This is a genomic window from Acutalibacter sp. 1XD8-33, assembly GCF_003612555.1.
Taxonomy (GTDB): Bacteria; Bacillota; Clostridia; order Oscillospirales; family Acutalibacteraceae; genus Acutalibacter.
On record NZ_RAZF01000001.1, the window covers coordinates 166,802 to 224,472 of the forward strand.

The following is a 57,671-nucleotide window of genomic DNA, read 5'->3' on the forward strand; positions in this document are numbered from 1 at the left end:
CCCATCGTCACCGCCGCGGGCCTGACCAAGACCATGGCCCCCCGCACCGACGACACCATCAAGGAGCTACCCCTGCCCCGGGTGGACACGGACATTAAAGATTACTACCGGAACATCGCCAAAGTGGTCAACGGCGAGGCCGAGCAGATTGTCACCCACGACCAGCAGCGGGAGCTCATGCGCCTGATGGAGGCCATTTTCGAGTCCGCCGAGAAAAACCAGGTGGTGAAATTTTGATTGAAGACCGAAAAGGAACGCAAGGACACGTAGAAACCTCTGCTTTACGACCTCCGCCTGATTTTCAGTACAGGTGAAAAAGAAGAATATAGTTAATTCAGTTCAAAAGAATCAAAACATTCTTTTGAACCAGGCGGCAGAGCCGCCCAACTTGAGAATTGGATTTTTCAATATCTCAAGTGAATTTACTATTCACCCGGCAGGAGATTGTGGAGCTGCCGGATAAATTGGCGCTGGCCAAGGATCAGGAGTAAAATACAATGACATTGGAGCAGAGAATCCGGAACCTCGCCGTGCCCCAGGGCCCGGTGGACGTGGTGCTGGATACGGATACCTATAACGAGATCGACGACCAGTTCGCCCTGGCCTACCTTCTGCGCTCTTCGGACCGGCTGAACACCAGGGCCATCTATGCCGCGCCTTTTTTTAACGAGAATTCCACCGGCCCCGAGGACGGGATGCTCCGTAGCTATGAGGAGATCTTCAAGGTGCTGGAGCTGATGGGGGAGGAGCGGCCGGTATATAAGGGCTCTCCCCGGTATCTGCCGGACGAGCGCACCCCGGTGAAATCCCCCGCCGCAGCGGACCTGGCGGAGCGGGCGAAGGCCTATTCCCCGGAGCGCCCCCTCTACGTGGTGGCCATTGGGGCAATTACCAACATTGCCTCAGCCATTCTCCTCAGCCCCCAGGTGGCGGAGAATACGGTGGTGGTCTGGCTGGGAGGCCATGGCCTGGACTATCACGACACGGCGGAATTCAATATGATGCAGGATGTGGCAGCGGCCCGGGTGGTCATGGGCAGCGGCGTCCCCTTTGTGCAGCTCCCCTGCATGGGCGTGGTCAGCGGCTTTGCCACGTCCCGCCCGGAGCTGGAGTATTGGCTGAAGGGCAAGAACCCCCTGGCGGACTACCTCCAGGCCAACACCATTGCGGCGGCGGAGAGCTACGCCAAGGGAAGCGCCTGGACCCGGGTGATCTGGGACGTGACCGCCGTGGCCTGGCTGCTGAACCAGGAGGACCGGTTTATGCTGTCCCGGGTGCGCCCCGCGGCCCTGCCCGCCTATGACAACAAATACACCTTGAACCAGGACGGGCTCCTGATGCGGTATGTGTATCATATCCACCGGGACGCGCTGTTCACGGATCTGTTTACCAAACTGGCGGCTTCGGAAGAAGGACGCTGAACAAGGAAACCGAGAAAAGACCGGATATCCCAGAGCGCGCAGGCGTTTGGATACCTGGTCTTTTTTAAGTATGCTTTTTCAGAGAGTGTTTTGGGGTCTCGCCTGCCGGCTCGGTCGGGTCAGAACGGTTGCCACTGGCAACCTTCCCTCTCCGCAGCCAGAGTTAACCAAACTTTTACCCTGGTTAGCTTTGACCGGTCCAGCTGGTCAACGTAAAAGTTTCGCCAGACTTTTCAAAGGCTACGGGGTTTTTAGGGGGCGACAATCGCCAGTGGCGATTTCCCGTCGCCGACCGAACCGGCAGGTGAGAAGAACCCCTAAACCGCCGGAGGCCTGCGCAGCGAAGCGAGCGCCACTTTCAAAAAGTATACAAAAAAACAGGACCCCTCCTCCACATGAGAGGAAGGGTCCTGCTTTTTTATGGGTTTTAGGGTTTAGTTGCTGGCGTTGGTGCCGTCCCATTCACTGGGCGTGACTCGGGGCACGAGGCGATAGCCGTCAATCAGCGTGGGATCCGCTTCGTTGCGGATGGGTTCCACGTTCAAGATGATGGAGAGAGGCTTCGACTGGAAATGGTAGCTGTTATCCGAGAGCCTGTGACTGAACTGGATGCGGTCGCCAGGGAAAGCGTCTTTCACGGTAAATTTAATCACTCGGGCAGGAGTGTCTGTACTACCAGGCACAAAGGAAAAACCGGTGGGGAGATTGGTGATATAATTTTGGATGCTCTGATATCCCTTAGACGTTTGGGCGTGGTTGAGCGGTCCGACGTCCAAGGGGATGAGCTTGCCGGGGCGGTCCTCCGTGTAGAAATAGGGATCCGCAGAGAAGGTGACAGTTAGGTCGCAGTCAATCTTCTGTGTGGCGGGATCATAGGAGAAGCGGTTGCCGATTACGCTGAACACCTGGATGGGCGTGCGGTCCGCAATCACCACAGGCCGGGTGGCGGCGAAGGAGAAGTTGGAGCGGTTTTCCCCGGTGCCGCTATAGCCGTAGGCAATCAGGCAGTACTCCTGGCCCTCTGCCATATCTGTCCACTTTTGGGGGCAGTCCACGGGGAAGGGGACGTTCTCGGAGAGGTCATCCTGGAAGAAACCAAAGGAACCCATGCCGATATCCGCCGGGGAGTCGATATACTGGGCGATGCGGTTTTTGATGGTGGGATTGGCGCACAGGTCAAAGAGAGAGCCCAGAGAGCGGCCGCTGGCATCCCGCATATCCTCCAGAATGGCGTCCAGAATGGTGTAATCCGCGCTGGTAACTGCTGTGCCGGTTTTGATGGAGGAGATCATGGTTTTGTAGTCCTCGAATTTCTCGGGGTCCACATAGGCCGGGATTGTGGCGGGATTATCAGGGTCATAATTGGCAAAGTCTGCGGCAAAGGGCTTCTGGAGTACCTCGTCCATATCCTTGGTGTACTCAAAGAGCTTATACTTCACCGTGGCGTCCCGGTCCACATTGATGGTGGCCTGGGACTGGTTGTGGCTGATGGTGATGATGGGCTGGGTGATGGGGTCCGTCTTGAATTGATAGACCGTGACCTCAGAATAGATGTCCGTCTCGCCCTTGGTGACCAGATACACATAGTAGACGGTGTCCGCAGCAAGGCCGGAGACGGTCTTGGTATTGTAGGCGGAGCCCGCGTCCATGGTGCCGCTGACGATCAGGGGGCTGATCATGTCCGGGTCGGTGGGGGTGATGACATGGTTTTTGGCAGGGAAGTCGAACCGGTATTTTTCCGGCACAGTCTTGTCTGTGGTCAGGGTGTAGCCGGTGTACTGGCCATCCTTGTTCGGATCGTTTTTCGGATCCAGGACAGGGCCGTCGCCGTCCAGCTCATAGGTGCCCTTGCCGTCCAGGGCAATGTAGGCTCTTTCGCTTTCAGTCAGCTGGACGCGGGAGGAGCCTCTGGCTGGACAGAGCACGGGAATACCGGTGGTTTTGTTCACCGGGGCCATCACATAGTAGACGGTGCCTGCCCGGTCCATGGTCACGCCCATGGTTACGCCGCTGGGAGTGGTCTTGAAGTCCGGGGTCTCGGAAATGAAGCTGGGGGCCTTGCCGTCATAGAACTGCTTGTTGCGGGTAAAGAGCTGGGGATCGGTGATGTTGGTGACGCCGCTGGGGCTTACACCGCTGGTGTTCACATCGTCCAGGGTAATGACACGGCCCAGGTCCGCATAGGAGCCGGAGACAAAGGTGACCCGGCAGGTGACCAGCTCGCTGAAGGTTTCCCGGTCGTCCTTGCCTACGCCCAGCTTTTTGAAGCGGATGGCGTACTCGTAGACCATACCGTCGGTGTCGTTCATGCCGCCGTTGATGCCGTTGGTGTCTGTGTCGTAGGGCAGGTTGATGGCCCGGAAACGGCCGTTGCCCATCTGCTTGATGAGGCTGGCGCTGCTCATGGCCGTGCCGGTGGGCACGATCACGCTCTGGGTATTCCGCTCCATGCCGTCCTGGCCCTTACCGGTAACCAGGTTCCATTCCTTGCTGGGGTCCCGGTTGGCGGGGTCCTGCACCCGGGTATAGAGCTCATACTCGCAGGTGATGTCGAACCAAAGGAGCATATCATAGAACACGCTGTCATCCGCGGTGCTGGTGGAGCGGGGCTCGGCGGTGAAGGCGATATCCACCTCGTAGTCCTCAGCAGGATCATGAGCGCCGTCTGAGGTTTCCGCAGTGTGAATGAACAGGTCGCCCACAAAACGCTCCACATGGATTTGAGCGGAAACGGTCTGGAACTCCGGCAGAGAGGTGCGGCCCATGGGATTGTGCATCTCGGAGTCGTCGCCGATGTTTTGCAGCCGGAAGTAGTAGCGGGCGCCGCTCTTCAGCTTCACCGCGCCGTCGGCCACATTGTTGGTGGCGTGATAGGGGAAGCTGACGATGACCTCCTTGCCGTCCCGGTAGATCTGCACCTTCTCATAGTCGATGACCCAGTCGTCGCCTACGCCCTCGTCTCCCTTGATGTTCACGGGAACATTGGCGTCCGCGTCGTATAGGATGATGGAATCCCGAAGCACGGCCATCAGGTCGTCGTGGGCCTTCTGCTTATCCGCCTCGGAGGCAGTAGAGGATTTCCAGGTGTTGTACATCTCGTCGTAGACGGCGTTGGTAATCTTGCCGATGGTGGAGTTGCTGGGCTGGAGATAGCGAATGGTTTCGTTGAACACCAGCTCAATGGTAGAATCGGCATAGGGAGTAGTGGGGCTGTCGTCCGGATACTTGTCAAAGCGCTGGGTGACGGTAGGCGGGGTCTCATCCAGGGTGTGAGCGATGGACTTGTGGATGATCTCCGAATAGTTCCCGGCCAGGTCTTCGCCCAGATAGTACACATCGTACTCCGTCTCCTTGACGAGGCCGTTGATGGTGATGGTGAAGTCCTTGTTGGCCTGAACCGTCACCTTGCCGAAGCGGGTACCGGTAGAGCCGCCGGGTACGTTCATACCGTTCTTCACCTGGAGCTTAGCATATTCGCTCTTGAGGAAGTCCTCGTCGTCCGGACGGCTACCGTCGCTGGGAACGGGATATTCCGCGCCCTTGTCCACGCAGACCCAGTACACGGTGCCGTCCTCGTTCATGGAGTTGCTCATCTGTACGGAGGTGGCCGTGGTGGAGGTCTGGATCATATCGTCCCGGTTGAAGCGGGGCGGGGTGATGTCCTTGGTGGTGATTTCATACTTGGTGACCTGAGAGCTCTTCTCGCCGTTGGCGTCGGTGAGCCACAGGTACAGGTCGTACTTGGTGTTCTCCTCTACCTCGCCGTAACCCTCGGCAAAGCCGTCCAGATCCATGTCCACGTCGGTGATCTTGAAGCTGTCCAGGGTGTTTTTCAGCAGGTGGACCCGGCCGTAGCCATAGGGATCCACAAAGGCGCTGGACAGGAACTCGGCGGTGGTGGGCTGGGTGCTGCCGGACCGCAGAAGTACATAGTAGAGGTCGCAGCTCTTGTTGGCCATCACGCTGGCCTGAATATCAACGATCTCCGCGAAATCCAGGTCCGCGTTCTCCTCGTTGCGGGTGGGCGTGCGGTCGGCGAAGGTGGGGAACTCGGCGGTAAGCTCAGGCACGCTGTCATTGGGCGTGGTGAACTTCTGGGACTTCACCGGGCTGCGCCGGCCGTGTGCGTCCAAAAGGAGCGCGGAGAGGTAATAGGTGCCATCGGGTTCTAGGCCGGTGATCTGGGTGGAGAATTCTTTCTTGGAGGCATCCACGGGGATGCTGCCAAAGGCTTTGAAACCGGAGCCGTACTGGGAGGGCTCGATCATCCGGTCGGCGTCGCTGTCATCCAGCATACCGCCAGCCGCGTCTGTAAGCGCCCAGTAAATGGTGCCCGCCTTGTTGGTGGAGAAGAAGCCCTCCGCCGAGGTGGGAGACACGTTTTTCACCTTGGGATAGCCCTGGAGCAGATTGGGGTTTTGAGAGATCTCCTTGGCGATCTCAGAGTCCACATTGGGCTGGCCGTTAATTTCGGTGACCACGCCGGGGCGCACCACAACCTTATCGGGCAGGATCTCGCAGGAGCTGCCGTTGGTGGTCACGTCCAGCTCGCCGATATCGCCGCTGCCAGTGACGTCGGTGCCGGTATCCAGCTGGATCTTATCTACAACGGCGTTTACCTCCAGCTTTAAATGGGAGCCGGTGGCCTCTTCCTCCACGGTGATGGAGGATACACTGCCGCTGCCGGTATCGCCTACGGTGAGGGTGGAGCCGGGGGTGCGGTTAAGCACATCCTTCATGTTGCCCGCGATGATGAACTCCCCGCCGTTAGGCCCTTCCAGATAAACCCGTTGCAGGCCTTTCTGGGGATTGCGCACGTCGTCCTGTATGTAGGCGTCGGAACGGACCAGGGTCTCAGGAATATTCGTAGTGCCCACGGCCCGCAGGGACACGAACTGGCCGGTGGCCGGGTCCACAATCAGTTTCTGAGCTTCCACATGGTTGAGCACAATACTGGCCTCGCCCTCCTGGGCCTCGCCGCCGCCGGAGATGATGATCTTACCCAGCACGCGCACGTTGTCCAGAAGCACATCGCCCAGGCCCACGCCGCCGGTAAGGTACAGGTCGCCGGCGATGGTGGTGTCCTTCAGGGTGACATGGGGGCTGTTAATGGTGACGTTGCCGAACACGCCGCCCAGCTTGTGTTCGCCCCGAGTGTTAATGAGTTCGCCCAGGCCAACGCTGAGCATTTTAGCCACCTCGCCCCGGGAAACGCTTCTGCCGGGGGCAAAGGAACCGTCCGTCAGGCCGCTGATAATGCCGGCCAGCACGGCGGAGCGCACATAGATGCTGCTCCAGGTGTTGAACTTCTGCCCGTCGGTAAAGTCGGTGACTTCGCCGGGAGTCTCGTCCAGGCGCATACACCGGGCAATCAGGGTGAGGGCCTGCTCTCGGGTGACGGGGGCGTTGGGAGAGGCGGTGGTGGCGGAGGTGCCCCGGAAAATGCCCTCGTTATAGCCGGTGGCAATGTCGTCGTAGAACCAGTCCCTACGCCGGACATCCGTGAAGGGGATGGATCCGGTGCGGGTAAAACCAAAGGCCCGGTTCAGGGTGGCGATCATTTCCGCCCGGGTAATAGGGTCGCCGTCCCGCCCGTTGTTCATAACGCCCCACCGCTCCATCTTTTCCATATAAGGCTGGGCCCAGGAGACGGCAGAAGCGCCGGGAGAAATGGAAAGATCCGTGGGCAGCACGCCCAGGAGCACCAGAGTGCACAGAACCAGGGCGGCCAGCCGCTGAAGATTTTTTTTACATTTGCTCATTTTAGTCCCTTTCTCTAAGTAGAGTCGTATGGTATCAAAAAGCTGAAAATTATTTGACGCACCGAAAAAATCCGGCTGTCCCCCTCCTTTCCTGTTCCAAAATATAAACTTATTCTATTCCATTTTTATGGAAAAATCAATATTTCTGTCAGATTTGCCAAATTTTACCGCCGACTCATCTTTTGCATCGATTTGAGTTGTACGTTAAAAACAGATTCCCGCAGCATACTCTCCTGTTCGTTGAGCAGGTCCAGAAACTTGGCGGCAAAGAAATCGGTGCCGGATTCTTCCCACCGGCGCAGCACCTGGCAGGCCAGCAGCAGGGGAGCCGTGCGGGTGATGGGAATTACCACCTCCACCTGCTCTCCCGGCTGGAAGCTGATGCCTTCACAGGAAAAGCTGATGCCGCCGCAGCTCAGATCGTTGGCCTTGGCGGGATACCGGCCGGGCCGGCCGTCCATAGGATAGAGATAGGTTTCAAAGTCCACGGGCATGCGTAAGTTTTCCCGAACCCGGTCTTTGGTCAGTTCCCGGAGGGATTCCATAATCAGCAGATTTGTTTTGCGCTGGATCACATGGCCCAGCTTAGGAGAGATTTCCTCATCGGCGGGGACGATCTGCACGTTTTCCGCCACAACCACCGCCTGGATATCCCCCTCGGTAATATTTACCTGAATGTTCATGCCGTCGGGAGGGCCTTCCAGACTGCCCCGGGCCAATACCCGGGAAGTGCTGCTGTCCAGGATCACGCACATATTTTTGGGCTTTTGCTTTTTGCTGAGAAACATGGATAAAACCTCCTAGTTTGCTTCGGATTCTTCCAGACCTGATTCCGGGTTCCGGGCCTGCCGGCGGTGGTCCTGACTCTGGCGCTCAAAATCAAAGTTGAGAAAATATACGTAAATTTCCACCACAGCCCGGTAGAGCTCTTCGGGAATTTCCTGACCCAGGTTCAGCTGGGAGAGAATGGTGGCCAGAGAGTTGTCCTCATAAATGGGTACGCCATTTTCCTGGGCCACGTCCAGCATTTTTTCCGCCAGGTATCCCATGCCGGAGGCCACGATTACCGGGGCGGAATCGCTTACTCCATATTGCAGGGCGACAGCCCGCTGGCGGGAGGGCCGTTTAGATTGCTGATCAGACCTTGACGTCGACACCGCTTTTCACCTCTTGAAATAATTTTGGGAACGCATCGGAAATGGTCATGGGCTTGCGCATGGCGGACACACGCACGTCGCCTGGAGAAAGGCCGTTTCTCTGAAGAATTTCCGAGAGGTCCCGGGAGACGTCCCCGGAGAAGGCGGCCACCCGCTGGGGGCAGGACACCTGTAGAGAGGTGCGGCCGCCCTGGGTTTCAATGAGCAGATCAAAAGCGCCCAGGCCCTCGATATCCATCTTGATCAGAAGCCGGGGCGCGGGCTCCTCCCTGCCTTCGCTGTGTTCCGCGTCCGGATCCACCCACATTTCGGAAAACACAGCTTTATCTTCCCATTGGAAAGGCAGAAACAGGTGCTGCAAAGGCATATAAACGCTCTCATTCAATAGGATGGCGTTCATCAGGTTTCGAAAGATCTCTTGGGCTGCGGTGCCGCCTTCGCCCTGCATGGCTTTTTGGGCCATTTGCACAAAGCGCTCCGCAAAACCATCTGCCCGGGTGGCTTTGGCAAATTCTGTGTCGTTCAACAGGCGCAGGATGTTTTCATCAGAAAGCTGGCTCAAGTCGCCCTTGAAAATATTATAGTTTCCCAGATGGCGAAAGGACTGAATCAGATCCTGCTCGCCGCCGTTTTCATAGCGGACCATGTCCAAAGTCAGCAGGGAGAGCAAGCTGCGGGCCATGCCGTGGTCGTGCGTGCGTCGCACATAGTCGGAAATCAAAGGGAATACCTGGTTGCGCAGCAGATCCAGGTTTCCCTGGCGGTCTCCGGCGGCAATGCCGTTTTCCATTTTGGCGGCTATATCCGTAAGCTGGTTGGACCAGTGGGAGGGGAGGGACCGGGTCATGTCGTACAGGGTGCGCAGCATGCGGCCCTCCAGATGGTCGGTGGAGGAGTAGTCGCTGTATTGGCGGAGGAATTGGAGAATCTCGTTTTTGAACATCTCCGAGCCAGAGCTATTATAGGCGTTGCGCAAAGCTTGGAACAACGCTCCGCCAAAGCGCAGGCCGCTTTGAATCTGTCCCTGGAGAAACTGGGCCAACTGGGCTTCGTCCATCTGGAGCATCTCCAGAAAGCCCTGCAGTTCCGCCGCAAGCCCCGGCGTGATCCCGGAGGAAACCTGTAGGCCCTGGCCCTGCAAAAGGCGCAGAAAGGCCGACGCCGTATCCGGGGCGTTGGCCAGGCGTTGTAGGAACGTAAGAAAATTGGATTCGTACCGCATCCGGTGGGAGACGGAGGGATCTCCGGCCTGCTGCTGGTCGGACCGCTGATCCCCCCTGGTCACCCGGGTGGGATCTACCACATTCTGGATGTGGGTGTTGGGGTCCTGGGGATTGATAGGCTGATTTCGGGCCCCGGCGTTGTCATAGCCGGGGACGGGATTGGTGGGGCGCAATATTTCTGGCATGATGATACCACTTTCCTTTTTCGCAGAGCCGAAATTTTTTCTGGGCTTTTCCGTAAGGGCCTGGATTGAAGCCGCTTTCGTCCAAATATGGAAGGAGAAACGCAAAATTTACAAAAAGTTCACAAAAGGAACTGTCTGGAAAATGTAGGGAGGACAGCGCCGGCATAATTCCTATTTTGAGAACAAAAAATGAAAAATCATAGGGATAAACCCGGGAAATCCCTTATTTTTTCAAGATATGCTGCCGAATAATTAACTGAAGAGCGGGCGTTTTTTATGTGTTGCGAAACGGCTGGCCCTGTGTTATAATAAGCGTGGCCTGGGCAGGCAGCTGTCCGGCAATCTATGCAGAAAAGGTGGAAACAGTATGGGCAACGACATGATGGAAGCGTATTTATATGAAATGAACACGCTTTTGGAGTCTCTTGACGAGATGGTTCTAGGCGCGGAAGATCGAAAGACCTTCTCTCAGGAAGACGTAAACGAAATATTCCGCATAATGCACACCATCAAGGGCTCTTCCGCCATGATGGAATTTGACAACCTGATGACGGTTGCCCATAAGATAGAGGATATGTTCTTTATCATACGGGACAAAGGCATGGAGGCCGTGGCGGAAGATCTGCGGCCGGATCTTTTCGACCTGATCTTTAAGGCCATTGATTTCTTTAAGGCCGAGGTGGAAAAGCTGGAAAATAACGAAACCCTCACAGAGGATATCGACAGCATCTTAACGAATATTAAGGCCTTTTCAAATAAAATTCAGGGGAAGCCTGTGGAAGAAGAGCCGGACAAAGAAAAGGGGGAGTCTCCAGCCTCTGGAGAGGCCCAGAGCGGCGCCTCCGCCCATTATGCCAGCAGCCAGTTCCCCTATGGTATTCAGGTGTTTTTCGATGAAGGCAGCGGTATGGAAAACCTGCGCTCCTTTATGCTGGCCACGTCGGTAAAAGACGCAGTGGACGGAGAGGATCAGTTCGACTATTACCCGGAGGATGTGGGGACCAACTCGGAAACGGCCACGTTTATTGTGGAAGAGGGATTTTTCCTGCGCTTTCTCACGCCCGAGCTGCGGGAGAAAGGCGTGGCTGTGGTAAAAGAGGCCGGCTCTGTGGCGGATTATCAAATGTTTGACTACGCGCCGCCGGAACCTGAACCGGAGGCTCCCGCGCCCGTTGCCGCAGTTCAGGAGGCCGCCCCGACGGCAGGCGCACCGGCCGCAGCCCAGGCTGCTCCGGCATCTCAGCAGAGCCAGCAGAACAAGCAGCAACAGCAGCAGAACCATAACAAGGAAAGCCTGATCAGCGTGAACCTCTCGAAGCTGGATGAGCTCAACGCTGTGGTAGGTGAGATCGTCATCACCGAATCCATGGTGACCGCCTCTCCGGACCTGAAGGGCTTAAAGCTGGACAATTTCACCTCCGCCGCCCGGCAGCTTCGGTCCTTGACAGACCAGCTCCAGGATGTCTCCATGTCCCTGCGGATGGTGTCGGTTTCCGCCACCTTCCAGAAGATGCGCCGCATTGTACGGGATATGAGCAAAAAATTGGGCAAAAAAGTGAATCTGGTGCTGGAAGGCGAGAATACCGAGATCGACAAGACCATCGTGGACAGCATCGGCGACCCGCTGATGCACATTGTGCGCAACTCCATGGACCACGGCATCGAAGAGGACGTCCAGGACCGCATCCGGGCCGGCAAGAACCCGGTGGGCCAAATCACCCTCTCCGCCCGGCACACAGGCAGCGAGGTGATCATCGAGGTCATTGACGACGGCCAGGGCGCGGACGACGACGCCATTCTGAGTAAGGCCATCCGTCAGGGTCTGGCTGTGCCCGGGACGGAGTATTCCCACAAGGACATCCTGAACTTCCTCTTGATGCCTGGTTTCTCCACCAACACAGAGGTAACGGAGTATTCTGGCCGAGGCGTGGGTATGGACGTGGTGAAATCCAATGTGGAGAGCGTGGGCGGTACGGTGTCCATCGCCAGTGAGAAGGGCCTAGGCATGACTACTACACTGAAGATCCCCCTGACCATGGCTATCATGGACGGCATGGAGGTTTCTGTGGGCGATTCGGTGTTTACGGTGCCTATCAATAATATCCGCCAGATTCTCCGGGTAAACTCCGGGGAGGTAATCCACGACGCGGCCCAGGGAGAAACCCTGCGGGTGATGGATAATTTCTATTCTATCGTGCGGGCCAAGGAGTTCTATCAGATGGAACAGGGCAAGGATGAGTTCGACGAGGGGATCGTGCTGTGGGTAGAGTCTGGAGACAACTCCTTCTGCCTGTTTGTAGACGATCTGATCGGCGAACAACAGGTGGTGGTAAAGCCCCTGCCTGATTATGTGAACGACTACGGCATCCGGAATTACGGTCTGGTGGGATGCACCATTCTGGGCAATGGGGATATCAGCCTGATTCTGGATGTAGCCAGCATTTACGCCGCCTCCCATGTAGGCTGACCCTCTTGCAAGGCTCGGGGTTTTATGGTATACTTAACATCAACAACAGCTGCGCGGGAAAAGCGGGCGGTAAAATGCTCGCGGCGCAGAGCGGAAAGGAAAGGACTTGTGCTTATATGGCGGAAGAGACTATGACGGCTGTGATAGCGGAAGATATGGAATCCTATGTCGATGGGGATTTCACAGAAGTGGAGACGGATAAATACCTGATCTTCCTCTCTGGCGGGATCTATTACGGCGTGGATACCAAGTATGTAAATGAGATGCTCACCCAGTGGGATACCTCAATCACCTGGCTGCCTATGCTGCCCCCTCATATCAGAGGAGTGATCAACCTGCGGGGTGGGGTTGTGCCCATTATTGACTTCCGGCTGCTGATGGGGCAGGATCCGGGGGATAAGTTCTGTACCGTGATTCTGGACATGGAGGGCGCCCAGATCGGTATTTTGGTGGACGAGGTAGATCAGACGATCGATATTGAAAAGAACCAGATTCTGCCCGTGCCCAGCCAGAGCGGCATGGAGGCCCAGAAGATGGTGACCGGAATGTACAGCGTGCCCGGTGAAAACAAGACTTTGATGGTGCTGGATTGCACTATGCTGCTCCATGGACACCAGTAAAAAGATAAGAGAGGATAAAGCCACTCTCTCCATGGTGATATCCGAAAAGGACTTTAACCGGCTGGTTTCTTTCGTGCAGGGGAAATATGGCATTGACCTGCACCAGAAGAGGCAGCTGGTAACCAGCCGTCTCTCCGGCACGGTGAAGAGCATGGGCTTCAATAACTTCACCGAATATGTGGATTATCTATTAAAAAAGGGCTCCGGGGACGATATCAATCAGCTGCTCTCCCGGCTGACCACCAACTATACCTATTTTATGCGGGAGGTAGAGTCCTTCGACTACTTCACCCGCGTGATCCTGCCGGAGATGGTGCGCAAGCATGAGCGGGATAAATGCCTTTCCATCTGGAGCGCGGCCTGTTCTTCCGGAGAGGAACCCTATAATATTTCCATGTACATAATGGACTATTTGGGCAACAAGGCCCCCGCCTGGGATACCAGGCTTTTAGCCTCGGATATCTCTTTGGACGCGCTGACTAAGGCCAATCGCGGCGTCTATGAGCTGCCGGACACCATCCCGCCCCACTGGAAGAAGAATTACTTTAAGCCGGCGGGGGGCAAAATGTATGAGGTGGCCCCGCAGATTAAAAGCAACGTGATCTTTAAGCAGTTCAATCTTATGGACCCCATCCAATTTAAGCGGAAATTCGACGTGATTTTCTGCCGGAATGTGATGATTTATTTTGACCAGCCGACCAAGTCTGCCTTGACCAGGCGTATGTTTGACGCCACGGTGCCAGGGGGCTACCTGATTATCAGCAAGGCAGAAAACCTGCCTGCGGACCTTCCCTATGCCCGGGTGGCCACGTCGATTTTCCAGAAGCGCTGAGGCTAGATTCTTTGTGAAATGAGGAGGGGTTAAATTGCCTTTGAAAAATATACGGGTCTTGGTGGTGGACGACTCTATCATTGCCAGAAAGACGATCATGGAAGGCTTGTCCAAATCGCCGCGGATCGAGGTGGTGGGCTACGCCATCAATGCCATGGATGCGGAAAACAAGGTGAAGCAGTTAAATCCGGACGTGATGACCTGCGATGTCCAGATGCCGGGTATGACGGGGATTGAGTTTTTAAAGAAATTCCTGCCCCAGCATCCTCTGCCGGTGGTGCTGGTGTCCTCGCTGAACCTGAAAGTGTTCGACGCACTTCATGCCGGGGCGGTAGGATTTGTGCGCAAGCCTGACGGCGTGCAGAGCCGGGAAGGCTTTATTAACTCCTTGGTTGAGGCGGTGATCGAGGCTTCCAGCGCAAAAGTCCGCAGGCCGGCCATTGTGAAGGAGCAGCCGGATCTGGCGCCGCCGCTGACAATGGGGCCCTTGAAAGTGTCCCAGCCCTATATTATCGGCCTGGGCGCTTCCACAGGAGGAACAGAAGCCACTTTGGAAGTGATGAAGCGCCTGCCCGCGGACATTCCGGGCATGGTGATTGTACAGCATATGCCCCCGGGATTCACTAAAATGTATGCGGAACGGCTGAACCGGCTCTGCCGCATGGAGGTGAAGGAAGCGGAGAATGGGGATAAAATTCGTCCGGGCCTGGCAATGGTAGCTCCGGCGGACCTTCAGTGCCGGGTGAACCGCACCGCTTCCGGGGAGTACTATGTCTCCTGTACCCCCGGGGAAAAGGTCAGCGGCCACAGGCCGTCGGTAGACGCGCTGTTCCACTCTATGGCGGATAATGTGCGCTGCAAGATGATCGGCATCATTATGACGGGCATGGGCGCCGACGGCGCGGAAGGACTTTTGCGTATGCGTCAACGAGGCGCATACACCATTGGCCAGGACAAGGAGTCCTGCGTGGTGTACGGAATGCCCGGGGTGGCCTTTGAGAAGGGCGCTGTATGTGAACAGGCCAGCTGCGAACGGGTGGCAAGCGTTTTGTTGCGAAGTTTACAGACCGGAAAATAAAATTTTGCCGGGCCTGCCGGACTCTCCCAGAAACGTGGGATGGCGGACAGAACAGAAAGAATTGAAGAAATATCGGATGACCTCTTAATTTTTTGAGGGGTTATCCGATATTTTACTTAGAACGTTTTCAGAAAGAATTGGAATGACCGTGTTCCCATTTGGAAAAGAGGGATGCAGAATGATTATGATGCCCAATAAGATTGGCCCTGTGGGCAGCCCCCTGCGGGTAAACCAAATTCGCCAGTATGCCCCGGCTTCCGCCTCGCAGGCGGGGTCCAGCGGGGAGAAGTTTGATAAAATCACCCTGAGCGCCAGGGAGAGCGGCGAGCCCCGCCGCATGGAGCTGCAGAGCAAGCTCTCCCAGGAGGTGCGCACCGCTACTACCACCGGCACGCTGGCCTCTTTGCGGGATCAGGTGCAGTCGGGAGAGTATCGGATAGACGCCGGCAGCATCGCGAAAAAAATGCTGTTGTTGGGGGAGGTATAATTTGGAGGCCGTGTATCAGGAGTATCTGGGCTATCTGGAGGAGCTGAGCAGCCTTCTGGCCCAGATGACGGAGACCGCCGAGAAAAAGGCCGATGCCGCCAGGGACAGCGACCTTGTGCGGCTAGACGAGTGCATGAAAAAAGAGCAGGCGTATAGCATGACCCTGCGCAGCATGGACCAGCGGCGGGACAAAATGCTGGGGGAGATGGGTCTTTCCGGGATCACCCTTTCCCAGCTGGCAGAGCACTACCCCCTGGAGAGCCGGACCCAGGCGGCCAGGGCGGCGGAAAAGGCCATGGCCCGGTATGAACACTATATGAGCGCCTCTAACCGGGCGCGCACCACCATGGAATGTGCCCTTCGGGATATCAGCCGGATGCTTCCGGAAAATCAGCCCCCGGAGGCGCTGGAGGATCCGCCTCTTCGGATGCGCACGGATTTCCGAGCCTGAGCCCGGCCGGAAAAGCCAGCGGCCGGCAAACGGCCGAAACCCCATAGAGACAGGGAGGAATCTTTATGAGCACCATTTCAACTTTCAGCGGCTTCACCATGGCCCGGCTGGGCATTATGGCTTCTCAAAAGGCGCTGGAGGTCACGGGAAACAATATTTCCAACATCAACACCCCGGGTTATACCCGGCAGGCCCTGGACCAGCGGGCCCTGTATATCGGCGGAGCGGACCGCTACGCCTCGCAGTTTGACGTGCGGGTGGGGGCGGGCACCCTGACCACTGGCGTCTCCCAGCTGCGAGACCCTTATCTGGACATCCGTTTCCGCAATGAGAACGCCAACGTGGGCTTCTACAGCAGCAAGGTGAACGTTCTGGACCAGCTCTCTTCCATTTTCGACGAGGTGGGCAAGGGTGAAGAGGATAACGGCGTGATCGAGGCCCAGCTCAGCCGGTTGCTGGAATCCTTGCAGAGCATGAACACTGAGCACGCCGGGGATCAGTCTTATGACGCCATCGTGCGCCAGACCGCCAAGTCCTTGGTGAGCTACTTCAACACCTACGCCAACAAGCTGGAGACCTTGGCCAACGATACCCAGAAGGAATTCCGGGAGGGTCTGGGAGAGGTCAACAATATTCTGGACAGCATCCGCAACCTGAACGAGTCCATCAAAAAGGCGGAGATCAGCAGCGGCGCTCTCAGCGAGAGCCAGCGGAAAGAGGGCATGATCGGCGAACGAGGCCAGCAGGCCCTGGAACTTCGGGATGAGAGAAATCAGCTGATCGATAAGCTCTCCGCCTATCTGCCCATTGACGTGAAATATTCTGATGAGCCAATCGGCGCGGGTATGACGGTGGAAAAGCTCACCATCACCCTAAGCGGCCGCAGCGACGTGGTGCTGGTGGATGGCATCTACGGCGGCCATCTCTCCATCCAGCAGACCCAGAAGCTGGACCAGAACGGCCAGCCCGTAACAGGCGCCGGCGGCAAGCCGGTCATGGAGGAGGACCCCTATCTGCGCCTGGAGATCTCCGCGCTCTATGACAAGCGGGGGGAGAAGATCCGGGACGGCAAGCCTGGCGACACCCCTGTGCAGCTGAACGACCAAGATCTGGTAAGCGGATCTCTCCAGGCCACCCGGGAAATGCTCACCAAGAACGGCGAGTTCTCCAGCACCATCGAGGTAGACCAGATGGACCCCAAGGCCGCCACCAAACGGGGAATTCCCTACTATCAGAAGGTTTTGGACGCCCTGGCAAACAAGATCGCCAAGATCTTCAACGAGGCCAATACCACGGACAAGGACGGGAAGCCCGTCACGAACACTGACATTACTGGCGCGGGCGTTCTCTTCAGCAAGAGCGGCGACGGGGACGATCCCACCGGCATCACGGCCAAGAACATCTCCATCTCCCACAGCTGGTCCCACGAGCAGGTGCATATTATCCAGACCCGGGATCCGGCCAACAACCACCTGACCACGGCCAACGACAATATCGCCCATCTGATCTCCCTGATGCAGCAGGACTTCGAGTTTAAGCCCAGCGACATCTATACCCCCGCCGTGGGTGCCCTGAAGAGCGATGCGGTCTACTTCAAGGGCAGCTTCCACGGGATGCTCGGCTATGTGAACGGGGTGCTGGGAGAGGACACCAAGAGCTCCGGGGAGGTTCTGGACAACTATGCCCAGATGGCCGAGGACCTGGACCTGAGCCGGGATTCGGTTTCCGGCGTGGACCTGAACGATGAGGCCCTGAACATGATGCAGTTCCAGAAATCCTATTCTGCCGCCTGTCGGCTGCTCACCACCCTGGATGAAATTTTGGATAAACTGATTAACGGCACCGGCCTGGCCGGGCGCTGACATGGGGTAATTTATTCCGGCTATAGACGATAATATAGAAATTCAGCATAGAAAGAAGTGAGGGAAAATGGTTCGGCGTATTACCACTAACGGCATGATGCGAAGCTATCGGACAAATCTGATGCGCTCGTATAACACGCTGGCGAGAGTCAGCGAGAAGATGACCACCCAGCGGCAGTTTAACTCCTATGCGGAGAGTCCCGCTATTGCCAGCCAGGCCTTCCAGTTGCGGCGGAACCGCTGGAATGCAGAGAGCCAGATTGCCAACAACAAGCAGGTGACCCATAAGTTCCAGCAGGCCTGGAACTGCCTGCAGACCACCCACCAGGACCTGGGCCACAAGCTGGGCACCTATTCCGCTCTGCGGGCGGACAATGGCGCCACTGCGGGCGGTCGGTTTGCCCTGGGCGAAGTGCTCAAGGGCACGGCGGAATCCATCATGCAGACCATGAACGCCAAGTTTGGCGAGAACTACATCTTCTCCGGCGCGGACGGGGAGAACGTCCCCTTCAGCTGGGGCCCCAACGGCGAGGTCCTGTTCCGGGGGAAGGCAGTGGACGACATCGCCAATGACGCGGATTTTCAGAAAATGCTCAACGATGAGCACACCTTCGTGGACCTGGGCATGGGAATGCAGGAGGACAATGCAGGCCAGCTGATTGATGCCAGCGCCTTTGACACCGCCCTGCAGGGGATTCAGTACATCGGCTACGGCATGACAAATGAGATTACCCTGTCGGATGGGGTGACCAAGGTGCAGAATGTGCCCAACAACCTGGCCTCCATCCTGAAGGAGATGGGGGAGATCTACTCCAACTGCGATGCGGACAGCGGTAATTTTGCCAGCGTGGACGACCAGCACCGGGCTGAGGCCCTGGAGATCCAGCTACGGGATAAACTCAACGACCTCCACTCCGGGTTTGTGGAGCTAGACACCCGGGGGACTTATTTGAAAACTAATGAGGACCGGCTCACTGACCTGGACGACTCACTGAACACACAGATCACCACCTTGGAGGATGTGGATCCTGCCGATGCCATTACCGCCCTGATGTGGGGGCAGTATTCCTACAACGCAGCTCTGCGGATTGGCACCAGCATTCTGTCCCAGTCGTTGATTGACTATATGCGGTAAAATTTGGTTTTGGCTGAGAAAAAGCTCAAAATAATTTAGTAATACAGTGAATGCGCGATCTTTCTGAAAGAGGGGATTATCATTGGGTCCGCTAATTGAAATTACCACAGTACCAATTGAAATCGAGATGAAAACCACGAATGCCCAGCTGCTCTATTCCAGGGGTACTGCGGAAGTGGAGGTTTCTCGGGACAAGGGCGGGCTGAATATTAAGAGCCGGCCCATCCAGCTGAAGATTGATTCTTTTGAGGCGCAGAGTTCTGTACGCCCTACCACCATGCAGAGCGTCCAGCAGGCCGCCCAGCAGGGAAAGCAGGCGGCGTATCAGGCCACGGCCACTTATGCCAGAAGAGGACAGCTGGTGATGGACGCGCAGTTGGGACAGGAACTGGTCACGCAATTTGCAAAGGAAACCCAGGATGCTCAGATGGGCAGGACGGTAGACGATTTTGGCATGGGATTTTTGCCGGAAGGCAAGGTGAATCTGAATTGGGAGCCTGGGCAGATGCAGATTCGCTATGAAATGGATAAAATGAATTTCGACTGGAAAACGGGAGGCATGGGCTTCCAGTTTGTGCCGGGTGATATTGAGTTTACCATGACGCAGCGGCCGGAGGTTATTATCAAATATGTGGGCGGCGCGATGTATGTTCCCCCTTCGGCGGACCCCAACCATCAGCCTGTTGATGTAAAGGCTTAAAAGGATACTAGGAGGAGCGGTCTTGAGGCTTTCAACAAAGTACTTTGGCGAAATTGAATATAGCGAAAGCGATATATTGACTTTTCCTCGGGGATTGTTTGCCTTTGAGGAGGAGAAGGAATTTCTGTTGCTGCCTTTTTCAGGAAGTGACGGAACCCTGCTCTGCCTGCAAAGCCTGGTGACCCCGCAGCTGGCGTTTGTAGTCATGAATCCTTTTGCACTGGATGCCAGTTATGCGCCGGTGCTTCAGCCGGAAGAGCTGGCCGAACTGGGTGTGGAGCATAGTACAGAGCTGTGCTATTATGTGCTGTGCGTGGTGCAGAATCCGGTTTCCAACAGCACAGTGAATATGAAGTGCCCGGTCGCCATCAATGACGATACCCGCCAATGCATCCAGGTGATTTTGGAGAACGATGACTATGGAATGCGGCATTTGCTGGCGGATTTCCAGGAGAAGGAGGGATAAGCGCGATGTTGATCCTTCGCCGCAAAGCAGGGGAATCCTTTCTCATTGGCGATGACATTACCGTAAAGATTATTGCGACCAAGGACAAAGAGGTGCAGATTGCGATTGATGCGCCGAAGGAGGTTCTGGTGATGCGGACGGAATTGGTTTCTGCCATGGACGCCAACCGGGACGCCGCCCAGGAGCAGAGTCTGCCGCAAGATTTGCTGGCCGCGTTTCCCTCTATGCTTTCAGGGGAACATCCGGAAAAGCACTAGAGGCTGTGAAAGGCTATCAGGTTTCTTCTTGACTGTGGGCCAGTTTCATAGGAAAAACCGCAGGGCAGAAGAATCGGAGGCTATGAGATTTTGGATAAAATAAAAGCGCGGAGCAATGCTGGAAAACAGCTGGAGCTCCGCGTTTTTTTAGTTGTCTTTGCGGGGGGCGCCCAAACGGATGCCGCCATCTTCCCCGAGAGAATGGCGGGGATGTTCGGCAACCTTCTGACAGGCCCACATGAGCTGGGCGGTGACGGCGGGGCTGTAGCGGCCCTCATAGATCGAGAGCATCGGGACGCCTTCATGCTCAGGGACAACGATATATTTTGCCGGCAGGCTGGTGAGAGTGAGGGCGATAACGTCTGTGCGGCAGCGGGAGCAGCGGCACATCTGGAAGCGTTCCATATATTTATCGACCTTATCCTCCACCAGAGCCTGCATCACGTTGATATATGTGACGTTTTCAATGGATTCCTCTCTTTGCTCCGGCAGGGGGTCTGGCACAGGGGTCGGAGCAGTCTCTGGCTGAGGAGCGGACTCTGGGGCCGGGACTTGCTCCGGTTGGGGAGAAGGCTCCAGATTGGCGAAAGGCGGGGCTTGCTGGAATTCCGGTTCGGGCTCCGGCTCCGGTTCAAAAACGCTCTGGGAAATAGGCTCAGGCTCTGGCTCCTGTTGAGGCTCGTCGGCCAGTTCCGCCAGAAGGTCCTCTTCCAGGGCGCTGCGGATGGTTTCCGCAACCTCTTCTGTGTTGTCGGGAACGGAAGGCGGAGGGGCGGAGGGGCTGGCGTGTCTGGTGGGGGTAGCTGTGGTTTCGCCGGGCTCAGTGAGCAGGTTCAGCACATGGGCCGTTTTGTTGGACTTGGATGACTTCGCTGATTTGGAATTTGCCATAGTTCATTACCTCTTTTCTATCAATTCATCCAACAGTGCCTGGAAATCTTGGGCGGGGTTGGAGCTGGGAGCATAGGAAAGCACGCTTTCCCCATGGGCGGGGGCCTCTGCCACTACCACGCTGGTGCGTATTTTGGTATCCAGCACACAAGTGTCCAGCTTTCGGGCAATTTCGCTGGAGAGCTCCAGGACCTCCCGGTTCAGGGTCAGACGGTTGTTAAACTTGTTCAGCAGGATTCCCAGAACCCGCAGGTCTGGATTATAATACTTGCGTACGGTATTGATGGTGTCCCGAATCTGAGAGATGCCCAGCAGGCTGAGGATTTCCGGCGCCATGGGAATAATCAGCGCCCCGGAGGCTACATAAGCGTTGATGGTGAGCACGTTCAGGGCGGGGGGCGTGTCGATGATGATATAGTCGTAGTCCCGCTCGACCTTGCTTAGCTCGTTTTTCAACAGGTATTCCCGACCGGGAGTATTGAATTCCAGCTCGGCGGTGGAAAGCAGGATGTTTGAGGGAAGCATGTCTCCCAGATCAGTGGAGACGATTACGTCCTCAATGGCAGCGGAGCCTTTCATCACCTCGTAGACAGTCTCGCTGTTCTCAATATCCAGCCCGGCAGAAAAGCCCAGGCTGCCCTGAGGATCCAGGTCAACACCCAGCACGCGGTATCCCCGCATATGCAGGGCGTTGATGAGGGAAAGGGAAGTGGTTGTTTTGCCTACGCCGCCTTTTTGGTTGGTAACAGCAATAATTTTTTCCATTACAAGAGTCCTCTCCAAGAGCAAAATTTTCGCGGAAAGCTCTTATCTTTCCAGTGGTAATGTCGATATAAATAGGGAATGAGTTAAGTGTTTATCCGCTATTTTTTCTGGGGGAAGGGGGATTTTTTCTCTGGAACGCGGTAAAAACAACCGAGCTGAACCCTATCATAGATATGTTATCACAAAAAAGGAGTGAATGCAATGGCTTCTGTATCAAGTTTGATGAAAAACAACAGTACCTCCAGCAGTTTGTACGGCAACAAGAATATTATTAGCGGCCTTGCAAGCGGTATGGACACGGAGTCCATGATTGAAAACAGCATTTCGGGATATAAAACGAAGATTACCTCACTGCAGCAGAGGATGACCAAGCTGCAGTGGAAGCAGGATGCATACCGGGGCCTGATTGGCTCTATGAACTCCATTTTGAACAAGTACCTTTCCTATACATCCAATACGAATCTTCTCAGCACCACCTTCTTTAAGAAGGCGGTGAGCACCATCGCCAATGGGGAAAATGCTGCCAAGGTGAATGTGACCGGCAAGAGCACCAGCAGCGTGGCGATTAACGGCATCAAGCAGATGGCCAGCGCCGCCCAGTATAATATCGACGCGAAGCGGCTGGCTGTGAAGGCCTCTGCCAATGAGAAGATCGATTGGAGCGCCGAGTCAGTAGAAGTAAGTAATGTGAGCGGTTCTATCAGTCTGGCCCACGGCAACGGCAACAATACCAAGATGATCACGCTGAACTTCGGGGCGGACGAGATCTTTACCGACGATCCGGATACACCGGTGCTGGATGCGGACGGGAACCCGGAGAAAAACGACGATGGCACAGATAAAGTCATCAAGGGAAAGACTGCCAAAGAGAAGTTTGTGGACGCAATCAACAGCAAGCTGGCGGAAAAGACCATCACCACCAACGGCGGCACCAAGAATGCCTCCGAATTGATCCAGGCCTCCCTGGATGAGAATGGCAATATCCAGTTCACCGAGAAGAAGGGCAACGCCCTGGAACTCTCCTCTGTGAGCGGCGACATGGCCAAGGTGTTCACCAAAAACGGCAATACCATGGAGCAGAACAAGGTTGGCTCCACAGACATGGCTCTGTCCGGCAAGCAAATGGTAGTCACCAAGCTGCTGGGAGAGACTCTGACTGTGAACCTGGACGGAAACTCCAAGACCTTCAACCTGGGCGACGTTATTATGCGCGCGGTCAGTGCGGATCCGGATCGACCCACCGGCGATCCCATGAATATCACTACCGAGAAATTTGCCGAAGAGCTGAACAAGCAGCTGAAAAAGGAATTCGGAGACGGTGTAAGCGTGACTGAGGACGGCAACGGCGGCCTCCAGTTTGAGATCAGCGACAAGCATAGCTCCTTAACGGTGAACACCACCACCGCGGCAGGAAACAAGGCCCTGGGCCTGGGCGAGGGCGGCTACAGCAACACCATGAGCACCAGCTGGACTCTGGAGAAGGTCCTGGGAGACAAGGCGGATAAGCTGTTCAACCTGAAAGACGATGAGGGGAACCCCACGGGCAATGGCGTTCTGACCATTAACGGCACCGATATCATCGTGAATCGGAACGATACAGTGCAGGATGTGCTGGATAAGATCACCAATTCTGCCGCCGGAGTAACCGCAAAGTATTCTGCCTTTACGGGCGAGTTCTCCTTCACCAGCAAGGAGACCGGCGTGGCGAAGCAGATTACCATGGGCGCGGAAGGACACGCGGACGAGACCGGAGCCATGCAGGCCGCCACGGAGGACAATGATATCGCTATGGCATTGTTTGGAGACGTGTCTAAGGCGGCTACAGATGACGACACGGCCACAGCGCGGTACTCTGCGGGCCAGGACGCCATTCTGAACGTCACCGTGAACGGGAAGCGCATGGAGATCCAGCGGTCCAGCAACACCGTAGACCTGGACGGCTACAACGTTACCCTTAAGGGCACCTTCGGCTATGACGAGGACGGCAACGCCATAAAGGATACCGAGGCCATCACCTTCACCACGAAAACTGATTCAGATAAGATTGTGGACGCGGTTAAGGGATTTGTGAACGATTACAACGCGCTGGTAAAGGCGTTGCACAGCGCCTTCCGGACGGAGCCTCTGAAGAACAGCAAAAAGGAAGAGTACCAGCCTTTGACCGATGAAGATAAGAACACCATGAGCGAGAGCGCCATCACCGCCTATGAGAACAAGGCAAAGACGGGGCTGCTCTTTGGGGACAGTGACTTGGCCAGCCTGTATTCCAAACTTACCAACGCGGTACAGGGCTCTGGCGGAATGGGAGCTGCTTTGCGGTCTATTGGCATTAAAGTGGGGTATGAGAAGGAAGGCGGTCTGACCACAATCGATTTGGACGAGGACGCTTTGCGCAGTGCCCTGGAGACGGATCCCGACAAGGTAACCAATGCCTTTACCCAGACGACGTCCAGCGGGGCCTCTGTAAACGGCATGATGGTTAATGTGCGCAGCGTGTTGGAGCAGTATGGTAAGACTTCCATCGGCGACCCGGGTATTCTCGTGAAGAAAGCCGGCACAACTCTTTCCTCGTATTCTCTGAACAACAACGAGTTGAATGACCAGATCGACTCTCTTAACGAGCAGATTGAAAAGTGGCAGGACAAGATGAGCAGTAAGATCGACTATTATACAAATCAGTTTACACAGCTGGAATTGCTCATCAATCAGATGAACTCTCAGAGCTCCATGCTGGCTGGCCTGTCCGGCGGGTACTAATTGAACGTCAATAAAGGCAAGAGAGGTAGTTATGGAGAATAACCCTATCCAGCATTATAAGGAACAGTCCATTAGTACGATGACATCTGGCGAGTTGCTCCTGTTGCTGTATGACGAGCTGGTCAAAAATCTGATGAGATGTGACTTGGCGCTGGATAAGAATGAATTTGAGCTATTGGAAGCCTCGGTAGACAAAAGTCTGGATATTATCCGCTATTTAGACGACACGCTGGACCGTCAGTATGAAATCAGCAGGGAGCTTCATGCTTTGTACGACTATTTTGACTACCAGTTGGCTAGGGTGAAAATAGGCCGGAACAAGGCGGTGCTAGACGATGTGCGCCGCATGGTGATAGAACTGCGGGAAAGTTTTCGTCAAGCGGAGAAGAACTGCGCGGATGAACAGGAGAAAAAATTCCAGGGAGAGTCTACGTAGGGGGTGCTGGATGGACAGCCGTATATTGGATGAGCTCTATTTGAAAGCCAGGCGGCTCTATATCAAGCTGGTAGAGTTTGAAGATATCAGCAGGCAGCTGGCGGAGGCGGTAAACCGCAAGGACGAGGTATCTGTTCAGATGCTGTTGAATATGCGCGCGGAGCCGGCCAATCAGTTGGAGGAGATCCAGCAGGGGCTCCGGCAGCAGGTGTTGGATTTACCGGAGGAGGACGCGATCCGCGCCCGGGAAATTCTAGAGGGCGGAGAGGCGCAGGATGCCAACGAAGCAGCACTATGCGGGCAGGTTTCGCAGAATCGGAGGCTGTTGTTGCGGTGCCAGGAAACAGATAAAAGAATCAGTATGGGACTGGACAGCCGGCGGTCATTCTATTCCAAATACCGGTAAATTTCAAAACGCAATCAGCAAACTACAGAATATAGAAGGAGCGCTGCCGGGAGAAGATTCCAGGCGGCGCTCTTGCTTTCCTGAGAAAGAAACGTTTAGATCTGTCAAAACATCATGGAGAGAAAGGGCATATTTGGGGAAGGAAATGATTTCAGAATAAGGGTGATAGAAAGCGGAGAAGATTACTGCCAGCTGGTAGAGAGCATTTTTAAAAAGGAATGATTTCTCCTCTTGTTGTGGGAGAAAAATGGTGGTATAATGAAGGCGATATCCAGATAGCAAGTCACTATATTATGTGCGGAGGGACGGTTTGAAGCGCCAAATTGGCAAGCTATCCACCTTTATAGAGCTTTATACAGAAGCAAAATGTAAAGGTACATACTTGCAACCAGCCTTTTTGAAAAGTGAATCCCTTTACAGACTAGCTTTCTGGAGAAGAGATCAGCCATATACGCACGCCATCGCCATTACTGGCGGCCGCCTCGTCGAGGATGAACTGGGGATCCCAGAGGGCCAAGCTGTTTTCCCTGCTGTTGGAGTCAGCAATCAAGACTTCACCGGAGGGAGCGGAGCCGTGGAGCACAATAAAGTGTCCGTTAGAGGCGAAATGCCCAGGACCCATTAGGGCTATTGCAAACCCACCGCCGTTGAGATGCTCACGAAGGGCGGCGGCAGTGCATTGCTTGTCAAGAATGCAATCAAGGGAAAAGGCTTTACATGTTTCCTCTACAATGGTCAGATAGGAACCGCTGCCAGAACACCAGTAACCGTGCTCATAGGCCCATTGGGCCATTTGCGCCGGGTCCATTTTCTGGCTGGTCATGCTGGAGATTACAATAGACATCGCGGTGGGCCCGCAGCCGTAGGGACCGATGGTGTCGTAGCCGTAGGGCTTATCCCGCCAGGCCTCGTCAGTCTGATTATAGTAGACACAAGGAATTTTACCGCCTGTCAGAAAAGTGCCGTCATCTTTCTCCAGGAATTCCGTGATGGCGGGAGCCTTGGGGGGAACCTCGGGAATGACGGGAAGCGGAGTTACTTGCGGCGGGTCAGGAAACGGCACGGGCCTTGGGGTGAAGTATTCCCCGGCGGCGCCGACAATCGCTATCACGGCAAAGTCCCGGCGCCGACGAAAGCGCCAGAGGTCCATCTGGGATTTGACTGCTTGGACTGCCTCTACCACAGGCTGCACCACGGGGCCCGTAACTTTTTGGAAGAGTGCCGGGGCAAAATAGGAGCAAAAAGCCAGCTCTGTGCCACAAACACACAAAAAGGCCAGAGCCAGAGCCAGGGCAATGGATTTTCGGTTTCGTTTTGGGGGGCTTTTTCCGGCGGTAGGCCGGAACACGTTGCTGGAACTTTTCAAGTGGTCCTCCAGAATCATGGAAATAGTAGAATTGTACCGCAATTTGATTTGATTATAGCAAAAAAAGAATGCTTTGTAAAGCACCGCAGATGAAGGGGAAGGAGCAATAGCAGCCATGCCAACGATTCGCCTGGAGAATGTTTCGAAACTGTTTAAGGGTTCTAAAAAGACCAATAAGCGATATGAGACGCTTTCTCGAGTAAACTTGGAGATCGAACAGGGAGATTTTGTCTTTTTTGTAGGCAGCAGAGGTGCGGGCAGCAGTACGTTGCTGAACCTTATCTCTGGAGTTTTGCAGCCGGATGAGGGGGCGGTATATCTGGACCAGGTCAATCTGTCCAAATTGAACCGACGGCAGGAGAAAAAGCTGAAATATATTTTCGGCCGGGTGCCGCAGGAATCCGGGCTAGTACGCACTGCCACCATCTACGACAATCTTTGTCCTCCGGGCCGCTTCGCGAAAATGGGCGGGGCGATTACGGACAAGCCGCTGATCAGCAAGGCGCTGGGGCTGGTAGGAATGCCTGACTGCGAGGACAAGTATCCGGCGGAGCTGTCCTCTTCCGAATGCCGAAGGGTAGAGCTGGCAAAGGCCATTGTCTATAGTCCGCCCATCCTGATTCTGGATAAGATAACGGACCGGATGGATGACGACAGCATCTGGGATGTGATGCATCTTTTGGACGAAATGAACCACAGAGGAACCACCATTCTCATGGCCACCCATGCCAAACAGTTTGTAAATATTATGCGCAGGCGGGTGGTTACCCTGGTGGATGGGAGAATCGTGGGAGATGTGCAAAAGGGCAGGTTTGGAGACATTGTTTGAACCGTTATTTCATAAATATCAGAAATATCAGAAAGAAGAAATTTATTGTTTGACAATCTGAATATTGGGGTTTATAATAGGCCTTAGGGAATGCCAAGGGACAATTCTGGCTATTGTTTCCAGCTTGATTTTGTTGACAGCAGGAATCGAATGGCTTATAATTGGTATGGCAGGTTTCCAAGCCGGCTTGAGTGGGAAATTACGGAAACGGCGGAAAACCTCAATCCCCGCCGCGCCCGTTATAAAAAAGAACCAAAGAGAAGGAGGAGCAGTCATGCTCAAAAACATGAAAATCAAGATGAGTCTTATCCTGGGCTTTTCGGTCACTGTTGTGGTAAGCATTGCCATTGTGGTGGCCACGCTGGTGATTATGAACATTCAGTCCAGCAGCTATCAGAGAATCATCGACACTAATGTTCGTGCCAGCACTCTTGTTCGTACCTGCCGCCTGAACGTGAATATGGCCGCCCGCAACCTGCGTGACGTAGCTTTGGCGCCTGATTCGGAGTATGTGTCTACTGCGTCAAAGATCATAAACGAAAAACTCAGCACGCTGGAGAAGGACATTCCGGAGCTGATGGCTCTCCATGCACTGGAGGACGATACCTCTTTGAACAACTACATATCTGAGGTGCAGGTCTGGGGACAAATAGTGCCGGATATTTTAGCTAATGCGACTGGCGGCAATCTGCAGGAGGCTATCCGCCAGTTGCAGGAGGAATGTACTCCGGCGCTGAGCAAGGTAGATGAGGCAGCGGCCGCGCTTCAGGAAGAGATTACTGCCAGCCAAGATGCGATCCTGAAAACGCAGGCGAATACCAGCATGATTTCTATCATCATAATTATTGCGGTGCTGGTGCTGGCAACGATTCTGGTTATGCTTTTAGAGCTGCGTATTATCCGTAACATCATGGCTCCCGTGGAAGAGGCCCGCACAGCCCTGATCGGTTACAGCGAGGGCAAGCTGGACATTCCGGTGAACTTTGAGAGCCAAAACGAGCTGGGTGATATGTGTCAGGCTTTGCGTACTAGCCAGCGGGTGCTGAGCAACGTGATTGCGGATGTGAACCGTCTGCTCAAGGCCATGGCTGAAGGCAACTTCGATATCCGTACGGAGGCGGAGGACGACTATGTGGGCGCGCTCAGCGCGGTGCTTACCTCTATCCGGGGTATCAACCTCAATCTGAGTGACACGCTGACGCAGATCCAATCCTCTTCCGAACAGGTTTCCTCTGGCGCGGATCAGGTTTCCAACAGCGCCCAGACGCTGGCGCAGGGAGCAACCGAGCAGGCTAGCGCTGTGGAAGAGCTCTCCGCAACCATCACGGAGATTGCCCAGGGCGCTGAGGAAGGCGTAGGCCTTGCCAGGGATTCCAGCCAGCTTTCCAACGACGCGAGTGCTCAGATTACAGTATGTAGCGATTTGATGCAGAGCACGGTAGGCGCTATGAACGACATCAAGGCAGCCGCCGAAGAGGTGGGCACCATTATCGACACGATTTCTAACATTGCGTTCCAGACCAATATTCTGGCTTTGAACGCCGCTGTGGAAGCTGCCCGGGCAGGTGTTGCCGGCAAGGGCTTCGCGGTGGTAGCCGATGAGGTCCGTGTGCTGGCCTCCAAGTCTGACGAAGCCAGCCGTGCCACGAAGGAGCGCATTGAGCACGCCATCAACGCCGTACAGAAGGGCAGCTCCTATGTGGCCGATGTTTCTGAGGCGCTGGATAAGACCGTGAGCATGGTAAACGGTGCTGTCGCGAAGATGGGCGATGTGGCGGATGCCAGCGAGCATCAGGCCGAGTCCATTGAGCAGATTCGCGAGGGTATCAGCCAGATTTCCGCCGTTGTGCAGAGCAACTCCGCCACCAGCGAAGAGAGTGCTGCCGCCAGCGAGCAGCTGTCCTCTCAGGCTCAGATTATGGATCAGCTGATGAGCAAGTTCCAGCTACGCAAGGATGGAATTGGCACTCCGGTTACTGTTCCGGTTCGCAACAATGAGGGAAGCTCCAGCGACAGCTTTACCGGTGCAGGCTATGATAAATACTAATTGCCTGACCAGTGCTGAAAGCCGCGGTGTGTAAATAGCAAACGAGATCCGGGCGGCCTATATATCTAGGCCGCCCGTTTTTTTGTAAGGGTAGAGGCTTATGGCTGGAAGGGAAGAGGAGAGGCGTTTGACTAAAAGGCGAGCGCATGAAAGCGCCCGCTGAATCTCCCCGGATATAAGGGAAATCCTAATTGTATGCCTGGGAGAAGCAGGCCTAGGCTGGAAAACCGTAATTGATAAATGAAGAGGTGAGTGCTTTGCCGGAGAGCTTGAAAAAACAGGATGCAGGGACTGTATTCGCGCTGGATATCGGCACCCGAAGCATTATTGGCATGTTGGGCCAGGTGGAAGAGGGCCGCTTTCATGTGGAGGCCATTGAAAAAGAAGAGCACGGCCGCCGTGCCATGTTGGACGGGCAAATTGTGGAAATTGAACAGGTGGCAGCAGTAGCCCAAGAGGTAATCCACCGGTTGGAGAGCAAAACCGGCACTAAGCTCGGCCGGGTCTGTGTGGCGGCGGCAGGCCGGGCATTGAAATCGCAAAGCGCCAGCTTTCGGCTGCAATTTGACGACCTCCGCCGGGCCGACGCGGATGTAATCGGCCAGCTGGAGGCAGGAGCAGTTTCTGAGGCAGAAAAGCGCATTGCGGGAGAGAGCGCTGGTCAGGGCCGGTTTTATATGGTAGGCTATACCGCCCGGCAGTACGTGGTGGACGGCTATCCCATGATGAACCTGTTGGACCACCGGGGGCGGGTTTTTGAGGCGGATGTGGTGTCCACGTTTCTGCCCAGCGGGGTGGTAGAGAGCCTGTATGCTGTTACCAATCGTTTGGGGCTGGAGGTGTCCAGTCTGACACTGGAGCCCATTGCCGCCCTGAATGCCGCGATTCCGTCGGATATCCGTCTGCTGAACCTGGTTCTGGTGGATATCGGCGCGGGAACTTCGGACATTGCGGTGTGCCGGGAGGGCAGCGTGGTGGGATATACCATGGCTACTGTGGCCGGGGACGAGATTACAGAGCTGCTGATGCGCAGCCTGCTGGTAGACTTTAAAACTGGAGAGCGGCTGAAGATGGGGCTGGGTTCTGTGGAGCCTTTACAGTATCCAGACATTTTGGGCGTCAAGCATGAGATCAGCAGTGAGAATTTGTATGACATCCTGCTTCCGGCGGCACAGCGGCTGGCGAAGGAGATCGCGGCCCAGATTATGGAACTGAACGGCGGCGTGCCTTCGGCGGTATTCCTGGCGGGAGGCGGCAGCAAACTGATGGGCCTTACCCAGCTGATTGCCGCTGAGCTGGAGATGAGCGAGGCCCGGGTGGCCTTGGCTGGAAATCATTTTGGCAGCAGCGCCTGGTCTGACGAATACGAACTGAATGATCCGGAGTACGCCACTCCTTTGGGGATTGGCGCCTCGGCGGCCTTGGGCATGATCAATGACAGCTATATGGTGACACTGAACGGATTTCCGGCAAAGCTGTTCCGGAACGGAGCGTTAAGCCTGCGGGACGTGCTGCTGATGAATGGATATCATTATGGGGATATGATGGGCCGTACCGGAGGAAACTTGTCTTTTACGCTGAACGGACAGCGCGAATTTTTCCGGGGCATGCCGGGCGTAGAGTCCAAGATGTCCATTAACGATCGGGAGGCGGAGTTTTCCACTGTCGTACAGGCGGGGGACCGAATCCAGTTTACACCGGCCAAGCCTGGAAAAGCCGCCACTCAGACCTTGTTTCAACTGCTGGGCCAAGATTTTTCTGGAACCGTAATGGTAAACGGCCAGCCGGTAGAGGATTTGGCATATGAAATCCGCCAGGGAGACGCGATTGAGACGGCGGGAGGAAAGATTCCTGCACGGCGCGGGATGGCAAACTCCATGACTAAGCTGGCAAACGTGGAAAAGCTGGCCGGGAAGGAAAGGGCGGATGCTGCGGAAACAGCTACGAAAAAGCCGGAGGAAACAGTTTCTCGTTCTGAAAAGACCGAGGAAGGGCTGCCTGTAGCGCAGGGATTGAAGTTGGCGGAAAAAGAGGAAAAAGAGGCGGTGGAGAAACAGCTTGCTGAGACCGTGGAGCTGGCTGCAAGCAAACCAGAAAACGCGAAACCGGCCTTGCCGCAAAGAATGGCCATAGAGTCAAAGAAGAACTTCCAGCCGCCTGCGAGAGAAGAAAAGCCTGTTCAAAGAGAAAAGGTTTCCCAAAAAGAGCTGGAGGCTCCGGAACAGCTCTCCTTTGGAGGGGGGATGCGGGTGATGCTCAATGGCGAACCCATCCAGCTGAAGCCAAAAGCACAAGGCGGGGATTATTACTTGATGGACCTTTTGGAGCTCTCCGGACTGGATTTCAGCCATTTGGACCGTCCGGTGGATTTGCTGGTAAACGGCGCGGAGGGACAGTTCAGCCAGATTTTGCGCAGAAATGACCAGGTTACCATCAAGTACCGGGAGTAAGCTGACCAGAGTAAGAACTTGTGCCGAATTAGCCGGAAACATAGGCGCGGAATCTTATTGGAGCAAGTTCTAAGCAAAGTAGAAAGAAGGGATACCAATGAAACACAACAGTCTTGCCCTGGGCGCTGTAGTCTTGGCTTTTGGCCTGTCCATGGCGGCCTGCGGCAGCGGGAATGGCGGTTCCTCCTCTTCCCAGACCTTGGCGGAGGGCTCTAGCCCAGCGGTAAATGGAGAGACTTCGGGGAGCTTAATAAGCTCCGAGGGAACTTCTTCGGCCCTAGTGGAAAGCCAGGAAGAGCTGCATATGATGACAGTGGAGGAGACGGTGGACTTTTTTTACCGGCTGAACCCGGAGGATCTGGGCCTTTCCGGCACAGAAATGGCAGAATACCAAATTTATCCCAGCGAAAAAGCGGTGCCTGTGGATAATCTGCCCTGTATGAAGATCATCGTCTATTCGGACGCCTCCGGGAGCAACCAGCCAGAGGGCACGTTCCTGGTGGCCCGAGATGGTACGGCTGTCTACCGGCTGGAAGAGAATGAGGTTACCAGGGTGGAAAAATAAAGACTGAGACAAAGCGCGACAAAAACGGGATAATATTTTGTCTCCTCTTTCCATAGAATGAAGGGACAGCCTGGCAATCGCCTGAAATTCCAGAAAAGTTCCGGTGTTTCTTGGGAAAGAATTCCTGAATATAAAATTCAACGTAGGGCTTGCAGAAAATGCGAAAACGTGTTATACTAAAACGGAATTCCTTTTGGGTAGAGACACTGCCCAGAAGAAACCAAGTTAGGAGGGTTAGCTGTGAACAGCATTACCAATAACAGTATGCGCATGATGGAACGCTCCATGGAGTTTCTTTGGACAAAGCAGGTGGCCATGCTGGACAATATTGCGAATGTGGAGACACCCAACTACAAGCCAAAGCTGGTTACATTTGAGGAAAATTTTCAGGCCCAGCTGGAGGCAGCCGACCACGGTAGGAACAGAGCCAGCAAAAGCTCTATGCGCCAGGCGATTGAGGATGCCAGCGTGAGCATAGAAGAGATTGGGGAAACCACCCGCCGGGATGAAAACGGCGTGAATCTTACAGAGCAGATGACCGAGCTGGTGCGCAACGCTTATCAGCTGCAATATGTGTATCAGAGCCTGACCAGCGATATCAGCGCCCTGCGGACCGCGATCGGGTAAATTTGGCCTGCCCGCTGGAATCGGATAAGTAGAGAAGAATACCGCTAAAACGGGTTCTTTTCGCAGAGTCTTTTTCAGAAAGGAAATGAGTACATAAATGGCTTTTTTAGGGTCAATCAATGTGGTAGGCTCCGGCCTGACGGCGCAGCAGCTGCGGCTGGATGTGATTTCTGAGAATATCACCAATATCAATACCACCCGTACGGAAAACGGAGAAGGACCTTACCGCCGGAAGATGGTAGTCTTTGAGGCGGAGGGCGACCGCAATGGTTTCCGCATGGCTATGGCCAATGCTATGGGTGCTTCTAACCGAGGCAGTGAAAAAGACGGCGGCGTACGCGTGGTGGAAATCATGGAGGATCCCTCAGATTTCCCCATCAGCTATGATCCGGCCCACCCGGATGCCAATGAAGAGGGGTATCTGGAAATGCCCAATGTTATCCTGGTGAAGGAGATTGCCGACGCGATGGCGGCCAGCCAGGCCTATTCCGCCAATGTGACGGCGTTCAACACGCTGAAAACGGTGATTTCCCGGGGATTAGAGCTGGGTAAATAAGAAGTGCTGTGGCTCTTTTCAGCCGCCGCTTGACGGATGATCAGATCGCTTATGTGAAGTTGAAACAGAAAGATCGTAATAGCTTGTGCAGAAAACTGTGGCGGCAAGGCGCTCTGTAGACGCCCTGTGCTTTGCCGTGATGTGGGAAAGGAAGTTTTGCAAGAATGATTACCAGTTCTATTACTCCGCTGTTCCCTATAGAGGGGGCTCAGGCTCCAGAGCAGAAAAGTGCTCTCGGACTGGAGGGCGGCTTTGCCGGTATATTCCAGTCTGCCGTGGACAATGTGAAGGAGACGGACGCGACCAAGACGCAAATGCAGTACCTGATGGCGACAGGCCAGCTGGATAATCCGGCAGCCCTGTCTTTGGCCAGCAGTAAATATGAGCTTTCTGTAAACCTCCTGGTCCAGTTGCGTAACCGGGCGCTGGAGGCTTACAATGAGCTCATGCGCATCAGCCTGTAAAGCCGTGCGTATAGATTACCCACAGCCGGGCTGAGGAGGATACGCAAGTGGAAGACAAAGCGAAAGATATGTGGGCCAAAGTCAAAGACACTGTAGGCGGCTTGAGCAAAACGGTAAAAGCCGCCATTATCGCGGTTATCGTGGTGCTTCTGGTGGGTTTGGCAGTGTGGCTGTCATGGAATTCCAATACAGACTATAAGGAGCTGTTTACCGACCTGAACGCTGAGGACATGAGCTCCATTACCAAATATTTGAGCGATAACGGGATTACGGACATCCTCATCAAGGACGAGGATACCATCATGGTGCCCGCTAGCCAGGAGGCGCAGCTCAGGGCCCAGCTGATCGCGGAGGGCTATCCCAAAAGCGGCACAGACTACTCCCTGTATCTCACCCATATTAGCGCGCTGTCTACCGAATCTGACAGGGCGCAGCTGGCATTATATGAAACCAACAACCGCCTGGCCGCCACGATCCGCTATCTTGAGGGCGTGCAGGACGCGGTGGTGAATATCGCTCCGGGAGAGGACAGGCGTTTCGTGCTGGGCCAGGACGAACCCCTAAATGCTTCCGCCTCCGTGGTGGTTACCATGAAGGACGGGGCCGCCATGAACGCCAAACTGGCGGAGTCTATTCGTGCCATCGTGAGCCACGCGGTAAAGGGTTTGATTATCGACGACGTGGATATTCGGGACAGCCAGGGCAACTCCTTTGACGGTTCTGACAACATGGACGTCAAGACCATTGCGGCCATGAAGCTGGATCTGGAGGACCAGTGGAACAAAAAGCTTCGCCGCCAGGTTTTGGATGTGTTGGAGCCCATGTTCGGCGAAGGGAATGTCTCCGTCTCGGCCAATACTACGGTGGAGATGAGCACCTCATATTCCGAGTCCACCACCTATTCCCAGCCCGATTGGGCGGGAGGCAATACAGGTGGCGAGGGAATCATCGGCAAGAAGGTTTGGTCCGGCAGAGTGGCCAGAGGTGAGGGCAATGCTGGCGGCGTGGTGGGTGCAGCTCCCAACGCCGATCTGAATACTTATGTGCAGGAATACACCCCTACCGGAGACGAGGACGCCCTGGAGGTGAGCGGTGAAACCGAATTTGAAAACAACAAGACGACGACCCAGCAGGAGCGCATCGGCGGATACATAGATGACGTGACCATTGCCGTTAGCATCAACAGCCGGGTGCCCAACACCACCAATCCCCAGGACCTGGTGGCCCATGTGGCTCGTTCGGTAGGCATCAATGCCAATGTGCAGGATCAGAAGATTTCCGTCATCAGCCATGACTTCTACTCGCCGGAGGAGAACCAGCCGGCTGTTACGGAGCCGGTGGCCAATCCTTTGGCGGATATTCCCCTGTGGGTATACCTGGCCCTGCTAGCCGGATTGTTCTTGTTCATGACCGTGTTTCTGGTGTTCGTTTTGCTGGGACGCAGTCACAGCCGGCGCAGGCTTCAGCAGCTGGAGCCTGCGGTAGTAGTTGGTCCAGAGCAGCCTTTGGAGATGGAAGAGAATGAGGAAGCGGTCGAGCCGGCCGGCGCGGATATTATGGATGTACACACTGAGAAGAGCATGGAGTTGCGCAGAAGCGTGCGCGAGCTGGCCGAAAGCAATCCGGAGATTGCGGCTCAGGCGATTAAGACTCTGCTGAGGGGAGATGAAGAGGGCAATGGCGGATAAGGTCAAGGTGGAAAAGCCGAAAAAGGCCAAAAAGGGAGAAGCGGCAGCGCCCCCTCCCCCAGAAGAGGTCGCTGTACCCGAGTTGCCCCCCCAGACATCCCTGATACAGGCCATGAGCGGCGCCCAGAAGGCAGCGGCGGTCATTGTCTCCCTAGGAGTGGATAAGGCCTCCCAGCTGTATCAATATATGGAGCCTGAGGACGTGGAAATGATCACCCTGGAGGTTGCCAAGCTGGGGTATCTGGACGCGGACTCCACCGAAGCGGTGCTCAACGAGTACTACCAAATGTGCATGACCAACAAGGCGGTGACAGAGGGCGGATTGGAGTACGCCCGCACTGTGTTGGAAAAGGCGTTTGGAGCCCAAACAGCCAATGAGCTTCTGGGTAAGGTGACGAAATCCCTGAAGAACCGGGAATTTTCCTTTATGAACAAGGCGGGAGAAAAGGATCTGTTCACCGCCCTACAGAACGAACGGCCCCAGACCATCGCCCTGGTGCTCTCCTATGTAGAGCCGGATAAGGCGGCGGCGGTAATCGCCCAGTTAGAGCCGGATACTCAGATCAAGGTGGTGGAGCGCATTGCCACCATGGACAGCGCTTCTCCCGCGGCGGTGAAGATCATTGAGGCGGAAATGTCCAACAAGTTCGCCAACATCTTCAGCAGCAGCAATATCCAGGTGGGCGGCATCGACTTCGTGGCCGATGTGATGAACAATGTGGACCGGGTCAGCGAGAAGAGCATTTTCGACGGCCTCACCATGTACGACGCTGTGCTGGCCGACGAGATCCGCAAGCGCATGTTCGTGTTCGAGGATATTCTCACCATGGACGACCGTTCGGTGCAGCGCTTTGTGCGGGACTGCGACACCCACGACCTGGTGCTGGCCCTCAAGCCCGCCAGCGCAGAGCTCGCCAACAAGTTGTTCAAGAACATGTCCACCCGTATGGCGGAGTCTATCAAGGACGACCTGGAGATTACCACCAATGTGCGCATGAAGGACGTGGACGAGGCCCAGCAGCGTATTGTGGGACTGATCCGCGATTTGGAGGCCAAGAACGAAATTATTATCCTGAAGGGCGGCAAAGACGACATTATCGCGTGATGGGCGACTGGCAGAGGGCTGGATGTGAATATAGAGCGGAAAAGGGCGGCAATCGCCGGAGGTTGCAATGGATGAGAGCCGCCCCCTATGCTGGGATATTTTCTTTAGAAAGGAGGTTTTCTACATGCCGGGAATTTTTAAGCGGTTACTGAATGTGACTGCGGACAAATATGTGTTTCCGGACGCGGAGGACCTCGCTTTTTCTGAGCCCGAGCCGGAGCCGGAGGAGAGCGTCCAGACGGAGTCTGCGGTGGTGGATCACCTGCGGGAAGAACCGGAGCCGGAGCCTCAAGAGCCTTCACCGGTGGATTTTGCCCAGGTTCAGGCGGAGGCCATTTTGGCCCAGGCAGAGAAAGAGGCAGAGGAGCGAAAGGCCAAGGCTTTGGAGGAGGTTCAGGCCGAGTTGGAACAGCTGCGGAAGGTCGCCAAAGAGGACGGCTACAATATGGGTTTTGCCCAGGGAGTGGCCGAAGGCCGTTTGGAGGCGAAAAAGCAGCTGGAGGAAATGGCTGCGGCCCAAGAGCAGGACGTGCAGAAGTTTTTGAAAGAAGCTGTGCGGTTGCGGGACCGGCTGTTGGAGGACAGCAAGCAGGACTTGAAAGAGTTAGCGCTGGCCATTGCGGAAAAGGTAATTCGCGTGAGCCTGAAAAGCAGCGGGGATATCCTGATCCGTATGATCGAGTCAGCGACGGCGAAGCGCCGCCGGTGCGAATGGGTGCAGGTCTATATCGCAGATTGCGACGCCAGGGCCTCCGCGTCCACAGTGCCAGAACTGGCGGAAGCTCTGTCCAGGCTGTCTGAGCGGGTGCGGGTTATCCCCATGGCGGACGATGAGTCCGGCACATGTATTATTGAAATGCCAGATGAGATTATTGACGCCAGCGTGTCTACCCAACTGGATAATCTGCGGGGCTTGATTTCTAACTCTGAGCCCGATGGCAGCAGATCCGGCTGGCCGGGCTGATAAATGCCGAAACGGTGAATTTATGTTTCAAGATATCATAAAACAGGTGCGGCAGGCCGAAACCATAGGCCACACCGGGAAGATTGAAAATATTGTGGGCATGTCTATTGAAGCCAGCGGCGGCCGGGCTGCGGTAGGGGATATATGCCGCATTTATAGTGGAGAATCCGGCGGACAGGTGCCTGCCGAGGTGGTGGGCTTTAAAAACGACCGGATGCTCTTAATGCCTTATGCGGAAATGACGGGCATTTCTTCTGGAAATTTTGTTCGTAACACGGGCCATCAGCTTCAGCTCAGAGTGGGGCCCTTCCTCAAGGGGCGGATCATCAACGCTCTGGGACAGCCAATTGATGACAAGGGGCCCTTTTCTGGAGGCAATACTTATTTTTTAGGTAGCGAGTACATAAATCCCTTGACAAGGCCGCCCATCCGGGAACGCATGGAGTTTGGAGTGAAGGCCATAGACGGCCTGCTTACCATTGGTAAGGGACAGCGTATGGGGATCTTCGCCGGGTCCGGCGTGGGGAAAAGCACGCTTATGGGGATGATCGCCAAAAACGTCAAGGCGGATATCAACGTGATTGCCCTGGTAGGAGAACGCGGCAGGGAAGTTTTGGAGTTTGTGGAGAAAGACCTGGGCGAGGAGGGCATGGCCCGTTCTGTGCTGGTGGTGGCTACCTCTGACCAGCCGGCTATGCTGCGAAAGAAGTGCCCTACGGTGGCCACAGGCATTGCGGAATATTTCCGGGATCAGGGGCTGGATGTGCTTTTGATGATGGATTCCCTTACCCGATTTGCCATGGCTCAGCGGGAAGTAGGACTCGCGGTGGGTGAGCCCCCAGTGGCCCGAGGCTATACGCCGTCGATTTACGCGGAGCTGCCCAAGCTCTTGGAGCGCAGCGGAAATTTTCAACGGGGTTCTATCACCGGGATTTATACGGTACTGGTGGAGGGAGACGATACCAACGAGCCCATCGCGGATACGGTGCGAGGGATCTTGGACGGACACATTGTGCTGACCCGCAGCCTTGCCGCGGCCAACCACTATCCGGCCATTGACATTGGGGCCAGCATTTCCCGTTTGATGGTAGAGCTGGTAGACGACCGGCATAAGCAGATGGCTTCCCGTCTCCGGGACATTATGAGCACCTATAACCAGAATGCGGATCTGGTATCCATCGGCGCGTACAAGGCCGGGACCAATCCAAAGCTGGACTTTGCATTGACAAAAATCGACAAAATCAACGAGTTTCTCATGCAGGGCACGACAGAGGCCTTTAGCTATGAACAGTGCCTTGAGCAGATGGACCGCATTTTAAGCGGGCGATAGTTGCAAGGAGAGGCCAAATTTGTAGAAGTCTGTGCTTTTTGAAGGAAACGGCATCGCACATTTCCTTCGCATAAAGTATAGGATACCTATGGGGAAGGAGTGGCCGCCATGAAAAAGTTCCGGTTCCAGTTGGATACCGTGTTGCGATATAAGACGCAGATATTGGATATCCGGCTGGCAGAGCACGGCACGGCGTTGGCTCAGGTACGTAAGCAGGAGGGCGTGCTGGAGCAGGCAACCAGGAATCGCGTGGCCTGCGAAGAAGAGTATCGCCAGAAGAAAGCGGAGGGCCTGACAATCGCGGACGCCATGAAGTATGAAACAGGAATTGAAGTGTTGGAGCGTACGGTGCGCCGGGAGGCGGAAAAGCTGAGGGAGCTGCGAAAACTGGAAGAGGAGAAGCGGGCCCGTCTGGTAGAGGCCAAGCAGGAGACACAGTCTCTGGAGAAGCTGAAGGACATCAAACGGGGAGAGTATGACGCGGCGGCGGCGAAGGCCGAAGAAAAAGAGATTGACGACCTGGTAATGGCCAGGCGCTCGGCGGCAAGCCGGGAACAACAGAGCGTATAAGGCCGGGAACCTATAGAATTTGGGGTCAACCGGCATAATATATAGCATATCATTTAGAAGGGAGGTGAACGCGATGAATGTAAATATGTTGATTCAGGGATTGGCGGCTGAGATTGTTCGGGCTGCCCAAAGCGACGCTTTGACTGAGCCGGGCCAGGAGGGCGCGGAGTTTGAGGCGATGCTTCGGGAGCAGAGCAAAGCTGCGGGAACCCAGAAAAAGGATCCAGCTAAGGACCAGAAAACCACCAAGAAAGACGAAGGACAGGAAAAGCAGGAGACGGAAGAGTCCCAGAAAAACAGCACCAAGGGAGAGGGAATTCCAGCGGAGGGCTACGAAGTAGCGGCCGCGATGGTAACTTCTCAGCCCGTGGTGCCGTTTGAGCTTCTTGCCCCCGTGGCTGAGGAGCCTGCGGGAGACGGTGCTGTCATGATGGAGCCCGCCCCGGTGGAAGATATTCTTCAGGAGCAACCTGGGGAAGCCGAAGTGGAGAGCTATCCGGAAGCCCCGGTCACAGAGGGAAACCGACCGCAGGAAGCCTTCCAGGCGGATGCGCCGGTCCGGGAGTTCCAGGCACAGGTTGAGCCGAAAGCCGAGGCAGTGGAGGCCAAGGCCGCCGCGCCCCAGCAGGAGGCGCAGCCGGAGCTGAACGGTCAGCAGGCTGGACTCGCTCAGACAGTGGAGAGCCAAGTGAAAGCCGACACCAAGCCGGAGGGTGAAAAGGATACCCAGACGGCGGACGTGTGGCAGCAAAGCCAGCCGGTGTTCCATCAGGTGAATGCCGCGCCGGTGAAGGTGGCGGAAAACTACCAGCCTGCGGAGCCCCAGGAGACGGAGGTCCTCACCCAGGTGCGGGACCAACTGAGCCAGGCGCTTCAGCAGGGAGAGTCCATGGTGGAATTCCAGATGGAGCCCGCCAATTTGGGCAAGGTGCTGGTGGAGATCACCCGGGGCGCGGACGGTTCGCTGGCTGTTATGCTGACGGCCGCTACCGAGAAAACGGCCAGCATCCTGCAAAGGCATAGCGCCAACCTGCAGGAGTTGATGAACATCCACACTCAAAGCCCGGTGCAGGTGGAGGTGCAGCAGCCCAGAGAGCAGGAGCACAGTAGCCAATTCTTGAATCCGGACGGGCATAACCAGCACCAGGAACAGCACAAGCAGCAGCAAAGCCGCAGGCATCAGAACAACACCACTGACTTTTTACAGCAGCTGCGGCTGGGCCTCATTGGCCTGGAAGAGAAATAAAACCCTCTGAAAGAACCCAAAAATCTAGATAGAAAGGAGAGAGGCACATGAATGCGACAGCATCCATGATGGACGTAAACAACCGCCAGAACCTGGAGACAGGCGCGGTGAAAAAGGCCACCCAGAGCACCAACAAGAAGGCCGGCAGCGAACTGGACATGACAGATTTTTTGACGTTAATGGTGGCCATGTTCCAGAACCAGGATATTGACAACGCGGCTTCAACCACCGACATGATGAATCAGATGGTGCAGATGTCCGTGGTGCAGGCGATTACGAGCATCAGCACGCTGATCGACGATTCCACAGTGTTGACCTATGCGGCTTCTCTGGTGGGCAAGGAGGTTACCATCGGCGAATATAACGGCAAAGAGCTCAAAGAGATTGTGGGCACTGTCACCGGCACCGGCACCCTGAACGGACAGCAGGTGGTATTTATTGGCGACAAGAGCTACTATCTCAGCGACATTATGGCCGTTGGCCGTCTGCCTGCCAAGGAGGACCTGAAAGAGCCCGGCGCAGATGAATCCGAGGGTACGGAAGGCGTTGGAGGTACAGAAGGAGCAGAAGGCGGCGCAGAGGAGAATGGCGGCTCTGAGTCCGGTGGCACAGAAGGTACGGAAGGCACAGAAAACACCCAGCGGGTGTAACGGAGGGCGAGGGGTATGATAAACCGCGTACAGGGCGTTGGGGCCGTAGGTCCCCAGCAAAGTCAAAAAGCCCAGAACGCCCCCTCCAAGGCCAGCTTCGGCCAGATGCTGGAGCAGGTACGGCAGGAAAAGTCAGGGATCAATTTCTCTAAGCACGCCATGAGCCGCGCTGAGGAGAGAGGGATCGAGCTGACCCCCGCGCTGATGGAGCAGCTGGCGGGGTCCGTGGAAAAAGCCCAGGAGAAGGGCGCGAAAAACATCCTGGCGTTTAACGCCACCCAGGCTTTCATCATCAACGTTCCCTACGGGCGGGTGATTACCACCATGAACCAGGACGAGATGAAAGAGAACGTTTTTACCAATATTGACGGCGCGGTGCTTCTCTAGCGGGTCCCGAAAGGGGCGCTAGAGCCGCGGGCCCGAATGGTCCGCGGCTGACGTGCCGGGAGAAAAGGAGAATGTAACGAAATGACAGGTGCAATGTATGCGGCCGTAGCTGGTTTGAGAGCCCATATGAGCGCGCTGAATGTAATCGGCCAGAACATTTCCAACGTGAACACCAACGCCTACAAGGCTACCCGGTACACGTTTTTGGAGGCCCTTTATACCACAGTGCGGGGCGGCAGTAACGGCTCGGCTCTTTTGGGCGGCAAGAACCCCGCCCAGAACGGCTACGGCTCTTCCATCGGTACGATCGACCTGGATATGAGCACGAAAAACTACACCCCCACAGGCAGAGCCACCGACGTGATGATCGACGGCGACGGCATGCTGATTGTGGGCGACAAGACGGCCACCTTCGGCAAGAACGGCACAAATAAGCTGTCGGATATGTTCCTCACCCGCCTGGGCAACCTGGAGTTTGACAACCAGGGCTATCTGGTGGACGGCCAGGGCCAGGTGGTGTACGGCTTCCTCTCTGTAAAGAATCCCATCTATGAGGCGCAGATGGGAGATCCCACCAAGCTGCCTCCACGTCTGGACGCCAACCCGGCCCCGACGATCACGGCTGGAAACTACTATCTGGACAAGGACGGTCAATTGGTGCAGGTCACCGACGTGGACGCCACCACAGGCGCCTATAAGGTCAAGGTGATCGACGAGTACACCCCGGCCCCCACCCTCACCGCCATCCGACTGCCCATGATGGCCAGTCTGGTGGAGGAGGACATCAAGGACGCCAATGGCAATGTGACGGGTAAGAAAACCGTCACCAAGCTGGGCGACGCCCTGTATCCCACCTACGACAAGACAACCGGCGAAGTCAAGGACGTGGACGACCCCACCAAGTGCGAGGGCCGGCGCTGCAAGGTGGACAGCATCAGCATCGACGAGAACACCGGCCGGATCACCTGCACCACCAGTTCTGGTCAGGCCATTGTGGTGGGCACCATCGCCATCGCCAAGGTGGATAACCCCAACGGCCTGACCCATGTGGACGGCCACTACTACAAGGCCCTGGACGGCGCGGGAGACGTGAGCCTGACTTCCGTCGGCTTCTCCGTGAAGAACACTGACGACCCGGAGAGCCCCTTCTACGATCCGGCTGCCACCACCCACGACATGACCGGGGCGGAGGAGAGGATTATTTCCAGCGGCACCACCAAGCTCATCAGCGGCGGACTGGAGAGCAGCGGCACCGACCTGGCCAGCGAGATCAGCAATATGATTATGATCCAGCGCGGCTACCAGGCCAACACCCGCATCGTCACCGTAACCGACAGCATGCTGGAAGAGCTGGTGAACATGAAGCGCTAAATCCCGGTAATGTAGATTAGAACGGCTGCGCTTTCACTAAAGGCGCTGTTTTGGCGGCTGGAGCGCGTCCAGACTGGGAATTTGATTCAATCCAGAGCACAAAAGCCCGAATTGCACTTCAAAGCATTTGCTTTTCAGAGTTCCCAAGAAGAAAGAATGCCGCGCCCGGGGGAGGCGAGGGGCCTTCCCCAGGGCGGGCTGTATTTAAGAGGAGACGAGCGTCATGATCATGCTGACAAAGACCAGCGGAGAAAGATTTCTGGTAAACCACCTGCAAATTGAATGCATTGAGCTGATACCCGAAACCAAGATTGTGATGATGAACCGGGACTTCTATCTGGTTCAGGAGACGGTTCAGGATATCATCAGCCGCATCGGGGACTACAATGCCAAGGTGCAGGATATCCACCGGGAAATCTCCGTGAACGACAACCCCAAGCCCGGGCCTGCCGGGCGGACCTCGACCCAGCGACCTGGCTATCGGAGATAGTAAGGCCGAGAATTTCAAAATGAAGGTGAAGGACCTATGAACATTAGCTATATCATCGGCCTTGTGCTGGCTATTGCGGTTTTGATACTGGGCATGGCCGGGGGATTTCCCCCCTATACTTGGTCGCAGCTGGGCAACTTTATTGACGGCGCCAGCGTCATGATCACCATCGGCTGTTCCATCGCCATCGTGCTGGCCAGCTTCCCGCTAAAGACATTCCTAAGCATTCCAAAGCACTTTGCTGTGATGCTGAAAAACGTGAAGCAGAAGCCCGAATACATCATCGACCAGCTGGTGGACCTGGCCCAAATCGCCCGTAAGGACGGCCTGCTGGCCCTGGAGGAAAAGGCCAACGAGCAGGAGGATCCCTTCTTCAAGCAGGCGATCATGCTGATTGTGGACGCCAACGACCCCGACCGTGTGCGGGCCACCCTGGAAAATGACATTGAGTGCATGTCTGACCGGCACAGCGCTGCGGCGGCCATGTATGACAAGGCCTCAGCGGTTTCTCCGGCGTTTGGCATGGTGGGCACCCTGATCGGCTTGATCAACATGCTGAAAACCATGGACCCCACAGAGGGTTCCAGCAATATCGGTGCCCAGATGAGCGTGGCGTTGATTACAACCCTATACGGCTGCATCCTGGCCCATATGGTGTTCGGCCCCGTTGCCAACAACCTGCGCATCCGGGACTCGGAAGAGGTGCTGAACAAGATGATCATCGTGGAGGGCATCACCTGTATCCAGGCCGGCGAAAACCCCAAGCTGCTGCGGGAAAAGCTGCTCACCTTTGTGGCTCAGAAGCAGAGGGAGAAGTTAGCTGACGGTTCCGGGAAGGGCGGCGGAGAATAATTCTCCAATGGAAAACACCTGGGAAATATAGCAGCACTTTCCTTGCAAAAGACGCAGGATGCTCTTGACGTAAGGGGAAGAAATTTGGTATAATGATTCAATGCCGGAGGTTGGCTTTTCTCAAAGGCAGGCGAAGCGGAGGCTGCTACCCGAACTTTTAGGGTATCGCTTCGCAGGGCATGGGCGCGCCCATATCCGGCGAAGCGGTATTCGCCGGCGCGGAAAGCGGGATAATTTCCCAAAGCTTAGGCATATGAAAAAGAGTTTCTAAGGAATGGAGGCGCGACATGAAAAAGAAAAGCGGAGGCGGAGAAGGCGGCGCAAACTGGATGGATACATATGGCGACATGGTTACGCTGCTTCTGTGCTTTTTCGTCTTGCTATACTCCATGTCCACCATAGACGAGGAGAAGTGGAAACAGGTGGCGATGAGCTTTAACCCCAACGCACTGTCAACCCCCACCGATCCAGGGTTAGGTACGTCCAGCGGGCCTTTTCAGGAGGAAAACGAGAATAATCCCGGCGTTGCGGACCCCTCGGACCTTCTGGAGCAGGCCATGAAGGAAAAAGAAAAAGAGCAGCAGACCATTGACAGCAATATTGAAAAGCTCTACCAACAGATGAAGGAGTACCTGGACCAGAGGGATCTTGGCAAGAATGTGGAGATTACCAAGGGTGACGGGGGCATCTATCTCTCTTTCGCGGACGCGGTGTTTTTTGCCGGAGATAGCTATTTTCTGCTTAATGAGGGACAGGAGCTTTTGCGGGGCATCGCCCCTATGCTGACAGAGGCGAAGGATTCCATTGATGAGATCCGAATTATGGGCCATACCGCCCAGGCTTATGACCATCCTAATATTGTAGAGGACGACCGTATGTTAGCCTCTGAACGGGCTGCCCAGGTGACTGCGTTTTTGCAGGAGAACTGCCAGGTTGACCCGGCCAGACTGGTGAGTCAGGGCTACGGCCAGCACCGGCCTGTGGCGGAAAATGACGATGTAAACCGCTGGAAGAACCGCCGGGTGGAGATGGTGATCACTGGCAAGGATCTGATGGATAAGTTGGGCGACGCCCTGGAGCAGTACACCACCCTTCGGGAGGACGGCCCCGGCAAGACCAGCGATGTTTACGCCACGCCCGAGCCGGCGGAAGGCTCCAGCAGCTCCGAGGGCACAGACGGCAACCAGAGTTCAAGTAGTTCCAGCGCTGCGAGCGGCGGGGATAATTCCGGCAGCCCGGCAGAATCCAGCGGCGAAGGCCAGGAGGGTTAGGCTAATGCCAGAGGTATTATCACAAAGCCAGATAGACGCCCTGCTGAATTCCATGAACAGCGGCGGGAACGACAAGCCCGCTGAGGAAGAAAAGCAGCCGGAAAAGAAGTATAGAAAGTACGACTTCAGCACGCCGCGGAAATTCACAAAAGACAGGCTGAAGATGCTCAACAGCATTTTCGACAACTATTCCCGGGTGCTGACCACCAGAATCAATGGCCTTGTCCATACCACCTGTGAAATCAGCGTGGAATCTGTGGAGGAACAGCGCTACTATGAGTTCTCCAACGCCTTGATGGATAATGCCGTGCTGACCACCGCTCATCTGGTCTTGGACGGTGAGCAGAGAGAGACGCCTGTGCTGCTGTATGCCTCGGCTCCCATTATGGTGAGCATGATGGACCGTATGACAGGCGGCAGCGGGGATGTGGATAATCTTCCGGATGACTATGTATACACCGAGCTGGATCTGAAGCTGTATGAGGTGCTTTTGCAAGATTTCGTGTCCAGAATGGGCGTGACCTGGGAGAACTACATACAGCTGGATTTTGAGTTCGGCCGAGTGGAAAACAACCCCACGCTTGTACAGCTTATTGGGCTGGAAGAGACGGTGGTGTTGGTTGACATGAAGATGAGCTTCCCGAATGTGGAGGGGAGTGTCAGCATTGTGCTGCCAGAGGAAATCCTGATGGACATTTTCACCCAGATCAACGCTGGAAATCCCGCGAAGAAAATCAACAGCGTGGAACATCAGGAGGAGATCTTCGAGCATCTGCGGGACTCCACTCTGGAAATACGGGCGGAACTGGCCCGAACCACCCTGCGGCTGGATGATGTGTACCGGCTGAACGTGGGGGATGTGATTGACCTGAACCAAAAGAAGGACAGTGCGCTGAACCTGTATGTTGGCGGCCAACGGTGGTTTAACGGATTGATGGGAGTCAGCGATAAAAAGCTGGCGGTGAAGATTAAAGATGTATACCATAACGCCGGTGGAAGGGGCAGAATACAAAATGAACAATAATGTTTTCAAACCAATGGAGCTGAGCGCTATCGGAGAAATTATGAACATCAGTCTTGGCTCTTCAGCTACGGCGGTTTCCAATTTGCTGGACCACCGGGTGGACATCACCACGCCGACGGTGTCGATTGTAGATGTTAAGGATTTCGAGCTGGGAGACATTGAACCGGCAGTGGGCGTAGAAATCAAGTATGTTTCCGGTTTGGACGGCAGCAATCTGATGTTGCTGCGCATGAGTGATATCAAGGTGATTGTGGACATTCTGATGGGCACGGACACTCCATTGGATGAGTTCCAGCTGGACGAACTAAGCCTGAGCGCTGTGTGCGAAGTAATGAACCAGATGATGGGCGCGGCTTCCACGGCTTTGTCAGACTTTTTGGGCCGGGTGGTGAATATTTCCACTCCGGAAACTTTTGATGTATACGACATCGAGTCCATGAAGCGGGACCGGATGCCTGTAAAAGAAGGCCCCATTGTGGTGGTTCGATTTGCTCTTAGCATTGAGGACCAACTGCAAAGCGAGTTTATGAATGTAATTTCCGTGGATTTGGCGAAAGAGTTGGTAGCTGGCTTTGGACTAGAGGAGGACGAGGAAGAGGCAGTTGCGCCCCCGCCGCCGGCACCCGAGCCGGTTCCCCAGCCTGCCGCCGCCTCTGGTGGGGAGAGTGGAGGAAAGCTAAGCCAGGAGGAAATTGAGAAGCTCATGGCGGGCAGTCTTTCTCCGGCAGCGCCCCAGCCGGAACAGCCGGCCGTTCCTTCCATGCCGGTACAGCAGCCTGCTATGTCGCCTATGGCGATGCCCCCAATGCAGGCGCAGCCTGGACAGGAGGGAATGCAGCCGCCCTATCCGGGCTACCCCTATTATCCGCCCTATCCGGGCTATCCCTACTATCCCCCGCAGCCAGAGCCCAAGGTGATCAGCACCACGCCGCCGCCCATGCCAAAGCTGGAAAATGGCGAGGAGCTCAGTCGGGAGCAGTCGCAGAATCTGGACCTGATTATGGGTGTGCCTTTGGAGGTTACTGTGGAGATTGGCCGCACGAGAAAGCGGGTTCAGGAAATTCTGTCCTTCTCTAAGGGATCGCTGGTGGTTCTGGATAAGTTGGCTGGAGATCAGGTAGACCTGTTCGTCAACGGGAAATGCATTGCCCGGGGCGATGTGGTGGTAATAGATGACAATTTCGGCATTCGGGTGACGGAAATTTTGAAGAAGCCCGGCATAGAGGAAATTGCACAGCAGCTTTAGGGTCTGATTGAAAACCGAAGAAAAGCCGGGTTTATGTTCGGCAACAGGTCGATCTATGCCGCGAACTTGCCTGCGGCAGGGCACTTTGAGACGGAAAGGAACTGCTTCTTGTCCCGCCAGATCGGGCAAAAATCCGCCTGCTCGAAGGTTTACAACTGACTCTGCGCTGCTTGGCCTGCAAGAGCAAATCATTATTGAAAAGAGGATGAAAGACTATGGCAAAGATTTTACTGGTTGACGACGCTGCTTTTATGCGCAAGGTAATCAAAGACACCTTGTCCAAGAACGGCTACACAGAGCTTTTCGAGGCTGTGGATGGCGCCGACGCGGTGGAGAAATTCTCTGAGATCAACCCCGATCTGGTGATTATGGACATCACCATGCCCAACATGGATGGCCTGGAGGCATTGAAGGCCATGCGTGCCAAGAACAGCTCCGCGAATATTGTGATGTGCTCTGCCATGGGCCAGGAAGCCATGGTAATTGAGGCAATCCAGTCTGGGGCGAAAGACTTCATTGTAAAACCCTTCAAGTCGGACCGTATTATGAAAACCGTAACATCTATTGTTGGCGCGCCTTAATGAAAGGTGCGGCAATGCTTCGGGCTTTCAGCGCCAGCACGGGAGGGAACGTCCTCTCTCTTTTGGGGATGTTGCTGACTGTGATAGCTGTGCTGGCGCTGGCCTATTGGTGTACCCGATGGATCGGCCAGCGCGGTATGCCTGGCTGGGCCAGAGGTGCGGCCGGCGGGGAAAAGCTCCAGCTCCTGTGGCAGGTCAGTTTGGGCAAGGGAGAACGCCTGGTACTGGTGCGGGTGCATGAACGCTGCTTGCTGCTGGGAGTTACCGGCGGGGGAATCAGCGTATTGACCGAACTGACAGAGCAAGAGGCGGCCGGCTGGCTGCAAAAAACGGGAGATCCCCCCCAGGCGTCCAGCTTTTTGGAGATTTTGCGGGAGAATCTGCCGAAACGGAAATGAGCGTGATAGATTGCCTGATACTATAGACGGGATCATAAATATAAATGGCGACAGCGTGCAGGCTTTGGAAATTATTATTTTGACCACCCTGATTACGCTTTTGCCTTCGCTGGTGATTATGTGCTCTTCCTTCACCAGATATGTTATCACGCTTTCTTTTCTGCGCAACGCCATGGGAACACAGCAAACCCCGCCGAACATGGTTCTGGTGGGTATTGCCTTGTTTTTGACATTATTTACCATGGGACCGGTTATCGACCAGGTAAACGAAGTGGCCTACACCCCGTATATTAACGAGGAAATCACCCAGGATGAATTTTTTGACCTGGCTCAGGTTCCCTTAAAAGAGTTTATGCTACGGAATACAGAGCCCTCCGCGCTCAATATGTTTTGTGATCTGGCTGGGGTGGACAATCCCAGTACAGAGGAGGAAGGAGTGGAGCTGCCCCTGCGCATTGTTACTCCCGCGTTCATTACCACAGAGCTGAAACATGCTTTTGAAATCGGCTTTTACCTGTACATCCCGTTCCTGCTTATTGATATCGTGGTGGCTTCCACGCTGATGTCAATGGGTATGGTAATGTTGCCCCCTTCCATGATTTCCACCCCCTTCAAGCTGCTGCTTTTTGTTAGCATTAACGGCTGGGAGATGGTGTTTTCCACATTGGTGCAGACGTTTCACTAAGGCAGGGGCGGGGACAAAAAGAGAAGTGAGCGAAAGGATTAAGGAGGTGGCAGCAAAATGGAATTACCGGTTGTGGATGTGTTTCGAGACGCGATCGGCGTTGTGATCCGCATGGTTGCGCCGATGCTGCTCTTGAGCATGACGGTAGGCGTCTTGGTAGCCATTTTGCAGGCGGTCACGCAGATTCACGAGCAGACGATTTCATTTATCCTGAAACTCATTGTAGTGGTGCTGTTTTTGGTGATGGGAGGAAGCTGGATGATGTCCACGCTGCAGGAATTTACCCTGGAACTGTTCGAAGTGATGAAGGGGTGACGTTGTGGACGGCTTGAATTGGGACGCCCTCACGCTATTTCTTTATATCATGATGCGTATGGCCGGATTTGTGCTATTCACTCCGTTTTTTGGCAGGAACAATATTCCCAGGTACTATAAGGCCGGGATGATTCTGGTGTTTTCCATTGCGGTAAACGCTGTCTATGCCGGAGAAGCGGCCGCTCCTGGAACGATTCTGGAGTTTGCCGTAAAATCCATGCTGGAGCTGGCTATGGGGTTCTTGATCGGAACGGTGATGAATATTTTCCTGTATGTGCCCGCCTATGCAGGGCATATCATAGATGAGCAGATGGGCATGGCGATGGCCAGGACGTATGACCCCAGCTTTCAGGGACAGTCCACACCCATGGGGAATGTCTTAAATATCCTGAGCATTCTGATTTTCTTTACGGCAAACGGACACCAGACGCTATTGCGCCTGATGCTGGATTCCGGGGGACTGGTGCCCTTTGGAACAGCCAGCTTTGGAGAAATGGTGGCGGAAAAGGTGGCGCAGACCTTCATAGACTGCTCTTTGCTGGCAATTAAGCTGTGCCTGCCGGTGCTGGGGGCAGAGCTGATGGGCCAGGTGGGCATGGGTATTTTAATGAAAGCCATCCCGCAGATCAATGTGTTTGCCATCAATATTGAGATGAAAGTGATTATCGGCCTTGTAATGATGTTTTTCCTAATCAGCCCTTTCAGCGAATTTCTGCTTCAGATGGAAAACGATATGCTCTACCAGGTGGAACAAGCGATCTCCTTGTCGGGCGGCGGCTAGATAGCGAACGCATTTCATTGAAGCAGAAAGTCAGGAAAAGAGGTGGCGGCGGTGCCCGGAGAGGATAAAACCGAAAAAGCAACCCCAAAACGACGAAGAGATGAACGCAAAAAAGGCAATGTGCTTATGTGCCAGGACATCATTGCCGTGTCCACTTTGATCGGCAGCGTGGTGATGCTGAAATTTATTGGCCCCACTTTTGTAAAACAGATCAGCGAATTCTTTTTTCGCAGTTTTGACTATGCGAAAACCGCTGTTTCCAGCACAGCAAACGACTATATAGGAGCCGCGCTGTTTCAAGGCGTTGAAACCTTTGCGGTGACAGCGGGTCCTATGCTTCTGGTTACGATCTTGATTGGCATTTCGGCAACCTTTGCGCAGACTCGGTTTTTGGTGGCGGGAGAGATCATCCGGCCAAAGTTCAGCAAGCTAAACCCATTGAACGGTTTTAAACGGCTTTTTTCGCTGCATAGTATCATGGAGGCAGTGAAAGGGCTCATAAAGATTACCATTTTAATCATTTTTATTTACAACAATCTTGTGAACTTGATGGAAGTGGCGGGCAAGTTCATGTACACGGATTTAACGGCCGCCTGTCAAGCGTTGTTTGACGCGATTTACAGTTTGCTCCTGCAAGTCTGCTTGGCTTTTGTCACCATTGCGTTTTTCGACTATCTTTACCAGCGGTGGGACCATGAGCGGCAGATGAAAATGTCGAAGCAGGAGATCAAAGAGGAATATAAGCAGACGGAAGGCGACCCCCAGGTAAAAGGGCGTATTAAGTCGATCCAAAGAGCCATGGCCCAGCAGCGAATGATGCAGGCTGTGCCCCAGGCGGACGTTATCATCCGGAACCCCACCCATTTCGCGGTGGCTCTGCGGTATAAGCAAGGGGAGGATTCCGCCCCTGTGGTATTGGCGAAAGGGCAGGATGAGCTGGCTGCCAGAATTGTGGCAAAAGGTGAGGAACACAAGATTCCAGTCATCGAAAACGTGCCTTTGGCCCGGGCCCTCTATGCCCAGACAGAGGTAAATCAAGAAATTCCCCCAGACCTGTACGCTGCGGTAGCGGAAGTCTTGGTATACATCTTTAAACTGGACAATAAGCTGGCTTAGAGCCGCCCTTTTAAAGGGCTTCAGGCCAGAAAATATAGAACAATTGCATGAAAACGGAAGGAGGAACGACGATGAAACGAATTTTAAACAACGGCGTGTCCCTGATAGTTGTAGTAATCGTTCTGTTTCTGATTCTCCCCCTGCCCACCTTCATCCTGGACATATTGCTGGTAATCAATATTTCCCTGTCCATTGTCATTCTTCTGATTACCATGAACATCAAGGAGACGCTGGAATTTTCCATCTACCCCTCCTTGCTGTTGATTACCACATTGTTCCGGTTGGGTTTGAACGTATCCACAACCCGGCAGATCCTTTATCAAGGCTATGCCGGCGACGTGATCAAGGCCTTTGGAGACCTGATTACCAGCGGCAATGTGGTGATTGGATTTATCATTTTCTTCATCATTGTCATGGTGCAGTTTATCGTCATCACCAAAGGCGCCGAGCGTGTGGCCGAGGTTGCCGCCCGGTTCACCCTGGACGCCATGCCCGGCAAACAGATGGCCATTGACGCCGACCTGAACACCGGCCTTATCGATGAAGCTACCGCCCGGGCTCGCCGGGAAAAAATCCAGCGGGAGGCGGACTTCTATGGCGCCATGGACGGCGCCACCAAGATTGTAAAAGGCGACGCTGTAATGTCCCTGATTATTACAGCTATCAACCTGATCGGCGGCATTATCATCGGTATGGTGCAGGGCGGCATGGAGATCAACGAGGTACTGACCCGCTACTCTACCGCCACCATCGGCGACGGCCTGGTGTCTCAGCTGCCTGCTCTGATGATCTCCACCGCCACAGGCATGATTGTGACCCGGTCGGTGTCTGACGACAGTTTAAATATGGACGTGGTCCGCCAGTTTACCGCGCAGCCCAGGGCTATTATGACTGCGGCCGCCGCGTTGGTTTTCCTGGCCATAATGCCGAATACGCCCCACCTGTCGCTGGTGATCGTGGCAGTGGTGCTCTTCACACTGGGCTTTTTCCTCAACCGGAAGATGCAGGCCCAGCGGGAGATGGAGCTGGCGATGGCGGCCGCCCCGGAGGAAATCGCGCCGGAAGCGGCCCCCACAGAAGCCGATTATTACAAGGATATCAGCAATGTGTATTCCCTGCTGACTGTGGAGCCTATTGAGATGGAAGTGGGCTATAGCCTGATCCCTCTGGTCGATGAGGGCAGCGGCGGCAAGCTCATCAACCGCATCGTGATTTTCCGCCGGCAATATGCCCAGGAAATGGGTTTTGTGGTACCGACGGTGCGGATGCATGACAGCTCGGTGATCGGGACGAACCAGTATACCATCCGGATCAAAGGCGAGGAGGTCGCCAAAGGGGAGATTTTGGTGGACTACTATCTGGCTCTGGAGCCCTCCAAGCCCTTGGGTGAAATCGACGGCATTGAGACGGTAGAGCCGGCCTATGGCATCCCCTCCCGGTGGATTCTCCCAGAGAACAAGGAGATGGCGGAGATTTATGGCTACACGGTCATTGACCCCCTGTCGGTAATCTTGACGCATCTTTCTGAAACCATCAAAAAGCATGCCTATGAGCTGCTTACCCGCACAGAAACCATCCAGCTGGTGGAGAACTTGAAGCGGACCTCTCCGGAACTGGTGGAGGAGGCCTGCCCCAGTGTGATTTCATACGCCCTGTTGGAAAAGGTTCTGCGGAATCTTTTGATGGAGGGGATTCCTGTCCGGGATATGCAAACGATTCTGGAGACCATGGTGGATGCCATGGGCACTACCCGAGACCCGGATCTCATTACCGAAAGCGTGCGCAATGCTCTGAGTCGTACCATTACCCGGAGGTTCTGTCAGGACGGGCAGCTGCGCGCCATTACCCTGGACGCGGAAGTGGAGCGCAGGGTGGTATCCTCCCTTACCAAAAACGAGCATGGCATCTACTTAGCGATGGAACCGGACTTGATCCAGGCTCTGATTACGCAGCTGGCGGAACATATGCCGAAATTTGCCGAGCTGGGCCAGTCGCCTATTCTGCTTACCAGCCAGGTGGTACGTATTTACCTGAGCCGGCTGCTCTCTCAGTATTTCAACAACCTTTACGTGCTCTCCTTCAGCGAAATTGTGGGCACCGTACAGATACAATCTCTAGGAAACATTACGTTGCAGCAGCCCACGGTTAGAAGGGCGGTGGGCTCATGAGTGCTGCCCCCAAAGAGCGGAATTACGAAGGAATGACCACCAACGAGCTGTTTCAGGAATATCGTCAAAGCAGGGACCAGCAATTAAAATGGGAAATTGCCATGCGGTATACGGGGCTGATCAAGAGCATTGCCTTGCAGATCAGAGGCGTGTTTTGCAGCTTTACCCAGCTGGACGATATTATCAATGAGGGCCTGATTGTGCTGGCAGACGCGGTGGATAAGTTTGATCCGGAAAAAGGGCGCTTTGAAATGTATGTAGCCAAGCGTATCCGGGGGATGATTGTGGACCTGGCCCGGCAGCAGGATTGGGTTCCCAGAAGCGTGCGCCAGCGCGCGCAACGGATTGAAAAAGCAATGACAGAGCTGTATAATGCCACGGGGAAACTGCCTACAGACGAGGAAGTCGCCCACTATTTGGGATTTTCCATGGAGGAGTACCAAGAGGCTATGTCCAACGCCTCTTTGCATAATATCCTCTCCCTTGACGAATTGTTCGAAAGTATTGATCAATGGCCGGCCGGTCCTGAAGGTGAGGATGAAGCCGGGCTTCCGGAACAGGCGCTGATGAATGAAGAACTGACAGAAATTGTGACCCAAGCCATTGCCTCTATGAAGGAGAACGAGCAGCTTGTGTTATCCCTTTATTATGAGCAGAATTTGAAGATGAAGGATATTGCCACAGTGATGGATATTACGCCGCCCCGTGTTTCTCAGATCCATGCCAGAGCGGTGCAAAAGCTAAAAATTATTCTGGAGAAATACCTGCACGGCGGGGAGTAAGGGGACGGAGAAAAGTTTCTGAAAGAATTTCACTTTTCCTAGTGCAAAAAATCGGAAAAGGTGATATAATCAATATGAGTTCATTTGGATGGGGGATAGAGCTATGTTTAAAGGCTTCTATAATTTGACTTCCGGGATGATTACCCATGGAAAGCACTTGGATGTGATCTCCAATAATATGGCCAATGTAGCCACTACAGGCTTTAAAGCTGATACCTTTACAGGCCAGACTTTCGATGAGGTCATGTTCAGCCGGGTGGGCAACAAGGACAAGGAGTACATCGACATCGGCAACCAGAGTTATGTCACTGTACCCAGCCAATTGTATACGGATTTCAGCCAGAGCAGCTTTGACGAGACGGGTATGCCTCTGGATTTCGCGATTGAAGATGACGGCACCGGCTTTTTTGCCATTCAGACAGAAGGCGGCGTGGTGTACACCCGGGCGGGCGATTTTTCCCTGGACGACGAGGGGTATCTTGGCCTGCCAGACCATGGCCGGGTTCTGGATGTGAACGGAGAGGAAATTCTGCTTACCACGGATAAAATCACGACGGACGATTATGGCAGGATTTACACAAAAAACGGCGGCTTTCTGGGGCAGATTGGCGTGTATGTGTTTGAGAATACCGATGGCTTAGAGCGAGATCCTATGGGGATGTTCACAGCGGCTGGCGGCCCCCAGCCCCAGGTGCAGCCCACCCGGGTGCATCATGGAATGCTGGAGCGTTCCAATGTGGGGCTGGTACAACAGATGGCAAAGATGATAACGACCCAGCGGGCCTATCAAAGCGCGGCCACTTTGACCAAAATCTATGACCAGGTGATGGTCCATGCCTCTGACGATCTGGGCAGATTGCAGTAAAGGAGTGAGGGCACATGAATCAATCATTCTATACGGCCACAGTAGGCGCATGGCAGCAGCAGGTGCGGCTGAATGTTCACGGAAACAACATCGCCAATGTGAACAACTATGGCTTCAAGGCGAAAAAGCCCGTGTTTTCCGATTTGATGTACGGATACATTCAGGGCGCCGAGCAGGAGGAGATGCCCCGGGGCACCGGCGCTTACATGGTGACTGCGGATACGGATTTCAGCGCCATGGGCTTGGCGGATACAGGCCGGGCCATGGACTACGCCATTGAGGGAGACGGTTTCTTTGCCCTCTGGGATCCGGCTACCGGGAATTATAGCTACACCCGGGACGGCTCCTTTACCATGTCCCAGTATATGCTGCAGGGACAGGACGGGGAGCTGGAAACCAAATGGTATCTTTCAGACGGCCTGGGCCAGTTTGTCATTGGCAGAAACGGCCAGCTGATTGAGGTGACGGATCAGAAAGCGGAGCTGCCGGTGGGCATTTTCGATTTTGTCAATACCAACGGAATGCAGCATATTGGAGACAACCGGTTTGTGCCGGTGGAAAAGAACGGCCAGCTGCGGGTAGGCAGCGGAAAGCTGGTGCAGGGATATCTGGAGAATTCCAATGTGGACCTGGGCGGCGAGTTGGTAAAAGTGATTGAATCCCAGCGTTCCTTTACGTATGCGCTGAAGATGATCCAGACCTCTGATGAAATTGAAACCACGGTGAACGATTTACGCAGATAAGTTTTTGGTGGAGGGACCTAGAATGGTTATTAAGAATTACCAAGAGCTGAGCAGCCTGGAGATTGACACGCTGAGAGAAATCGGCAGCATTGGCACGGGCAATGCCGCGACAGCTCTGTCCGGAATGCTGGGATGTCCTGTGCGCATTACTCTGCCAGAAGTGCGCATTATGGAGTATAATGAAGCCATAGATTGGATTGGCGGTCCGGAATCCGTCACCGCAGGTGTACTGGTTCACATTGGAGGCCAGCTGAATGGCATTATGCTTTCCGTTCAGCCGCTGGAGTTTATCAATATTATTCTTGATCGTATGCTCTCAAACTCTATTGAGGACTATGGACAGCTGGACGAGTTGCAGCGGTCCGCCCTGCTGGAGGTAGGGAACATTATGATATCTACTTTTATTAACGCCCTGTCCGGCTTGGCTGGGCTGAAAGTAGAATTAACCGTACCCAGCCTGACGGTGGATATGCAGGGTGCCATTTTGACCGTGCCCATGGCTGAGTATGGTGGACAGACTGATTATCTGATGACCATCGGGGGAAATTTTTCTTGCGACGGGCATGAGCTTCCCTGCCGGTTGATCCTTTCTCCCGACATTCGGTCACTCAATTTCCTTTTGAGAAAGCTGGGCGTGGAAGATGACTAGTGGTTCTAAACTAGTGATAGGGATTGCGGACATGAAAATGACGCAGGCAGGCAATGAACTAATTACGTATGCGCTGGGGTCCTGCTGCGGTATTTGTCTCTTTGACCCCAATGTAAGGCTGGCTGCCTTGAT

At 54.8% G+C, this 57,671-nt stretch carries 56 protein-coding genes (2 of these 56 running past the window's edge); 49 read left to right on the forward strand and 7 right to left on the reverse strand.

From position 1 onward, the window contains the following. Nucleotides 1-237 carry the 3' end of a Gfo/Idh/MocA family protein gene (locus tag D7X94_RS00885; RefSeq protein WP_120425799.1) on the forward strand. The gene continues 819 nt to the left of window position 1, outside the view, so only the last 237 of its 1,056 coding nucleotides appear in the window; the start codon falls outside the window, past its left edge; it ends in the stop codon at nt 235-237. Between the two features lie 260 nt (nt 238-497). Beyond that, nucleotides 498-1,421 carry a nucleoside hydrolase gene (locus D7X94_RS00890; protein ID WP_120425800.1) on the forward strand — a complete coding sequence of 308 codons (924 nt, stop codon included), beginning with the start codon at nt 498-500 and terminating at the stop codon, nt 1,419-1,421. 434 nt (nt 1,422-1,855) lie between these two features. On the opposite strand, the gene D7X94_RS00895 is transcribed toward D7X94_RS00890, so the two are convergent. The 4 genes from D7X94_RS00895 to D7X94_RS00910 form a co-directional block, all read right to left on the reverse strand. After that, complete coding sequence (locus D7X94_RS00895) at nt 1,856-7,183, reverse strand: S-layer homology domain-containing protein (RefSeq protein ID WP_120425801.1); 5,328 nt, start codon at nt 7,181-7,183, stop codon at nt 1,856-1,858. 164 nt (nt 7,184-7,347) lie between these two features. Continuing rightward, complete coding sequence (locus D7X94_RS00900; RefSeq protein ID WP_120425802.1) at nt 7,348-7,971, reverse strand: PilZ domain-containing protein; 624 nt, start codon at nt 7,969-7,971, stop codon at nt 7,348-7,350. 12 nt (nt 7,972-7,983) lie between these two features. Continuing rightward, complete coding sequence (locus D7X94_RS00905; protein ID WP_120425803.1) at nt 7,984-8,340, reverse strand: EscU/YscU/HrcU family type III secretion system export apparatus switch protein; 357 nt, start codon at nt 8,338-8,340, stop codon at nt 7,984-7,986. Further along, on the reverse strand, nt 8,321-9,748 hold the full coding sequence (locus D7X94_RS00910; RefSeq protein WP_120425804.1) for a hypothetical protein: 1,428 nt from the start codon (nt 9,746-9,748) through the stop codon (nt 8,321-8,323). Before D7X94_RS00910 ends, D7X94_RS00905 begins: the two co-directional genes overlap by 20 nt. A 367-nt stretch (nt 9,749-10,115) precedes the next feature. On the opposite strand from D7X94_RS00910, the gene D7X94_RS00915 reads away from it, so the two are divergent. From D7X94_RS00915 to D7X94_RS00965, 11 genes are all read left to right on the forward strand, one after another. Then, on the forward strand, nt 10,116-12,215 hold the full coding sequence (locus tag D7X94_RS00915) for a chemotaxis protein CheA (protein ID WP_120425805.1): 2,100 nt from the start codon (nt 10,116-10,118) through the stop codon (nt 12,213-12,215). Nucleotides 12,216-12,331: 116 nt separating this feature from the next. After that, the gene (locus D7X94_RS00920) at nt 12,332-12,835 is read left to right on the forward strand and encodes a chemotaxis protein CheW (RefSeq protein ID WP_158590837.1); all 504 of its coding nucleotides are present in this window, start codon (nt 12,332-12,334) and stop codon (nt 12,833-12,835) included. A gap of 31 nt (nt 12,836-12,866) precedes the next feature. After that, nucleotides 12,867-13,667 carry a CheR family methyltransferase gene (locus D7X94_RS00925; RefSeq protein ID WP_243111062.1) on the forward strand — a complete coding sequence of 267 codons (801 nt, stop codon included), beginning with the start codon at nt 12,867-12,869 and terminating at the stop codon, nt 13,665-13,667. Nucleotides 13,668-13,701: 34 nt separating this feature from the next. After that, complete coding sequence (locus D7X94_RS00930) at nt 13,702-14,745, forward strand: protein-glutamate methylesterase/protein-glutamine glutaminase (protein ID WP_442857873.1); 1,044 nt, start codon at nt 13,702-13,704, stop codon at nt 14,743-14,745. Nucleotides 14,746-14,923: 178 nt separating this feature from the next. Beyond that, nucleotides 14,924-15,232 (forward strand): flagellar biosynthesis anti-sigma factor FlgM, encoded by a 309-nt coding sequence (locus D7X94_RS00935; protein WP_158590838.1) that lies wholly within the window; start codon nt 14,924-14,926, stop codon nt 15,230-15,232. A gap of 10 nt (nt 15,233-15,242) precedes the next feature. Next, complete coding sequence (gene flgN / locus D7X94_RS00940; RefSeq protein WP_243111093.1) at nt 15,243-15,683, forward strand: flagellar export chaperone FlgN; 441 nt, start codon at nt 15,243-15,245, stop codon at nt 15,681-15,683. Between the two features lie 65 nt (nt 15,684-15,748). Next, entirely contained in the window at nt 15,749-17,545 is a 1,797-nt protein-coding gene (flgK, locus tag D7X94_RS00945; RefSeq protein ID WP_120425810.1) for a flagellar hook-associated protein FlgK, read from the forward strand. Nucleotides 17,546-17,612: 67 nt separating this feature from the next. After that, a complete protein-coding gene (locus D7X94_RS00950) occupies nt 17,613-18,680 on the forward strand; it encodes a hypothetical protein (RefSeq protein WP_120425811.1) in 1,068 nt (355 codons plus the stop codon). Nucleotides 18,681-18,762: 82 nt separating this feature from the next. Then, the gene (locus D7X94_RS00955) at nt 18,763-19,380 is read left to right on the forward strand and encodes a DUF6470 family protein (protein WP_120425812.1); all 618 of its coding nucleotides are present in this window, start codon (nt 18,763-18,765) and stop codon (nt 19,378-19,380) included. A 22-nt stretch (nt 19,381-19,402) separates the two neighbouring features. After that, on the forward strand, nt 19,403-19,846 hold the full coding sequence (gene fliW / locus D7X94_RS00960) for a flagellar assembly protein FliW (protein ID WP_120425813.1): 444 nt from the start codon (nt 19,403-19,405) through the stop codon (nt 19,844-19,846). Between the two features lie 5 nt (nt 19,847-19,851). Beyond that, on the forward strand, nt 19,852-20,103 hold the full coding sequence (locus D7X94_RS00965) for a carbon storage regulator (RefSeq protein WP_120425814.1): 252 nt from the start codon (nt 19,852-19,854) through the stop codon (nt 20,101-20,103). Between the two features lie 147 nt (nt 20,104-20,250). On the opposite strand, the gene D7X94_RS00970 is transcribed toward D7X94_RS00965, so the two are convergent. Both D7X94_RS00970 and D7X94_RS00975 read right to left on the reverse strand, forming a co-directional pair. Next, nucleotides 20,251-20,994 carry a late competence development ComFB family protein gene (locus D7X94_RS00970; protein ID WP_120425815.1) on the reverse strand — a complete coding sequence of 248 codons (744 nt, stop codon included), beginning with the start codon at nt 20,992-20,994 and terminating at the stop codon, nt 20,251-20,253. Nucleotides 20,995-21,000: 6 nt separating this feature from the next. Next, nucleotides 21,001-21,759 carry a ParA family protein gene (locus D7X94_RS00975; protein ID WP_120425816.1) on the reverse strand — a complete coding sequence of 253 codons (759 nt, stop codon included), beginning with the start codon at nt 21,757-21,759 and terminating at the stop codon, nt 21,001-21,003. Nucleotides 21,760-21,960: 201 nt separating this feature from the next. On the opposite strand from D7X94_RS00975, the gene fliD reads away from it, so the two are divergent. From fliD to D7X94_RS00990, 3 genes are read left to right on the forward strand one after another with little or no spacing between them, the layout of a single operon-like run. After that, nucleotides 21,961-24,516 carry a flagellar filament capping protein FliD gene (gene fliD / locus D7X94_RS00980; protein WP_120425817.1) on the forward strand — a complete coding sequence of 852 codons (2,556 nt, stop codon included), beginning with the start codon at nt 21,961-21,963 and terminating at the stop codon, nt 24,514-24,516. Nucleotides 24,517-24,547: 31 nt separating this feature from the next. Continuing rightward, the gene (gene fliS / locus D7X94_RS00985; protein ID WP_120425818.1) at nt 24,548-24,952 is read left to right on the forward strand and encodes a flagellar export chaperone FliS; all 405 of its coding nucleotides are present in this window, start codon (nt 24,548-24,550) and stop codon (nt 24,950-24,952) included. 10 nt (nt 24,953-24,962) lie between these two features. Further along, complete coding sequence (locus D7X94_RS00990; protein ID WP_120425819.1) at nt 24,963-25,358, forward strand: hypothetical protein; 396 nt, start codon at nt 24,963-24,965, stop codon at nt 25,356-25,358. 421 nt (nt 25,359-25,779) lie between these two features. Here D7X94_RS00990 and D7X94_RS00995 read toward each other — a convergent pair whose 3' ends face one another. Beyond that, on the reverse strand, nt 25,780-26,724 hold the full coding sequence (locus D7X94_RS00995; protein ID WP_158590839.1) for a C39 family peptidase: 945 nt from the start codon (nt 26,722-26,724) through the stop codon (nt 25,780-25,782). A gap of 115 nt (nt 26,725-26,839) precedes the next feature. Here D7X94_RS00995 and D7X94_RS01000 point away from each other — a divergent pair, with 115 nt between their 5' ends. The 33 genes from D7X94_RS01000 to D7X94_RS01160 all read left to right on the forward strand — a co-directional run. Beyond that, the gene (locus D7X94_RS01000) at nt 26,840-27,553 is read left to right on the forward strand and encodes a cell division ATP-binding protein FtsE (protein WP_120425821.1); all 714 of its coding nucleotides are present in this window, start codon (nt 26,840-26,842) and stop codon (nt 27,551-27,553) included. Between the two features lie 274 nt (nt 27,554-27,827). Further along, complete coding sequence (locus D7X94_RS01005) at nt 27,828-29,600, forward strand: methyl-accepting chemotaxis protein (protein WP_158590840.1); 1,773 nt, start codon at nt 27,828-27,830, stop codon at nt 29,598-29,600. 233 nt (nt 29,601-29,833) lie between these two features. Then, nucleotides 29,834-32,050, forward strand: a complete 2,217-nt coding sequence (locus tag D7X94_RS01010; protein WP_147401635.1) for a cell division protein FtsA — start codon at nt 29,834-29,836, stop codon at nt 32,048-32,050. 97 nt (nt 32,051-32,147) lie between these two features. Further along, a complete protein-coding gene (locus tag D7X94_RS01015) occupies nt 32,148-32,615 on the forward strand; it encodes a hypothetical protein (RefSeq protein WP_120425824.1) in 468 nt (155 codons plus the stop codon). A gap of 240 nt (nt 32,616-32,855) precedes the next feature. Beyond that, a complete protein-coding gene (gene flgB, locus D7X94_RS01020) occupies nt 32,856-33,242 on the forward strand; it encodes a flagellar basal body rod protein FlgB (protein WP_120425825.1) in 387 nt (128 codons plus the stop codon). 97 nt (nt 33,243-33,339) lie between these two features. Further along, nucleotides 33,340-33,798 (forward strand): flagellar basal body rod protein FlgC, encoded by a 459-nt coding sequence (gene flgC / locus D7X94_RS01025; protein WP_120425826.1) that lies wholly within the window; start codon nt 33,340-33,342, stop codon nt 33,796-33,798. A gap of 164 nt (nt 33,799-33,962) precedes the next feature. Next, nucleotides 33,963-34,262 carry a flagellar hook-basal body complex protein FliE gene (locus D7X94_RS01030; protein WP_120425827.1) on the forward strand — a complete coding sequence of 100 codons (300 nt, stop codon included), beginning with the start codon at nt 33,963-33,965 and terminating at the stop codon, nt 34,260-34,262. Nucleotides 34,263-34,309: 47 nt separating this feature from the next. Beyond that, nucleotides 34,310-35,950, forward strand: coding sequence for a flagellar basal-body MS-ring/collar protein FliF (fliF, locus tag D7X94_RS01035; RefSeq protein ID WP_120425828.1), 1,641 nt, complete (start codon nt 34,310-34,312; stop codon nt 35,948-35,950). Next, complete coding sequence (gene fliG, locus D7X94_RS01040; protein WP_120425829.1) at nt 35,940-37,055, forward strand: flagellar motor switch protein FliG; 1,116 nt, start codon at nt 35,940-35,942, stop codon at nt 37,053-37,055. The genes fliF and fliG overlap by 11 nt, the downstream gene beginning before the upstream one ends. 124 nt (nt 37,056-37,179) lie before the next feature. Further along, nucleotides 37,180-38,019 (forward strand): FliH/SctL family protein, encoded by an 840-nt coding sequence (locus D7X94_RS01045; RefSeq protein WP_147401636.1) that lies wholly within the window; start codon nt 37,180-37,182, stop codon nt 38,017-38,019. 22 nt (nt 38,020-38,041) lie between these two features. After that, entirely contained in the window at nt 38,042-39,349 is a 1,308-nt protein-coding gene (gene fliI, locus D7X94_RS01050; RefSeq protein ID WP_120425831.1) for a flagellar protein export ATPase FliI, read from the forward strand. Nucleotides 39,350-39,457: 108 nt separating this feature from the next. Then, a complete protein-coding gene (gene fliJ / locus D7X94_RS01055; RefSeq protein ID WP_120425832.1) occupies nt 39,458-39,919 on the forward strand; it encodes a flagellar export protein FliJ in 462 nt (153 codons plus the stop codon). Between the two features lie 73 nt (nt 39,920-39,992). After that, complete coding sequence (locus D7X94_RS01060) at nt 39,993-41,165, forward strand: flagellar hook-length control protein FliK (protein ID WP_120425833.1); 1,173 nt, start codon at nt 39,993-39,995, stop codon at nt 41,163-41,165. 47 nt (nt 41,166-41,212) lie between these two features. Continuing rightward, complete coding sequence (locus tag D7X94_RS01065) at nt 41,213-41,815, forward strand: flagellar hook capping FlgD N-terminal domain-containing protein (protein WP_120425834.1); 603 nt, start codon at nt 41,213-41,215, stop codon at nt 41,813-41,815. 15 nt (nt 41,816-41,830) lie between these two features. Further along, nucleotides 41,831-42,202, forward strand: coding sequence for a TIGR02530 family flagellar biosynthesis protein (locus D7X94_RS01070; protein ID WP_120425835.1), 372 nt, complete (start codon nt 41,831-41,833; stop codon nt 42,200-42,202). Nucleotides 42,203-42,283: 81 nt separating this feature from the next. Continuing rightward, a complete protein-coding gene (locus D7X94_RS01075; RefSeq protein WP_120425836.1) occupies nt 42,284-43,573 on the forward strand; it encodes a flagellar hook-basal body complex protein in 1,290 nt (429 codons plus the stop codon). A 223-nt stretch (nt 43,574-43,796) separates the two neighbouring features. Next, nucleotides 43,797-44,063 carry a flagellar FlbD family protein gene (locus D7X94_RS01080; RefSeq protein WP_120425837.1) on the forward strand — a complete coding sequence of 89 codons (267 nt, stop codon included), beginning with the start codon at nt 43,797-43,799 and terminating at the stop codon, nt 44,061-44,063. A 36-nt stretch (nt 44,064-44,099) separates the two neighbouring features. After that, a complete protein-coding gene (locus D7X94_RS01085) occupies nt 44,100-44,915 on the forward strand; it encodes a motility protein A (RefSeq protein ID WP_120425838.1) in 816 nt (271 codons plus the stop codon). A gap of 287 nt (nt 44,916-45,202) precedes the next feature. Next, nucleotides 45,203-46,186: an OmpA/MotB family protein gene (locus D7X94_RS01090; protein WP_120425839.1), complete on the forward strand. Its 984-nt coding sequence runs from the start codon at nt 45,203-45,205 to the stop codon at nt 46,184-46,186. Nucleotides 46,187-46,190: 4 nt separating this feature from the next. Continuing rightward, the gene (locus tag D7X94_RS01095; protein ID WP_120425840.1) at nt 46,191-47,210 is read left to right on the forward strand and encodes a flagellar motor switch protein FliM; all 1,020 of its coding nucleotides are present in this window, start codon (nt 46,191-46,193) and stop codon (nt 47,208-47,210) included. Continuing rightward, complete coding sequence (fliY, locus tag D7X94_RS01100; protein ID WP_120425841.1) at nt 47,200-48,456, forward strand: flagellar motor switch phosphatase FliY; 1,257 nt, start codon at nt 47,200-47,202, stop codon at nt 48,454-48,456. The genes D7X94_RS01095 and fliY overlap by 11 nt, the downstream gene beginning before the upstream one ends. A 215-nt stretch (nt 48,457-48,671) precedes the next feature. After that, nucleotides 48,672-49,037, forward strand: coding sequence for a response regulator (locus D7X94_RS01105; RefSeq protein ID WP_120425842.1), 366 nt, complete (start codon nt 48,672-48,674; stop codon nt 49,035-49,037). Further along, nucleotides 49,037-49,435 (forward strand): flagellar biosynthetic protein FliO, encoded by a 399-nt coding sequence (gene fliO / locus D7X94_RS01110; RefSeq protein WP_120425843.1) that lies wholly within the window; start codon nt 49,037-49,039, stop codon nt 49,433-49,435. Before D7X94_RS01105 ends, fliO begins: the two co-directional genes overlap by 1 nt. Before the next feature lie 10 nt (nt 49,436-49,445). Beyond that, complete coding sequence (gene fliP / locus D7X94_RS01115) at nt 49,446-50,120, forward strand: flagellar type III secretion system pore protein FliP (RefSeq protein WP_243111065.1); 675 nt, start codon at nt 49,446-49,448, stop codon at nt 50,118-50,120. A 57-nt stretch (nt 50,121-50,177) separates the two neighbouring features. Next, nucleotides 50,178-50,435 (forward strand): flagellar biosynthetic protein FliQ, encoded by a 258-nt coding sequence (locus D7X94_RS01120; protein WP_120425844.1) that lies wholly within the window; start codon nt 50,178-50,180, stop codon nt 50,433-50,435. A 4-nt stretch (nt 50,436-50,439) separates the two neighbouring features. Continuing rightward, nucleotides 50,440-51,216, forward strand: a complete 777-nt coding sequence (locus D7X94_RS01125) for a flagellar biosynthetic protein FliR (protein WP_243111067.1) — start codon at nt 50,440-50,442, stop codon at nt 51,214-51,216. Nucleotides 51,217-51,267: 51 nt separating this feature from the next. Next, complete coding sequence (flhB, locus tag D7X94_RS01130) at nt 51,268-52,332, forward strand: flagellar biosynthesis protein FlhB (protein WP_120425845.1); 1,065 nt, start codon at nt 51,268-51,270, stop codon at nt 52,330-52,332. A gap of 71 nt (nt 52,333-52,403) precedes the next feature. Further along, nucleotides 52,404-54,500, forward strand: coding sequence for a flagellar biosynthesis protein FlhA (gene flhA / locus D7X94_RS01135; RefSeq protein ID WP_120425846.1), 2,097 nt, complete (start codon nt 52,404-52,406; stop codon nt 54,498-54,500). Continuing rightward, nucleotides 54,497-55,282: a sigma-70 family RNA polymerase sigma factor gene (locus D7X94_RS01140; RefSeq protein WP_120425847.1), complete on the forward strand. Its 786-nt coding sequence runs from the start codon at nt 54,497-54,499 to the stop codon at nt 55,280-55,282. Before flhA ends, D7X94_RS01140 begins: the two co-directional genes overlap by 4 nt. A gap of 103 nt (nt 55,283-55,385) precedes the next feature. Further along, nucleotides 55,386-56,147, forward strand: coding sequence for a flagellar hook-basal body protein (locus D7X94_RS01145; RefSeq protein WP_120426011.1), 762 nt, complete (start codon nt 55,386-55,388; stop codon nt 56,145-56,147). A gap of 14 nt (nt 56,148-56,161) precedes the next feature. Then, nucleotides 56,162-56,890 carry a flagellar hook-basal body protein gene (locus tag D7X94_RS01150; RefSeq protein ID WP_120425848.1) on the forward strand — a complete coding sequence of 243 codons (729 nt, stop codon included), beginning with the start codon at nt 56,162-56,164 and terminating at the stop codon, nt 56,888-56,890. 22 nt (nt 56,891-56,912) lie between these two features. Then, complete coding sequence (locus D7X94_RS01155; protein ID WP_199714975.1) at nt 56,913-57,539, forward strand: chemotaxis protein CheC; 627 nt, start codon at nt 56,913-56,915, stop codon at nt 57,537-57,539. 31 nt (nt 57,540-57,570) lie between these two features. Then, a protein-coding gene (locus D7X94_RS01160; protein ID WP_243111069.1) for a chemotaxis protein CheD crosses the window boundary here: on the forward strand, nt 57,571-57,671 show its 5' portion. Its footprint extends 349 nt past the window's final position; 101 of the gene's 450 nt are visible here — the first part of the coding sequence; it begins with the start codon at nt 57,571-57,573; the stop codon falls past the right edge of the window.

Excerpts from the sequence above, each read along its gene's own strand:
- D7X94_RS01065 (WP_120425834.1), top strand. The coding sequence starts at position 41,213 with ATGAATGCGACAGCATCCATGATGGACGTAAACAACCGCCAGAACCTG.
- fliY (WP_120425841.1), top strand. The coding sequence starts at position 47,200 with ATGAACAATAATGTTTTCAAACCAATGGAGCTGAGCGCTATCGGAGAA.
- D7X94_RS00890 (WP_120425800.1), top strand. The coding sequence starts at position 498 with ATGACATTGGAGCAGAGAATCCGGAACCTCGCCGTGCCCCAGGGCCCG.
- D7X94_RS01120 (WP_120425844.1), top strand. The coding sequence starts at position 50,178 with ATGGAATTACCGGTTGTGGATGTGTTTCGAGACGCGATCGGCGTTGTG.
- fliO (WP_120425843.1), top strand. The coding sequence starts at position 49,037 with ATGAAAGGTGCGGCAATGCTTCGGGCTTTCAGCGCCAGCACGGGAGGG.
- D7X94_RS01060 (WP_120425833.1), top strand. The coding sequence starts at position 39,993 with ATGAATGTAAATATGTTGATTCAGGGATTGGCGGCTGAGATTGTTCGG.
- D7X94_RS00975 (WP_120425816.1), bottom strand. The coding sequence starts at position 21,759 with ATGGAAAAAATTATTGCTGTTACCAACCAAAAAGGCGGCGTAGGCAAA.
- D7X94_RS00925 (WP_243111062.1), top strand. The coding sequence starts at position 12,867 with ATGGTGATATCCGAAAAGGACTTTAACCGGCTGGTTTCTTTCGTGCAG.
- fliD (WP_120425817.1), top strand. The coding sequence starts at position 21,961 with ATGGCTTCTGTATCAAGTTTGATGAAAAACAACAGTACCTCCAGCAGT.
- D7X94_RS01105 (WP_120425842.1), top strand. The coding sequence starts at position 48,672 with ATGGCAAAGATTTTACTGGTTGACGACGCTGCTTTTATGCGCAAGGTA.
- D7X94_RS01090 (WP_120425839.1), top strand. The coding sequence starts at position 45,203 with ATGAAAAAGAAAAGCGGAGGCGGAGAAGGCGGCGCAAACTGGATGGAT.
- flgK (WP_120425810.1), top strand. The coding sequence starts at position 15,749 with ATGAGCACCATTTCAACTTTCAGCGGCTTCACCATGGCCCGGCTGGGC.
- D7X94_RS01095 (WP_120425840.1), top strand. The coding sequence starts at position 46,191 with ATGCCAGAGGTATTATCACAAAGCCAGATAGACGCCCTGCTGAATTCC.
- D7X94_RS00900 (WP_120425802.1), bottom strand. The coding sequence starts at position 7,971 with ATGTTTCTCAGCAAAAAGCAAAAGCCCAAAAATATGTGCGTGATCCTG.
- D7X94_RS00970 (WP_120425815.1), bottom strand. The coding sequence starts at position 20,994 with ATGGCAAATTCCAAATCAGCGAAGTCATCCAAGTCCAACAAAACGGCC.
- D7X94_RS01080 (WP_120425837.1), top strand. The coding sequence starts at position 43,797 with ATGATCATGCTGACAAAGACCAGCGGAGAAAGATTTCTGGTAAACCAC.
- D7X94_RS00965 (WP_120425814.1), top strand. The coding sequence starts at position 19,852 with ATGTTGATCCTTCGCCGCAAAGCAGGGGAATCCTTTCTCATTGGCGAT.
- fliG (WP_120425829.1), top strand. The coding sequence starts at position 35,940 with ATGGCGGATAAGGTCAAGGTGGAAAAGCCGAAAAAGGCCAAAAAGGGA.
- D7X94_RS01155 (WP_199714975.1), top strand. The coding sequence starts at position 56,913 with ATGGTTATTAAGAATTACCAAGAGCTGAGCAGCCTGGAGATTGACACG.
- D7X94_RS01005 (WP_158590840.1), top strand. The coding sequence starts at position 27,828 with ATGCTCAAAAACATGAAAATCAAGATGAGTCTTATCCTGGGCTTTTCG.
- D7X94_RS00920 (WP_158590837.1), top strand. The coding sequence starts at position 12,332 with ATGGCGGAAGAGACTATGACGGCTGTGATAGCGGAAGATATGGAATCC.
- D7X94_RS01145 (WP_120426011.1), top strand. The coding sequence starts at position 55,386 with ATGTTTAAAGGCTTCTATAATTTGACTTCCGGGATGATTACCCATGGA.
- D7X94_RS01140 (WP_120425847.1), top strand. The coding sequence starts at position 54,497 with ATGAGTGCTGCCCCCAAAGAGCGGAATTACGAAGGAATGACCACCAAC.
- D7X94_RS00895 (WP_120425801.1), bottom strand. The coding sequence starts at position 7,183 with ATGAGCAAATGTAAAAAAAATCTTCAGCGGCTGGCCGCCCTGGTTCTG.
- flhA (WP_120425846.1), top strand. The coding sequence starts at position 52,404 with ATGAAACGAATTTTAAACAACGGCGTGTCCCTGATAGTTGTAGTAATC.
- D7X94_RS01085 (WP_120425838.1), top strand. The coding sequence starts at position 44,100 with ATGAACATTAGCTATATCATCGGCCTTGTGCTGGCTATTGCGGTTTTG.
- fliI (WP_120425831.1), top strand. The coding sequence starts at position 38,042 with ATGTTTCAAGATATCATAAAACAGGTGCGGCAGGCCGAAACCATAGGC.
- fliS (WP_120425818.1), top strand. The coding sequence starts at position 24,548 with ATGGAGAATAACCCTATCCAGCATTATAAGGAACAGTCCATTAGTACG.
- D7X94_RS01150 (WP_120425848.1), top strand. The coding sequence starts at position 56,162 with ATGAATCAATCATTCTATACGGCCACAGTAGGCGCATGGCAGCAGCAG.
- D7X94_RS00910 (WP_120425804.1), bottom strand. The coding sequence starts at position 9,748 with ATGCCAGAAATATTGCGCCCCACCAATCCCGTCCCCGGCTATGACAAC.
- flgC (WP_120425826.1), top strand. The coding sequence starts at position 33,340 with ATGGCTTTTTTAGGGTCAATCAATGTGGTAGGCTCCGGCCTGACGGCG.
- D7X94_RS01030 (WP_120425827.1), top strand. The coding sequence starts at position 33,963 with ATGATTACCAGTTCTATTACTCCGCTGTTCCCTATAGAGGGGGCTCAG.
- D7X94_RS00990 (WP_120425819.1), top strand. The coding sequence starts at position 24,963 with ATGGACAGCCGTATATTGGATGAGCTCTATTTGAAAGCCAGGCGGCTC.
- D7X94_RS00935 (WP_158590838.1), top strand. The coding sequence starts at position 14,924 with ATGATTATGATGCCCAATAAGATTGGCCCTGTGGGCAGCCCCCTGCGG.
- D7X94_RS01070 (WP_120425835.1), top strand. The coding sequence starts at position 41,831 with ATGATAAACCGCGTACAGGGCGTTGGGGCCGTAGGTCCCCAGCAAAGT.
- D7X94_RS01075 (WP_120425836.1), top strand. The coding sequence starts at position 42,284 with ATGACAGGTGCAATGTATGCGGCCGTAGCTGGTTTGAGAGCCCATATG.
- D7X94_RS00950 (WP_120425811.1), top strand. The coding sequence starts at position 17,613 with ATGGTTCGGCGTATTACCACTAACGGCATGATGCGAAGCTATCGGACA.
- D7X94_RS00915 (WP_120425805.1), top strand. The coding sequence starts at position 10,116 with ATGGGCAACGACATGATGGAAGCGTATTTATATGAAATGAACACGCTT.
- fliJ (WP_120425832.1), top strand. The coding sequence starts at position 39,458 with ATGAAAAAGTTCCGGTTCCAGTTGGATACCGTGTTGCGATATAAGACG.
- D7X94_RS01000 (WP_120425821.1), top strand. The coding sequence starts at position 26,840 with ATGCCAACGATTCGCCTGGAGAATGTTTCGAAACTGTTTAAGGGTTCT.
- D7X94_RS01015 (WP_120425824.1), top strand. The coding sequence starts at position 32,148 with ATGAAACACAACAGTCTTGCCCTGGGCGCTGTAGTCTTGGCTTTTGGC.
- D7X94_RS01045 (WP_147401636.1), top strand. The coding sequence starts at position 37,180 with ATGCCGGGAATTTTTAAGCGGTTACTGAATGTGACTGCGGACAAATAT.